This window comes from Streptomyces sp. NPDC088817, from assembly GCF_044750345.1.
In the GTDB taxonomy this organism is placed as follows: Bacteria; Actinomycetota; Actinomycetes; order Streptomycetales; family Streptomycetaceae; genus Streptomyces.
In genome coordinates this window covers 279,426-335,234 of the sequence record NZ_JBIVJN010000004.1, presented here as the reverse complement: position 1 = coordinate 335,234, position 55,809 = coordinate 279,426, and the positions used below count along the sequence as shown (strand labels likewise).

56 protein-coding genes, 4 tRNA genes and 1 pseudogene (2 of these 61 running past the window's edge) are annotated in these 55,809 nt (G+C 69.8%); 38 read left to right on the top strand and 23 right to left on the bottom strand.

Features of this window, described 5'->3' with window-relative positions; genetic code table 11:
• From ACIP4X_RS10100 to ACIP4X_RS10090, 3 genes are all read right to left on the bottom strand, one after another.
• Positions 1-6, bottom strand: partial view of a response regulator transcription factor gene (locus tag ACIP4X_RS10100; protein WP_358736425.1) — the start only. It extends 654 nt beyond the left edge of the window; only the first 6 of its 660 coding nucleotides appear in the window; the start codon lies at positions 4-6; the stop codon falls past the left edge of the window.
• Between the two features lie 252 nt (positions 7-258).
• Positions 259-1,626 (bottom strand): sensor domain-containing protein, encoded by a 1,368-nt coding sequence (locus ACIP4X_RS10095; RefSeq protein ID WP_358736402.1) that lies wholly within the window; start codon positions 1,624-1,626, stop codon positions 259-261.
• Between the two features lie 120 nt (positions 1,627-1,746).
• Entirely contained in the window at positions 1,747-3,000 is a 1,254-nt protein-coding gene (locus tag ACIP4X_RS10090) for a sensor domain-containing protein (protein ID WP_358736401.1), read from the bottom strand.
• A 215-nt stretch (positions 3,001-3,215) separates the two neighbouring features.
• On the opposite strand from ACIP4X_RS10090, the gene ACIP4X_RS10085 reads away from it, so the two are divergent.
• From ACIP4X_RS10085 to htpX, 11 genes are all read left to right on the top strand, one after another.
• Positions 3,216-3,623, top strand: a complete 408-nt coding sequence (locus tag ACIP4X_RS10085) for an NADH-quinone oxidoreductase subunit A (protein ID WP_141359431.1) — start codon at positions 3,216-3,218, stop codon at positions 3,621-3,623.
• Entirely contained in the window at positions 3,614-4,231 is a 618-nt protein-coding gene (locus ACIP4X_RS10080; protein ID WP_391455963.1) for an NADH-quinone oxidoreductase subunit NuoB, read from the top strand. The genes ACIP4X_RS10085 and ACIP4X_RS10080 overlap by 10 nt, the downstream gene beginning before the upstream one ends.
• Complete coding sequence (locus tag ACIP4X_RS10075) at positions 4,228-5,589, top strand: NADH-quinone oxidoreductase subunit C (RefSeq protein ID WP_391455965.1); 1,362 nt, start codon at positions 4,228-4,230, stop codon at positions 5,587-5,589. Before ACIP4X_RS10080 ends, ACIP4X_RS10075 begins: the two co-directional genes overlap by 4 nt.
• Positions 5,586-6,554 (top strand): complex I subunit 1 family protein, encoded by a 969-nt coding sequence (locus tag ACIP4X_RS10070; RefSeq protein ID WP_358736396.1) that lies wholly within the window; start codon positions 5,586-5,588, stop codon positions 6,552-6,554. The genes ACIP4X_RS10075 and ACIP4X_RS10070 overlap by 4 nt, the downstream gene beginning before the upstream one ends.
• A gap of 2 nt (positions 6,555-6,556) precedes the next feature.
• Complete coding sequence (locus ACIP4X_RS10065; protein ID WP_358736395.1) at positions 6,557-7,108, top strand: NADH-quinone oxidoreductase subunit I; 552 nt, start codon at positions 6,557-6,559, stop codon at positions 7,106-7,108.
• Complete coding sequence (locus ACIP4X_RS10060; protein ID WP_391455968.1) at positions 7,105-7,725, top strand: NADH-quinone oxidoreductase subunit J; 621 nt, start codon at positions 7,105-7,107, stop codon at positions 7,723-7,725. The genes ACIP4X_RS10065 and ACIP4X_RS10060 overlap by 4 nt, the downstream gene beginning before the upstream one ends.
• Positions 7,725-8,120 carry an NADH-quinone oxidoreductase subunit NuoK gene (gene nuoK / locus ACIP4X_RS10055; protein ID WP_358736391.1) on the top strand — a complete coding sequence of 132 codons (396 nt, stop codon included), beginning with the start codon at positions 7,725-7,727 and terminating at the stop codon, positions 8,118-8,120. The genes ACIP4X_RS10060 and nuoK overlap by 1 nt, the downstream gene beginning before the upstream one ends.
• Positions 8,117-10,111 carry an NADH-quinone oxidoreductase subunit L gene (locus ACIP4X_RS10050; RefSeq protein ID WP_391455971.1) on the top strand — a complete coding sequence of 665 codons (1,995 nt, stop codon included), beginning with the start codon at positions 8,117-8,119 and terminating at the stop codon, positions 10,109-10,111. The genes nuoK and ACIP4X_RS10050 overlap by 4 nt, the downstream gene beginning before the upstream one ends.
• A gap of 6 nt (positions 10,112-10,117) precedes the next feature.
• A complete protein-coding gene (locus tag ACIP4X_RS10045) occupies positions 10,118-11,692 on the top strand; it encodes an NADH-quinone oxidoreductase subunit M (protein WP_391455973.1) in 1,575 nt (524 codons plus the stop codon).
• Positions 11,689-13,212 (top strand): proton-conducting transporter membrane subunit, encoded by a 1,524-nt coding sequence (locus ACIP4X_RS10040; protein ID WP_391455975.1) that lies wholly within the window; start codon positions 11,689-11,691, stop codon positions 13,210-13,212. The genes ACIP4X_RS10045 and ACIP4X_RS10040 overlap by 4 nt, the downstream gene beginning before the upstream one ends.
• Positions 13,213-13,509: 297 nt before the next feature.
• Positions 13,510-14,373 (top strand): zinc metalloprotease HtpX, encoded by an 864-nt coding sequence (htpX, locus tag ACIP4X_RS10035; protein WP_358736383.1) that lies wholly within the window; start codon positions 13,510-13,512, stop codon positions 14,371-14,373.
• Between the two features lie 9 nt (positions 14,374-14,382).
• Here the strand turns inward: htpX and ACIP4X_RS10030 are convergent, their stop codons facing one another.
• Both ACIP4X_RS10030 and ACIP4X_RS10025 read right to left on the bottom strand, forming a co-directional pair.
• Complete coding sequence (locus tag ACIP4X_RS10030; RefSeq protein ID WP_358736381.1) at positions 14,383-14,784, bottom strand: YccF domain-containing protein; 402 nt, start codon at positions 14,782-14,784, stop codon at positions 14,383-14,385.
• Between the two features lie 183 nt (positions 14,785-14,967).
• Complete coding sequence (locus ACIP4X_RS10025) at positions 14,968-16,224, bottom strand: amino acid permease (protein ID WP_391455977.1); 1,257 nt, start codon at positions 16,222-16,224, stop codon at positions 14,968-14,970.
• Between the two features lie 249 nt (positions 16,225-16,473).
• Here ACIP4X_RS10025 and ACIP4X_RS10020 point away from each other — a divergent pair, with 249 nt between their 5' ends.
• A complete protein-coding gene (locus ACIP4X_RS10020; protein ID WP_391455978.1) occupies positions 16,474-16,740 on the top strand; it encodes a GlsB/YeaQ/YmgE family stress response membrane protein in 267 nt (88 codons plus the stop codon).
• A gap of 68 nt (positions 16,741-16,808) precedes the next feature.
• On the opposite strand, the gene ACIP4X_RS10015 is transcribed toward ACIP4X_RS10020, so the two are convergent.
• Positions 16,809-17,297 carry a YajQ family cyclic di-GMP-binding protein gene (locus ACIP4X_RS10015; RefSeq protein ID WP_100569714.1) on the bottom strand — a complete coding sequence of 163 codons (489 nt, stop codon included), beginning with the start codon at positions 17,295-17,297 and terminating at the stop codon, positions 16,809-16,811.
• Positions 17,298-17,539: 242 nt separating this feature from the next.
• On the opposite strand from ACIP4X_RS10015, the gene ACIP4X_RS10010 reads away from it, so the two are divergent.
• Positions 17,540-17,621 (top strand) — tRNA-Tyr (locus tag ACIP4X_RS10010).
• A gap of 174 nt (positions 17,622-17,795) precedes the next feature.
• On the opposite strand, the gene ACIP4X_RS10005 is transcribed toward ACIP4X_RS10010, so the two are convergent.
• The 12 genes from ACIP4X_RS10005 to ACIP4X_RS09950 form a co-directional block, all read right to left on the bottom strand.
• Positions 17,796-19,175 carry a tyrosine-type recombinase/integrase gene (locus ACIP4X_RS10005; RefSeq protein ID WP_401347669.1) on the bottom strand — a complete coding sequence of 460 codons (1,380 nt, stop codon included), beginning with the start codon at positions 19,173-19,175 and terminating at the stop codon, positions 17,796-17,798.
• 65 nt (positions 19,176-19,240) lie between these two features.
• Positions 19,241-19,426 (bottom strand): AlpA family transcriptional regulator, encoded by a 186-nt coding sequence (locus tag ACIP4X_RS10000; protein ID WP_156698646.1) that lies wholly within the window; start codon positions 19,424-19,426, stop codon positions 19,241-19,243.
• A gap of 472 nt (positions 19,427-19,898) precedes the next feature.
• A complete protein-coding gene (locus ACIP4X_RS09995) occupies positions 19,899-21,377 on the bottom strand; it encodes an ATP-binding protein (RefSeq protein ID WP_401347666.1) in 1,479 nt (492 codons plus the stop codon).
• A gap of 2 nt (positions 21,378-21,379) precedes the next feature.
• On the bottom strand, positions 21,380-22,267 hold the full coding sequence (locus ACIP4X_RS09990; RefSeq protein WP_401347663.1) for a bifunctional DNA primase/polymerase: 888 nt from the start codon (positions 22,265-22,267) through the stop codon (positions 21,380-21,382).
• Between the two features lie 87 nt (positions 22,268-22,354).
• On the bottom strand, positions 22,355-22,849 hold the full coding sequence (locus ACIP4X_RS09985) for a hypothetical protein (RefSeq protein WP_401347661.1): 495 nt from the start codon (positions 22,847-22,849) through the stop codon (positions 22,355-22,357).
• Positions 22,850-23,054: 205 nt separating this feature from the next.
• Entirely contained in the window at positions 23,055-25,172 is a 2,118-nt protein-coding gene (locus tag ACIP4X_RS09980; RefSeq protein ID WP_401347658.1) for an ATP-binding protein, read from the bottom strand.
• Positions 25,173-25,264: 92 nt separating this feature from the next.
• The gene (locus ACIP4X_RS09975; protein WP_401347655.1) at positions 25,265-25,582 is read right to left on the bottom strand and encodes a hypothetical protein; all 318 of its coding nucleotides are present in this window, start codon (positions 25,580-25,582) and stop codon (positions 25,265-25,267) included.
• A gap of 1 nt (position 25,583) precedes the next feature.
• Complete coding sequence (locus tag ACIP4X_RS09970) at positions 25,584-25,931, bottom strand: RRQRL motif-containing zinc-binding protein (protein ID WP_401347772.1); 348 nt, start codon at positions 25,929-25,931, stop codon at positions 25,584-25,586.
• Complete coding sequence (locus ACIP4X_RS09965) at positions 25,931-26,791, bottom strand: protein spdB (RefSeq protein WP_401347654.1); 861 nt, start codon at positions 26,789-26,791, stop codon at positions 25,931-25,933. Before ACIP4X_RS09965 ends, ACIP4X_RS09970 begins: the two co-directional genes overlap by 1 nt.
• Positions 26,788-27,069 (bottom strand): DUF6303 family protein, encoded by a 282-nt coding sequence (locus ACIP4X_RS09960; RefSeq protein WP_401347651.1) that lies wholly within the window; start codon positions 27,067-27,069, stop codon positions 26,788-26,790. The genes ACIP4X_RS09965 and ACIP4X_RS09960 overlap by 4 nt, the downstream gene beginning before the upstream one ends.
• Positions 27,066-27,515, bottom strand: a complete 450-nt coding sequence (locus ACIP4X_RS09955; RefSeq protein ID WP_401347648.1) for a Pycsar system effector family protein — start codon at positions 27,513-27,515, stop codon at positions 27,066-27,068. Before ACIP4X_RS09955 ends, ACIP4X_RS09960 begins: the two co-directional genes overlap by 4 nt.
• Complete coding sequence (locus ACIP4X_RS09950; RefSeq protein ID WP_401347646.1) at positions 27,512-27,781, bottom strand: DUF6284 family protein; 270 nt, start codon at positions 27,779-27,781, stop codon at positions 27,512-27,514. Before ACIP4X_RS09950 ends, ACIP4X_RS09955 begins: the two co-directional genes overlap by 4 nt.
• Before the next feature lie 573 nt (positions 27,782-28,354).
• Between ACIP4X_RS09950 and ACIP4X_RS09945 the strand changes: the two genes are divergently transcribed.
• The 6 genes and pseudogenes from ACIP4X_RS09945 (at position 28,355) to ACIP4X_RS09920 (ending at position 35,101) form a co-directional block, all read left to right on the top strand.
• Positions 28,355-29,128 carry a GntR family transcriptional regulator gene (locus tag ACIP4X_RS09945; RefSeq protein WP_401347644.1) on the top strand — a complete coding sequence of 258 codons (774 nt, stop codon included), beginning with the start codon at positions 28,355-28,357 and terminating at the stop codon, positions 29,126-29,128.
• Positions 29,125-29,685 carry a GNAT family N-acetyltransferase gene (locus ACIP4X_RS09940; protein ID WP_401347641.1) on the top strand — a complete coding sequence of 187 codons (561 nt, stop codon included), beginning with the start codon at positions 29,125-29,127 and terminating at the stop codon, positions 29,683-29,685. Before ACIP4X_RS09945 ends, ACIP4X_RS09940 begins: the two co-directional genes overlap by 4 nt.
• Before the next feature lie 441 nt (positions 29,686-30,126).
• Positions 30,127-31,686 (top strand): hypothetical protein, encoded by a 1,560-nt coding sequence (locus ACIP4X_RS09935; RefSeq protein ID WP_401347638.1) that lies wholly within the window; start codon positions 30,127-30,129, stop codon positions 31,684-31,686.
• A gap of 645 nt (positions 31,687-32,331) precedes the next feature.
• Positions 32,332-33,800 (top strand): annotated as a pseudogene (locus ACIP4X_RS09930) (IS3 family transposase).
• 603 nt (positions 33,801-34,403) lie between these two features.
• On the top strand, positions 34,404-34,748 hold the full coding sequence (locus ACIP4X_RS09925) for a hypothetical protein (protein ID WP_401347637.1): 345 nt from the start codon (positions 34,404-34,406) through the stop codon (positions 34,746-34,748).
• The gene (locus tag ACIP4X_RS09920) at positions 34,745-35,101 is read left to right on the top strand and encodes a hypothetical protein (RefSeq protein ID WP_358736364.1); all 357 of its coding nucleotides are present in this window, start codon (positions 34,745-34,747) and stop codon (positions 35,099-35,101) included. Before ACIP4X_RS09925 ends, ACIP4X_RS09920 begins: the two co-directional genes overlap by 4 nt.
• A 176-nt stretch (positions 35,102-35,277) precedes the next feature.
• Here ACIP4X_RS09920 and ACIP4X_RS09915 read toward each other — a convergent pair whose 3' ends face one another.
• A complete protein-coding gene (locus ACIP4X_RS09915) occupies positions 35,278-35,643 on the bottom strand; it encodes a L,D-transpeptidase (RefSeq protein WP_358736362.1) in 366 nt (121 codons plus the stop codon).
• 198 nt (positions 35,644-35,841) lie between these two features.
• On the opposite strand from ACIP4X_RS09915, the gene ACIP4X_RS09910 reads away from it, so the two are divergent.
• Positions 35,842-36,306, top strand: coding sequence for a hypothetical protein (locus ACIP4X_RS09910; RefSeq protein ID WP_358736360.1), 465 nt, complete (start codon positions 35,842-35,844; stop codon positions 36,304-36,306).
• 32 nt (positions 36,307-36,338) lie between these two features.
• Positions 36,339-36,551 carry a hypothetical protein gene (locus ACIP4X_RS09905; protein ID WP_100569981.1) on the top strand — a complete coding sequence of 71 codons (213 nt, stop codon included), beginning with the start codon at positions 36,339-36,341 and terminating at the stop codon, positions 36,549-36,551.
• A 3-nt stretch (positions 36,552-36,554) separates the two neighbouring features.
• On the opposite strand, the gene ACIP4X_RS09900 is transcribed toward ACIP4X_RS09905, so the two are convergent.
• Positions 36,555-37,211, bottom strand: a complete 657-nt coding sequence (locus tag ACIP4X_RS09900) for an SDR family oxidoreductase (RefSeq protein ID WP_358736358.1) — start codon at positions 37,209-37,211, stop codon at positions 36,555-36,557.
• Positions 37,212-37,307: 96 nt separating this feature from the next.
• Positions 37,308-38,570, bottom strand: coding sequence for an amidohydrolase family protein (locus tag ACIP4X_RS09895; protein ID WP_358736356.1), 1,263 nt, complete (start codon positions 38,568-38,570; stop codon positions 37,308-37,310).
• Positions 38,571-38,788: 218 nt separating this feature from the next.
• On the opposite strand from ACIP4X_RS09895, the gene ACIP4X_RS09890 reads away from it, so the two are divergent.
• The 7 genes from ACIP4X_RS09890 (at position 38,789) to ACIP4X_RS09860 (ending at position 42,194) form a co-directional block, all read left to right on the top strand.
• Positions 38,789-38,861, top strand: a tRNA-Thr gene (locus tag ACIP4X_RS09890).
• A gap of 46 nt (positions 38,862-38,907) precedes the next feature.
• A tRNA-Met gene (locus tag ACIP4X_RS09885) sits at positions 38,908-38,980 on the top strand.
• 88 nt (positions 38,981-39,068) lie between these two features.
• Positions 39,069-39,233, top strand: coding sequence for a 50S ribosomal protein L33 (gene rpmG / locus ACIP4X_RS09880; RefSeq protein ID WP_003948671.1), 165 nt, complete (start codon positions 39,069-39,071; stop codon positions 39,231-39,233).
• A 167-nt stretch (positions 39,234-39,400) separates the two neighbouring features.
• Positions 39,401-39,853 carry a MaoC family dehydratase N-terminal domain-containing protein gene (locus tag ACIP4X_RS09875; RefSeq protein ID WP_358736354.1) on the top strand — a complete coding sequence of 151 codons (453 nt, stop codon included), beginning with the start codon at positions 39,401-39,403 and terminating at the stop codon, positions 39,851-39,853.
• 8 nt (positions 39,854-39,861) lie between these two features.
• Entirely contained in the window at positions 39,862-40,290 is a 429-nt protein-coding gene (locus tag ACIP4X_RS09870; protein WP_358736353.1) for a MaoC family dehydratase, read from the top strand.
• Positions 40,291-40,355: 65 nt separating this feature from the next.
• Positions 40,356-41,411 carry a UDP-N-acetylmuramate dehydrogenase gene (locus ACIP4X_RS09865; RefSeq protein ID WP_358736351.1) on the top strand — a complete coding sequence of 352 codons (1,056 nt, stop codon included), beginning with the start codon at positions 40,356-40,358 and terminating at the stop codon, positions 41,409-41,411.
• A gap of 60 nt (positions 41,412-41,471) precedes the next feature.
• The gene (locus ACIP4X_RS09860) at positions 41,472-42,194 is read left to right on the top strand and encodes a thioredoxin domain-containing protein (RefSeq protein ID WP_358736349.1); all 723 of its coding nucleotides are present in this window, start codon (positions 41,472-41,474) and stop codon (positions 42,192-42,194) included.
• A gap of 37 nt (positions 42,195-42,231) precedes the next feature.
• Here ACIP4X_RS09860 and ACIP4X_RS09855 read toward each other — a convergent pair whose 3' ends face one another.
• Positions 42,232-43,296 carry an adenosine deaminase gene (locus tag ACIP4X_RS09855; protein WP_401347629.1) on the bottom strand — a complete coding sequence of 355 codons (1,065 nt, stop codon included), beginning with the start codon at positions 43,294-43,296 and terminating at the stop codon, positions 42,232-42,234.
• Between the two features lie 134 nt (positions 43,297-43,430).
• Entirely contained in the window at positions 43,431-44,657 is a 1,227-nt protein-coding gene (locus ACIP4X_RS09850; RefSeq protein ID WP_358736345.1) for a pyridoxal phosphate-dependent aminotransferase, read from the bottom strand.
• Between the two features lie 260 nt (positions 44,658-44,917).
• Here ACIP4X_RS09850 and ACIP4X_RS09845 point away from each other — a divergent pair.
• From ACIP4X_RS09845 to ACIP4X_RS09800, 10 genes are all read left to right on the top strand, one after another.
• Positions 44,918-44,990: transfer RNA gene (locus ACIP4X_RS09845), tRNA-Trp, on the top strand.
• A 107-nt stretch (positions 44,991-45,097) separates the two neighbouring features.
• Complete coding sequence (secE, locus tag ACIP4X_RS09840) at positions 45,098-45,382, top strand: preprotein translocase subunit SecE (RefSeq protein WP_141359395.1); 285 nt, start codon at positions 45,098-45,100, stop codon at positions 45,380-45,382.
• Positions 45,383-45,463: 81 nt separating this feature from the next.
• Complete coding sequence (gene nusG, locus ACIP4X_RS09835) at positions 45,464-46,282, top strand: transcription termination/antitermination protein NusG (protein ID WP_358736343.1); 819 nt, start codon at positions 45,464-45,466, stop codon at positions 46,280-46,282.
• Positions 46,283-46,461: 179 nt separating this feature from the next.
• Positions 46,462-46,896, top strand: coding sequence for a 50S ribosomal protein L11 (gene rplK / locus ACIP4X_RS09830; RefSeq protein WP_055493153.1), 435 nt, complete (start codon positions 46,462-46,464; stop codon positions 46,894-46,896).
• Positions 46,897-46,991: 95 nt separating this feature from the next.
• Positions 46,992-47,717, top strand: a complete 726-nt coding sequence (gene rplA / locus ACIP4X_RS09825; RefSeq protein WP_358736341.1) for a 50S ribosomal protein L1 — start codon at positions 46,992-46,994, stop codon at positions 47,715-47,717.
• A 188-nt stretch (positions 47,718-47,905) separates the two neighbouring features.
• Positions 47,906-48,838 (top strand): hypothetical protein, encoded by a 933-nt coding sequence (locus ACIP4X_RS09820; protein WP_401347623.1) that lies wholly within the window; start codon positions 47,906-47,908, stop codon positions 48,836-48,838.
• Between the two features lie 293 nt (positions 48,839-49,131).
• Positions 49,132-49,662 (top strand): 50S ribosomal protein L10, encoded by a 531-nt coding sequence (rplJ, locus tag ACIP4X_RS09815; RefSeq protein WP_100569727.1) that lies wholly within the window; start codon positions 49,132-49,134, stop codon positions 49,660-49,662.
• Positions 49,663-49,779: 117 nt separating this feature from the next.
• On the top strand, positions 49,780-50,163 hold the full coding sequence (rplL, locus tag ACIP4X_RS09810; protein ID WP_358736337.1) for a 50S ribosomal protein L7/L12: 384 nt from the start codon (positions 49,780-49,782) through the stop codon (positions 50,161-50,163).
• Between the two features lie 608 nt (positions 50,164-50,771).
• Positions 50,772-54,257, top strand: a complete 3,486-nt coding sequence (gene rpoB / locus ACIP4X_RS09805; protein WP_401347620.1) for a DNA-directed RNA polymerase subunit beta — start codon at positions 50,772-50,774, stop codon at positions 54,255-54,257.
• Positions 54,258-54,353: 96 nt separating this feature from the next.
• On the top strand, positions 54,354-55,809 hold the 5' portion of the coding sequence (locus ACIP4X_RS09800; protein ID WP_358736333.1) for a DNA-directed RNA polymerase subunit beta'. Its footprint extends 2,444 nt past the window's final position; only the first 1,456 of its 3,900 coding nucleotides appear in the window; it begins with the start codon at positions 54,354-54,356; the stop codon falls past the right edge of the window.

The window sequence follows — 55,809 nt, the reverse complement described above, 5'->3', positions numbered from 1 at the left end:
CCGCACCCTGTCCTCCACGATCCTCGGCCCCCCACAGCCTCGCCCCACGGCCTTCCGTGCGACACGGTCCAGCATTCCAGTATTCGGACCGTGCCGCGCCCGGGCCAGGGGAAGTGTAGGGAGGCGACCAAATGTTTCGGCCTGCCGCCGCGACCGGTACGGCCGCGGCGGCAGGCCGTCATCGGCGTGTCATCAGCGGACTCCGGGTGCGGCGGCTCGATGGCGCACTCCGGGGCGGCCGCGGACTGCGGGCCGGGCTCAGCGCCGCCAGGGCAGCTCCGCCGTCACCCGGGTGGGCCCCCCGGCCGGCGAGTCCACGACCAGGATCCCGTCCACCGCGTCCAGCCGCTCGGCCAGTCCGGCCAGGCCCGACCCCTTGGACACGTCCGCGCTGCCGACCCCGTCGTCCTCGACCTGGAGCATCAGCCGGTCCTCCGTCCGCCAGACGTCCACCGAGGCGGACCGTGCCCCGCTGTGCTTGCTGACGTTCTGGAGCAGCTCGGAGACTGTGAAGTACGCGATCCCCTCGATGGCCGCCGCCGGACGCTCGTCCAGATCGACCTCCACCCGCACCGGAACCGTGCAGCGGGAGGCCACCGCCGACAGCGCCGCGTCCAGTCCCCGGTCCGTCAGCACGGCCGGATGGATGCCCCGCGCCAGGTCCCGCAGCTCCTGCAGCGCGGTCTTCACCTCGCCGTGCGCCTCGTTCACCATCCGCGCCGCCGCCTGCGGATCCTCCGTCAGCTTCTCCTTGGCGAGACCCAGGTCCATCGCCAGCGCCACCAGCCGGGCCTGCGCCCCGTCGTGCAGGTCCCGCTCGATGCGCCGCAGATCCGCGGCGGCCGTGTCGACCACGACCCCCCGGTCCGACTCCAGCTCCACCACGCGCGCCGACAGCCGCGACGGCCCCAGCAGCCCGTACACCAGCACCCGGTCCACCATCGTCAGCGCCCGCACGATCCACGGCGTGGCCAGTGTGAACAGCAGCCCCACCAGCGCGGTCACCGTGATCTCGAACGGATTGTCCAGATAGACGCCGTGCCGGCCGTCGCCGTAGAGCTGGAGCCCGCCCTGCCCGGCCCACATCGGGAACACCCAGAACCACAGCGGATACGTCAGCAGGCTCCAGCCCAGCGTCCAGAAGACCAGCGACACCGTGAAGGAGAACACCGCCCACGGGAAGTGCAGGATCGCGTAGAGCAGGGCCCGCCAGGAGGCGCCGCTCTTCAGCAGGGCCCCCGTCCAGGCCAGGACGCCCGGCTTCGCCGCCCGCAGCGGCTGCGGCTCGGCCACCTCCAGGCCGAGCAGCCGGCGCGCCCGCGCCCGCTCCAGCACACCGAACAGGCGGCAGCCGGCGAGCGCCGCCGCGAGCACCGGGACACCCAGGAACGTCACCAGCAGGCCCGCGCCCAGCGACACCATCGTCACCGCGTAGGTGAACAGCATGATGCCGATCGGCAGGTTCAGCAGCACGTACCCGAACTCGCGCCGGCTGCGCCCCTCGAACGGTGCCCGCAGCCCGGCCGGCAGCAGGTGCCGTTCCCGGCGGGTGTCACCGTCGTGGAACCCGCCCGTGCTGTAGGGCCCGTACCCCGGTGCGTGCTGCGATCGGTACTGGGTGGCCATCGGCGTCGTCCCGTCCCCTCGTTCCGTGTCTCCGGCGGCTGTCCCGCCGTACTCCCAGGGTGCTCGGCCCCGCCCGGCGGGACCATGGAGCACGTCGGCGTCCTGGGCGGGGGGTTTTCCCTACCTCCGGCCGGGGGCGCTCCTGCCGGAGGCGGCCACGCCGGACCCGGCCGGACCCGCCCCCTCCGTGCGGTCCCGCCACGGCAGCTCCGCCGTGACCGTCGTCGGACCGCCGGCCGGCGACTCCACGACGAACAGGCCGTCCACCGCGTCCAGCCGCTCGGCCAGACCGCGCATGCCCGTCCCGCCGTCCAGCCGGGCGCCGCCGCGGCCGTCGTCCCCGACCTGGATCAGCAGCCGGCCGTCGGTCCGCCAGACATCGACGGAGGCGGACCGTGCCCCGCTGTGCTTGCTGACGTTCTGGAGCAGCTCGGAGACCGTGAAGTAGGCGATGCCCTCGATGGCCGCGGCCGGCCGCGCCTCCAGGTCGACCGTCACCTGCACCGGAACCGTGCAGCGGGAGGCCACCGCAGAGAGGGCCGCGTCCAGGCCCCGGTCGGTCAGCACCGCGGGATGGATGCCCCGCGCCAGGTCCCGCAGCTCCTGGAGCGCGAGCTTCACCTCGCCGTGCGCCTCCTCGACCATCGCGGCGACATGCTCGTCCGACTGCCCTTCGAGCAGCTTCTCCTTCGCCAGACCCAGCCCCATGGCCAGATTGACCAGCCGGGCCTGCGCCCCGTCGTGGAGGTCCCGCTCGATGCGCCGCAGGTCCGCGGCGGCCGTGTCCACCACGATCCCGCGGTCCGACTCCAGCTCGGCGATCCGCCGCTCCAGCTCGTCGGACGGCGACAGCAGGCCGCGCACCATCGCCCGGTCCACGTTCGCCAGGCCCCGCGCGAGGAAGGGCAGCACCGGCCAGAGCACGAAGAGCGAGGTCAGCGTCACCACGAAGGTGAGCACCCCCCACGGCATCCGTATGAAGTGGTACAGCGACGAACGCCAGCCCACCGGGTCCTTCAGCGCTGTCCAGATCCGCCCGACCAGTCCCTTCGAGCCGTGCTGCGACAGCGGGCTCGGCTCGTCGATCCGCACCCCGAGCAGCGCCCGCGCCCGCGCCCGCTCCAGCCGGCCCAGCAGCCGCGAGCCCATCAGCCCGAGGGCCAGCATCGGGAAGCCGATCACGTTGAGCGTCAGCGCGCTGCCGGTCGTCAGCACCGTCACCACATAGACGAAGCCGCACAGCGACACTGGCAGATTCACCAGCAGATGCGTGATCTCCTTCCAGGTGGGCAGGTCGTAGGCGAAACGGGCCGACGGCAGCCGGTCCTCGGCGCCGTCTGCCGCGGGATCGGCGGCGGGAATGCGAGCGGTCATAGGGGTCAGCGTGCCGTGCGGCGGCCGACGGCGCCATGAGGTGGGCCGCCCTCACCCCCTGGGGAAAACCCCACCTTCGCGTCCCACGGTGTGACGGGCTGCTTACCCGTCCTTTATCAGGGCCTAGACTCCCGTGCGTACAGATCGTCGAACAGCCGAACAGCACGGGGTCGGGGAAACGGGTCCGGCAGGGCCAGGGAGTGAGGGAACGGACGGTGCGGGAGACGTTGCGGGGGTCGACCGCCGTCGTCGCGGCGGACTACTTCCAGTCCTACTCGGTCGTCGGACTGCTCGCCCTCGTCGGCGTGCTGTTCGTCGCCGTCGCCTTCGGTGCGGGACGCCTGCTGCGCCCGGTGGTCCCCACCCCGGAGAAACTGCTGACGTACGAGTGCGGTGTCGACCCCGTCGGCGAGGGCTGGGCACACACCCAGGTCCGCTACTACGTCTACGCGTTCCTGTACGTGATCTTCGCCGTCGACTCGATCTTCCTTTTCCCCTGGGCGACGGTCTTCGCCGCTCCCGGCTACGGCGCGACGACGCTCGTGGAGATGTTCATCTTCCTCGGCTTCCTGGCCGTGGGCCTGCTGTACGCATACAAGAAGGGCGTCCTGGCATGGACGTGACCCGCCACACCCCCGAACCGGTGCCGCTGCCGGAGCCGAAGCGGCTGGGCGCGCTCGCCCGGCTCGCCCCGGAGCCGATGAAGGTCGTCCTGAACTGGGGCCGGCGCTACTCGCTCTGGGTCTTCAACTTCGGCCTCGCCTGCTGCGCGATCGAGTTCATCGCCGCGTCGATGGCCCGGCACGACTTCATCCGCCTCGGCGTGATCCCGTTCGCGCCCGGGCCCCGCCAGGCCGACCTGATGGTGGTGTCCGGCACGGTCACCGACAAGATGGCCCCGGCGGTCAAGCGGCTGTACGAGCAGATGCCGGAGCCCAAGTACGTCATCTCCTTCGGCGCCTGCTCCAACTGCGGCGGCCCCTACTGGGACTCGTACTCCGTCACCAAGGGCGTCGACCAGATCATCCCGGTGGACGTCTACGTCCCCGGCTGCCCGCCGCGCCCCGAGGCACTGCTCCAGGGGATCCTGAAACTCCAGGAGAAGATCGCGCGCGAGTCGCTGGGGGAGCGGTACGCGACCGGTGCGGACCGTCCTTCGGCGGCCGCCCTGCAGAGCGGGCTCGTACGGCCGCCGGCCCCCGCGACCGCCGGCGAGGGGGACCCGCGATGAGTGGGACCGGCTGGCTGCCCGCGCCCGTCGGGGAACTCTTCGGGACCGACGCCACCGCGGAGGAGTCCTACGACGTTCTTACGGTGGACGTGCCGCCGGACACGTGGATCTCCGCGCTGCTGACCGCCCGCGACGAGTTGGGCTGCACGTACTTCGACTGGCTGAGCGCCGTCGACGAGCCGGGCACGGGCTTCCGTGTCTCCGCCCACGTCGTCGCCCTCGCCCCGGTCCGGCGCCTGCTGGTGCGCACGACGGTTCCGCACGAGGCGCCCGTCCTGCCCACCGCGGTGGACGTCTACGCGGGCGCGGCCTGGCACGAACGCGAGACGCACGAGATGTTCGGCGTCTCCTTCCGGGACCATCCCGGCCTGGACCACCTCCTTCTGCCGGAGACCTTCGAGGGCCACCCGCTCCGCAAGGACTTCGTCCTCGCGGCCCGTGTCGCCAAGGCCTGGCCGGGCGCCAAGGAACCCGGGGAGCCTGCGGCGGGTGCCGCCCACGGCGGCCCCAAGCGCCGCCAGATGCTCCCGCCGGGCGTGCCCGACCCCAACGAGTGGGGCCCCCAGAAGGGCGAGCTCCCGCCGGCCCCGTCCCGTCCGGCGCGGGGTGCGGCCCGGCCCGTGGGCGACCGCCCGGCCCGCCGCACCCGCACGGCGGCGGAGGGCTCCACCGGTCAGACGGAGACGGCGCCACCCGCCGCGAGGCCCCGTCGCATGCGCAGTGCCGGCGAGGGCTCGGCGAGCCAGACGGCTCGCCACGACGAGACGGCGACGGCACCAACGGCCGCACCCGAGTCCGCCGAGGCGGCGGAAGCCGCGACGGCACCCGAGCGCGCCGAGACCACGCCGCAGGCGACGCCGTCGAAGGCCGTGCCGCTCGCTGGGAGCGCAGGGGAGGACGACGACAGCCGTCCGGCGCCCGAGCGCGCCGAGACCACGCCGCAGGCGACGCCGTCGAAGGCCGTGCCGCCCGTTGGGAGCGCAGGGGAGGGCGACGACAGCCGCCCGGCGCCCGAGGACGCGGCGGCACGCCCGCGGAGTGAGACGCCGGAGCGCGCGGAAGGCGCTGCGGGGGAGTCCGCGGCCGCGCCCGAGGGTCCGGCGGAGGTTCCGGCCGACGCCAAGGGCGCGCCGCCGCGCCTCGGGGCTCGGCGGGCGCGGAGCGCGAGCGAGGGCTCGGCGTCCCAGCGCGGGCAGGCGGCGCGCCCGAAGCCGTCCGCCGCGCCGGGTGGTTCGGACGCTCCCTGGCATCACGCCCGTCCGGCGTTCGACGAACCCGAGCCGAGGCCCGAGAACGACGGAGCCGACGCCACCGAACCCCCCACCACGCCCGACGAACCGGAAGGAGGCCCGCGGTGAACGATGTCGTCGACGTCGCCCTGCGACTGGTCATCGTCTTCGCGGTGTTCCTGACCTTCCCCCTGATCGTGGGGCAGACCGAGCACAAGGTGATGGCGCACATGCAGGGCCGCCTCGGCCCCATGTACGCAGGCGGCTTCCACGGCTGGGCCCAACTCGTCGCGGACGGCGTGAAGTTCGCACAGAAAGAGGACGTGGTCCCGGCCGGTGCCGACCGTCGTGTCTTCCAGCTCGCCCCCGCCGTGGCCCTGCTGCCCTACCTTCTCGTGTTGCTCGCCATCCCGATCGGCCCCGGCGAGGGCGCCGTCGGCCAGGTCGTCGACGCGGGCATCTTCTTCGTGCTCGCGGTCATGGCCATCGGCGTCCTCGGCTCGCTCATGGCCGGCTGGGCCTCCGCCAACAAGTTCTCCCTCCTCGGCGGCCTGCGCACCGCCGCCCAGCTCCTCGCCTACGAACTGCCGATGCTGCTCGCCGCCGCCTCCGTGGCGATGGCGGCGGGCACGGTGTCCCTGCCCGGCATCGTCCACGCCTTCCACTGGTGGTGGCTGCCCTGGCAGATCGTCGGCGCGATCGTCTTCTTCGTCGCGGGCCTCGCCGAACTGCAACGCCCGCCGTTCGACATGCCCGTCGCCGACTCGGAGATCATCTTCGGCGCGTACACCGAGTACACCGGTCTGCGCTTCGCCCTGTTCCTGCTCGCCGAGTACGCCGGCATCGTCGTCCTGTGCGGCCTGACCACCGTCCTCTTCCTGGGCGGCTGGCACGGCCCCTGGGGCGCCGCCGGCCTCGGCTGGGTCTGGACCCTGCTGAAGACGGCGGTCCTCGCCTTCGTGGTCATCTGGCTCCGCGTCACCTACCCGCGGCTGCGCGAGGACCAGCTCCAGAAGTTCTCCTGGACCCTCCTCGTCCCCCTTTCCCTCGCCCAGATCGCCCTCACCGGCATCGTCAAGGTGGTGATCCAGTAGCCATGGCCCCCATCCCCGGCAGCGGCCTGGCCAAGGGCCTGGCCGTCACCCTCCGCACGATGACGAAGAAGACCGTCACCGAGCAGTACCCCGACGTCCAGCCCGATCTCCCGCCGCGCACCCGCGGCGTCATCGGCCTGTTCGAGGAGAACTGCACCGTCTGCATGCTGTGCGCCCGCGAGTGCCCGGACTGGTGCATCTACATCGACTCCCACAAGGAGACGGTCCCGGCGGCGACCCCCGGCGGCCGCGATCGCAGCCGCAACGTCCTCGACCGGTTCGCCATCGACTTCTCCCTGTGCATGTACTGCGGCATCTGCATCGAGGTCTGTCCCTTCGACGCCCTGTTCTGGTCCCCGGAGTTCGAGTACGCCGAGACCGACATCCGCGACCTCACTCACGAGCGCGACAAGCTGCGCGAGTGGATGTGGACCGTGCCCGCGCCACCCGCCCTCGACCCCGGCGCCGAGGAGCCCAAGGAGATCGCCGCCGCCCGCAAGACCGCCGAGAAGCTGGCGGCCGCGCAGGCCGAACCGCGGGAGGGGGACGCGTGAGCATCGCCGCCGCAAGCCACGGCTTCCTCTCCCCGACCGGCGTAGAGATCGCCTTCCTCCTCGTCGGCCTCCTCACCTTCGGCGCCGCCCTCGTCACCGTCACAACCCGGCAGCTCGTGCACGCCGCCCTGTGGCTGGTGGTGACCCTCGGCGGCCTCGCCGTGGAGTACCTGCTGCTCACCGCCGAGTTCATCGCCTGGGTGCAGGTCCTCATCTACGTGGGTTCCGTCGTCGTCCTCCTCCTGTTCGGCCTGATGCTCACCAAGGCGCCCATCGGCCGCTCCCCGGACGCCGACTCCGGCAACCGCTGGGCCGCCCTGACCGTGGCCGTCGCCGCCGCGGCCGCCCTGGTCTGGGTGGTCGTCGACGCCTTCCGCACCACCTGGATCGACCTGGACGGCGCCGCCTCAGGATCGACGAAGGTCACCGGCGAGAGCCTGTTCCAGAACTGGGTCCTGCCCTTCGAGGCCCTCTCCGTCCTGCTCCTGGCCGCGCTGGTCGGCGCGATCGTCCTGTCCCGCAAGGCGAAGGCGGCCGATGCCGCCGCCGACCGGGCCGCCGGCGCCCCGGCTCCGGGAACCGACGGCGACCCGGGCGCGAAGGAAGGTGTCCGCTGATGCACCTCGCCTATCCCGCCGTGCTCTCCGCCCTTCTGTTCTGCACCGGCCTGTACGGCGTCCTCGCCCGCCGCAACGCGATCCTGGTCCTGATGTCCGTCGAGCTCATGCTCAACGCCGTCAACCTCAACCTGGTCGCCTTCGACGTCTGGCTCAGCAGAGCCGCGATCGAGACCCTGCACTCCGGGCAGGCCCTGACCCTGTTCACCATCGCCATCGCCGCCGCCGAGATCGGCATCGGCCTGGCGATCGTCCTCGCCGTCCACCGCAACCGCGGCACCTCGGACATCGACCGGCTCCGCGACTCCGCCGAGGGCCCCGACGACTCCGACGACGGCCCCCACGGCGCCGCCGCGACCGCGGAGGCCGCTGAGAAGGCTGAGGCCACCGCGTGACCACGACCACCCTCGCCGTCCTCGTTCCGCTCCTTCCGTTCCTGGGTGCCGTGGCCGGCCTGCTGCTCGGCCGCACCGCGCCCGGCTTCGTCCGCCCGCTCGCCGTCCTGCCGACCCTGGCCGCCCTGGTCCTGGCCGTGCTGGTCGCGGCGGACCAGGGCGGCGGCCGGGCCGTCGACGCCGCCACCGAGCTCACCCCGACCGGCTCGGTGCCCATCGAACTCGCCCTGCACATCGACGGCTTCGCCGCGCTCCCCGCCGTGCTGGTCGCCGTCGTCGCCACCTGCGTGCAGATCTACTCCACGGGCTACCTGCGCGACGACCCGCGCTACCCCTCGTACGCCGCGCTCGTCTCCCTTTTCACCTCCGCGATGCTGCTCGTCGTCTACTCCGGCGACCTGATCGTGCTGCTGGTCGGCTGGGAGGTCATGGGCATCTGCTCCTACTTCCTGGTCGGCCACTACTGGGAGACTCCTGAGGCCCGCGCCGCCTCCATCAAGGCCTTCCTGGTCACCAAGCTCGGCGACGTGCCCTTCCTCATCGGCCTGTTCGCGCTCGGCACCGACGCGGGGTCCTTCCGGATCACCAAGGTCCTCGGCGCCGTCGCGAGCGGCGGACTGCACCACCCGACCCTGATCGCCCTGCTGCTCCTCGCCGGCGTGGCGGGCAAGTCGGCGCAGTTCCCGCTGCACACCTGGCTCCCCGACGCCATGGCGGGCCCGACGCCCGTCTCCGCGCTCATCCACGCCGCGACGATGGTCGCCGCCGGTGTCTACTTCGTCGCCCGGCTCCTCCCCGTCTTCCAGGCCTCCTCGGCCGCGATGGTCGTCCTCGCCGTCATGGCCGCCGTGACGATGGCCGGCTCGGCGCTCGCCGCGCTCGCCCAGGACGACATCAAACGCGTCCTCGCCTACTCGACGATCGGCCAGCTCGGCTACATGACCGGCGCACTCGCCGTCGGCGACCGCGGCGCGGCCGTCTTCCACCTCCTGTCGCACGGCGCCTTCAAGGCGCTGCTGTTCCTCGCGGCCGGCGTGATCATCCACGCCGCCGGCACCAACTCGCTGGCCGCCATGTCCCGCATGAGCAACCTGCGCGCCCGCGTCCCGGACGCCTACTGGACGATGACCGTGGCGCTCCTCGCCCTCGCCGCGATCCCTCCCTTCAGCGGCTTCTTCTCCAAGGAGTCCGTCCTCGGCGCCGCCGAACACGCGGCCACCGGCCACACCGGCCAGGCCCCCGCGGCGGCGGGCTGGACCGTCCTCGTGGCCGGTCTCCTCACCGCGCTGCTCACCGGCGCCTACGCCATGCGCCTGTGGCTGCTGGCCTTCCGCGGCCGGGGCGCCGAGGCCCCCGACCACGGCAGGCAGCCCCTCGCCATGAACGCCGTGCTCTGGGTGCTCGCCCTCCCGTCCCTCGCCTTCGGCGGCCTCGCCTTCCGGCTCCTGCCCGGATGGTTCGACGGCCGGGACCTGACCCCCACGCTCGTCACCTCCGTCCTCGGCACCGGCGTGGCCCTGGTCGGCGGCATCGTCATCTACGGCGCCTGGCAGCACACCACCGCGCTCGCCGCCCGGACCCCCCTCGGCGCCGTCGCCGCCCACCCCGAGGGCGACGCAGGACTCGTCGAGGCCGAGGCCATCGCCACCCACACGCCCGCGTACGGGGACATCGCCCACGCGCCCGACCCCGCCGACCCCGGACGGCTGCTGCTCGGGCCGCTGCACCGGCACGCGGCCGCCGGCTTCCACCTCGACGCCGTGTACTCGGCACTCTTCGTCCGCCCGGTGCTGGCCGGAGCGAGCCTCGTCCGGTTCCTCGACCGGGAGGTCGTCGAGACCTACGTCCGCGGCGCCGGAGCCGTACCCCGCCTGCTCGGGGCCGCCGTACGGCGCGCCCAGACCGGCAATGTGCAGACCTATGTGAGCGCGCTGCTCGCCGGCACCGTCGTCCTGGCGGTCGCCGCCGTCCTTCTGGCCACGGGAGCGTGAGCAGGCGTGATCGATATCAACGAGTCCGTGATGCAGTTCCTTCTGGCGTTCCTCGTCGCCGGCCCGCTCCTCGGAGCGCTCGCCGCCCTCCTGCCCGCGCCGCCCGGACTGAAGGGGAAGTCACCCGAGCAGGCCGTGCTCCGGCACGGTGTGACCGTCACCGGCGCGATCCTCGCCGCCGCGATCGTCCTCGCCGTCGGCTTCGACCACGCCCACCCGTCGAAGATGCAGGCCACGACCGACATCAGCTGGATCCCCGCGCTCCATGTGCGCATCCACCTCGGCGTCGACGGCATTTCCCTCCCCCTCGTCGTACTGACCGCGCTGCTGACCTTCCTCTGCGCGCTGTACTCCTACTTCAAGCCGCCCACGGGCCCCACCCCGAAGGCGTTCGTCGCGCTGCTGCTCCTGCTCGAGTCCGGCACCCTCGCGACCTTCGCCGTCCTCGATCTGCTGCTGTTCTTCCTCGCCTTCGAGATGGTCCTCATCCCGATGTACTTCCTCATCGCCCGCTGGGGCGGCGAGGGCCGTCAGGCCGCCGCCTGGCGGTTCATCCTCTACACCCTGCTCGGCTCGGTCGTCATGCTGCTGGGCCTGCTCCTCGTCGGGCTCAAGACCGGCACCTTCGACATGGTGGCACTCGCCACTGACAACGGCCGGTCACTGACCGCGTCCGTGCAGGTCATCGCCGTTCTGGCGATCGGTCTCGGCCTCGCGGTCAAGACGCCGATGTGGCCGCTGCACAGCTGGCTGCCGGACGCCCACACCGCCGCCCCGACCGTCGGCTCGGTGCTGCTCGCAGGCGTCCTGCTGAAGATGGGCACGTACGGCTTCGTCCGCATCCTGCTGCCCATCGCACCCGACGGCTTCCGCACCCTCGCGCCCTACCTCGCCGCCCTCGGCGTCGTCGGGATCATCTACGGATCCCTGGCCTGCCTCGCCCTCGTCCGGCAGGGCGCGAAGGGCGACCTCAAGCGGCTCATCGCCTACTCCTCCGTCGGCCACATGGGCTTCGTCCTGCTCGGCATCGCCACCATGACCCCCACCGGCGTGAACGGCGCCCTGTTCGCCAACATCGCCCACGGCCTCATCACCGGCCTGCTGTTCTTCCTCGTCGGCGCGCTCAAGGACCGCACCGGCACCACCGACCTCGACGCCCTGGCCGACACGTCGGGTGCCGCGCTGTACGGAAAGGCCCCGCGCCTCGGCGCGCTCCTCGCCTTCGGCGCCGTCGCCTCGCTCGGACTGCCGGGCCTCGCCGGGTTCTGGGGCGAGATGCTCGCCCTGTTCGGCTCGTTCCGGCCCGCCGCCGATCTCAGCCGGCCCGCCTTCCTCACCTTCATGGCGATCGGCGCCCTCGGCACCCTGCTCACCGCCGCGTACATGCTCGTCGTGGTCCGCCGCGTCTGCATGGGCGACGTACCGCGGCAGGCACCGCGGCTCGCCGACGTCCGGGGCTACGAGTTCGCGGCCTGGACCCCGCTCGTCGTCCTCACCGTCCTCGCCGGACTCTGGCCGAAGGCCCTGCTCGGGCTCACCGACCCGGCCGTGCAGCAGCTCCTCGCAGGAGGCACCCGATGAGCGCCCTGGCCCAGACCGCGGCCCCGTCGGTGGTCCAGTCCGTCGACTGGCTCGCCGTCGCGCCGCCCACCCTCACCGCGGTGATCGCCCTCGTGGTCCTCGTCGCCGACCTCTTCCTGCCGGAAGCGCGCAAGCCGCTCCTCGGCCGGCTCTCCGTCGCGGGACTCGCCGCCGCCGCGCTGCTCCTCCTGCCACTCCTCGACGGCGACCACGCCACGTTCTGCCAGACCGGCCGGCCCGGCGCGTGCAGCTACACCGCCGACCACTTCACCCTCGTCATCCAGTTCCTCGTGCTCGGCGGCGCCCTCCTGACCGCGCTGCTGTCGGTCACCGCGCTGAAGGACGCGCGCAGGACACTGCCCGAGGGGGAGTTCTGGTTCCTGCTGCTGGCCTCCGCCGCCGGTGCCGCGCTCCTGCCCGCAGCCCGCGACCTGGCGACCCTGATCGTCGCCCTGGAGGTCGCCTCCCTGCCCGCCTTCGCCCTCGTCGGCCTCCGCAGCGGCGACCGCAGGTCCTCCGACGCGGCCCTGAAGTTCTTCCTGTCCTCGGTGACCGCCACCGCCGTCAGCCTGCTCGGCGTCAGCTTCGTCTACGCCACCACCGGCACCCTCTACCTCACCGAGATCGCCGAACGCATCCAGCACGTCGACGGACAGTTCCACACGCTCGCCCAGACCGGCGTCGTCCTCACCCTCGTCGGCTTCGCCTTCAAGACCGCCGCCGTCCCCTTCCACTTCTGGGTGCCCGACACCTACGTGGGAGCCCCCCTGCCGATCGCCGCCTACCTGTCGGTCGTCGGCAAGGCCGTCGGCTTCACCGGACTGATCCTCGTCACCGTCGTCGCCTTCCCGTCGTACTCCGGCGCCTGGGGTCCCGCGATGGCCGTGCTCGCCGCGCTCACCATGACCGTCGGCAACGTCGGCGCCCTGCGCCAGCAGGCCACGCGCGCGTACAGCGCGGTACGGCTGCTCGCCTGGTCCTCCGTCGGCCAGGCCGGCTACCTCCTGGTGCCGATCGCCGCCGCCGGCTACTCCAGGAATCCGCAGAAGTCGATCGGCTCCACGGTCGCCTACGCGCTCATGTACGCCGCCGTGAACATCGGCGCCTTCGCCGTGGCCGCGCTCGTGGGCCGTACGCGGGAACGCAACCGCGTCAGCGACTACCGCGGCCTGTACGCCACCAACCCGCTGACCGCCCTGCTGCTGGCGTTCTTCCTGCTCTGCCTGGCCGGCCTTCCGCCGGGCGTCATCGGGCTGTTCGCCAAGGTCACCGTGTTCTCCGCGGCCGTCGACGCCGGACTGGGCTGGCTCGCCGTCGTCATGGCCGTCAACGTCGTCATCGCGCTGTTCTACTACCTCCAGTGGACGGCCCTGCTGTTCCGCGCCCCCGAGGGTGAACCCGTCCGGCACCGCGTCCCGGCCCCTCTCACCGCCGCCCTCGCCCTGACGGGCGTCCTCGGCGTCGCCCTCTCCGGCGCCCCGCAGCTGGTGCTCCGCTTCGCCGGCACCGGCCTGTTCTGAGCATCCGGGGCCTCACCAAGCGCGCGTAGGAGACACCTGGCCTCGCCACATGCCCGCAGGAGCCGCCCCGGCCTGCCCACGCGCGCGTGGGGCACCCGGCTCTCACGCGCGCGTGCCGCCCGGAGCCCCGCTCACCCGGACGGCCCGCGTGCCGACGCACCCACCAGGGAACCCGTGGCCGCCGCCTGGCGTTGACCAGTTCGGAAGGGTCCACTGGACGTGACACCACACGGCACCGGTGGAGTCGAAACACAGCAAGCGAAGGGTTCCCCTGCCGCACCACTTGGAGGGCGTACCGTGCACCGCCGGCACAACGGGCTCAGGACCGCAGTCCTCCTCGGGGGACTGTCCGCACTCATCATCCTCATCGGCAGTTTCTTCGGCCGCACCGGCCTGGTCGTCGCGGTCCTCATCGCCCTCGGCACCAACGCGTACGCGTACTGGAACAGCGACAAGCTGGCGCTGCGTGCCATGCGGGCCCGCCCGGTGAGCGAGTTCGAGGCCCCGGCCCTCTACCGGATGGTCCGCGACCTCTCCACCCAGGCCCGCCAGCCCATGCCCCGCCTGTACATCTCCCCGACCGAGGCACCCAACGCCTTCGCGACCGGCCGCAACCCGCGCAACGCCGCCGTGTGCTGCACGGAAGGCATCCTGCGCCTCCTGGACGAGCGCGAGCTGCGCGGCGTCATCGGCCACGAGCTCAGCCACGTCTACAACCGGGACATCCTCATCTCCTCGGTCGCCGGCGCGCTGGCCTCCGTGATCATGTTCCTGGTCAACTTCGCCTGGCTGATCCCGATCGGGCGCTCCGACGACGACGAGGGACCCGGCCTGATCGGCATGCTCCTGATCCTGATCCTGGGCCCGCTCGCCGCGTCCCTCATCCAACTGGCCATCAGCCGTTCCAGGGAGTACGAGGCGGACGCGTCCGGCGCCCGGCTCACCGGCGACCCGCTCGCCCTCGCCGGCGCGCTGCGCAAGCTGGAGGCGGGCACCCAGCAGCTTCCGCTGCCCCCCGAGCCGCGCATCGAGACCGCGAGTCACATGATGATCGCGAACCCGTTCCGCCCCGGTCAGGGACTGTCGAAGATGTTCTCCACGCACCCGCCGATGGCGGAGCGCATCGCCCGCCTCGAGCAGATGGCCGGCCGCCGGCTCTGAGACGCGTGCTCAGCGTCCGCCGAACCCGTCGCCGGTCCGCACCACTTCACGCCCCAGGGGCATGAGCGAGGCCGGGATGAGCTTCAGGTTGGCCCAGCCGAAGGGGATGCCGATGATCGACAGGAACAGCGGGATGCTGGTGATCAGGTGCCCCAGCGCCAGCCACCAGCCCGCGAAGACCAGCCAGATCACGTTGCCGATGAACGACCCGGCCCCGGCCCCCGGACGCTCCACGGCGTCGCGGCCGAACGGCCACAGGACGAATCCCGCGAGGCGCAGCGACGCGATGCCGAACGGGATGGTGATGATCAGGACGAAGCAGATCAGCGCGGCGATCAGGTAGCCGATCGCCATCCAGATGCCGCAGAAGACCAGCCACACGAGGTTGAGCAGCAGGTTGATCACCTTCATGATCGGCATCCTCCAAGGTCGTTCAGGGTCGTTCCCGCCGGCATTGCCCGCTGACTCAAGTATCGGCGCCGAAAGGGGGATTGGGGGCGGCCGCGGCTCCTTGTAGCGCGATCGGGAACGTTCGGAGACGATCCCGCGGCGCACCGGCGCCGCACGCCGTCCCCACCGCGCCGCACGCCGTCCCTACCGCGCCGCCCACCACCGTCGTACGCCGTACGAGGCCATGCCCGCCAGCAGCACCCCGCTGCCGACGGCCACCGAGAGCCATGGCAGGGCGAACGCCAGCGTCACGCATCCGACGAGGCCCAGCGCCGGCACCGCGCGCCGGGCGGGAGCGGGATCGAGGGTCCAGGCGGAGGCGTTGGCGATCGCGTAGTACACCAGGACGCCGAACGAGGAGAAGCCGATCGCGCCCCGGAGGTCGACCGTCGCGGCCAGCGCAGCGACCACGGCACCCACGGCCAGCTCCGCCCGGTGCGGCACCTGGAAACGGGGATGGACGGCCGCCAGTACCCCGGGAAGATGCCGGTCCCGGGCCATGGCCAGGGTGGTCCGCGAGACGCCCAGGACCAGGGCGAGCAGTGACCCCAGCGCGGCCACGGCGGCTCCCACGCGCACCACAGGGACCAGCCCCGGAGCCCCGGCCGCCCGCACCGCGTCGGCCAGCGGTGCCGCCGCGCGGCCCAGCCCGTCCGGCCCCAGCACCGAGAGCGCGGCCACCGCCACGCACACGTACACGGCCAGCGCGATGCCGAGGGCGAGCGGGATCGCGCGCGGGATGGTGCGCGCCGGATCCCGTACCTCCTCGCCGAGGGTGGCGATCCGCGCGTACCCCGCGAAGGCGAAGAACAGCAGCCCGGCCGCCTGAAGGACGCCGCCGGCGCCGACGGAGCCGCCGATGGCCGCCCGGTCGGCGGTGGAGGTGCCGGAGCTCAGGCACACCGCGACCACGGCGGCGAGGACCGCCAGCACGACCGCCACGATCACCCGCGTCAGCCAGGCGGACTTCTGCACGCCGCCGTAGTTCAGCGCGGTCAGCGCCACCACGGCCGCGACGGCCACCGCGTGCGCCTGCCCCGGCCAGACGTACGCGCCCACGGTGAGCGCCATCGCCGCACAGGAGGCCGTCTTGCCGACGACGAACGCCCAGCCCGCCAGGTGGCCCCAGAACATGCCGAGCCGTTCACGCCCGTACACGTACGTGCCGCCGGAGGCCGGATACCGGGCGGCCAGCCGTGCCGAGGAGCCGGCGTTGCAGTAGGCCACCACGGCGGCGACCGCGAGCCCGACGAGCAGCCCGGGGCCCGCCGCGCGGGCCGCCGGCCCCAGGGCGGCGAAGATCCCGGCCCCGATCATCGAGCCGAGCCCGACGACCACGGCGTCGCCGACCCCGAGGGTGCGGCGCAGCTCGGATGAGGACGGGGCAGCGGACCGGGTCATGGCCCGAACCCTACTGACGTGTGCGACCGCGGCCGACAGCTGCAACCGGGGGATGCCGTCGGGGCGTCCTCCTCCACGACGCGCTCCTGGCGCGGGACGCACACGCGTGTGGTAGGCACGATCACAACACGTGACAAGCACGACAAGCACGACGCGCGGCCTGCCGGCACGGCAGCACAGCCTGTTCCGAACCCGAACCGCGAGGCACCGGGACAACGCGGGCACGGCGTGGAAGGGCAGGTTCAGAGCATGGGCATCATCAGCTGGATCATCCTGGGGCTCCTGGCCGGCGCCATCGCGAAGCTCCTGCTGCCGGGGCGCGACCCGGGCGGCTTCATCGTCACGACTCTCATCGGCGCCGCCGGGGCGTTCCTCGGCGGCTGGATCTCCGCCCGCTGGCTGCACCACCCGATCAGTCGGCAACTCTACGACGGCGCCACCTGGGCCGCCGCGATCGGCGGCTCGCTCGTGCTGCTGATCGGCTACCGCATCTTCTTCGGCAACTCGCGCGACTGAGCGGGAAAAGGGTGGGCACCGCGGGGGTGCCCACCCTTTCGCTCCGCCCTCCGCTTCGCCTACCGGTACTACCGGTAGTTCACGAACTGGAGCGCGAAGTCGAAGTCCTGGCCCTTCAGCAGCGCGATCACGGTCTGGAGGTCGTCGCGGCTCTTGGAGCTGACGCGCAGCTCCTCACCCTGGACCTGGGCCTTCACGCCCTTGGGGCCCTCGTCGCGGATGAGCTTCGCGACCTTCTTCGCGTTGTCCTGGGAGATGCCCTCCTGGATCGACGCGAAGAGCTTGTACTCCTTGCCGGACAGCTGCGGCTCGCCCGCGTCCAGGGCCTTCAGGGAGATGCCGCGCTTGATCAGCTTGGACTGGAAGACGTCGAGGACTGCCTTGACGCGGTCCTCGGAGTTCGCCTCCAGAAGGATCTTCTCACCGGACCACGAGATCGAGGCGCCGACGCCCTTGAAGTCGTAGCGCTGGGAGATCTCCTTGGCGGTCTGGTTGAGGGCGTTGTCGACCTCCTGCCGCTCGACCTTCGAGACGATGTCGAAACTGGAGTCGGCCATGTCCTGTGGCTCCTTGCATCGGGGTGTGTCGGGGTGCGTGCCGTGCCGGATGCGTGCCGGCGGGCGTGGGGGAACCGCCGATCCCGGCCTCCGGGCCGCGGGTCGCATCCGCACCAGCCTAGCCATCCCGGACGGTCACGGCCGCCGATCAAAGGGGTGGCGGAGCACCCCTCGGCATCGGGTATTGTTTACGTCGTTGCCGGGGAGCCCGCCGAAAGGCGGTTCGAACGGCAGCATCCCAAGGCGGTGTGCCCGAGCGGCCAAAGGGAGCAGACTGTAAATCTGCCGGCTCAGCCTTCCCAGGTTCGAATCCTGGCGCCGCCACTCTGGGAAAGACCCCCTCCGATCAGCCATCATGGCAGGTCGGAGGGGGTTTGTTGTTAGTGATCCCCGTTCGATTCGTCGTGGACGGGATGCGGACGTGTCTCACCTCATGCCGCGTGTATCCCACTGTCGATCAGTGTGCGTCCCCCAGGTGTCCCCCGGGCGAGAGCATGATCACTCCGGCTCGTTCCACTCCCGGAGAGCCGCGTCGATCCGGCTGTTGGCACGCTCGCGGGTCTGGCCAAGCACCTTGGCGTACACCTTGTGCAGCACTGCGATGCTGTGGCCGGCGCGGCGGGCGCACTCCATCGCGTCCACGCCAGAGCTGAGCCAGAATGACACTCCGGCGTGCCGAAGGTCGTAGGGGCGCCGGGCCAGCAGCGAGGCTGTCTCTGCCTCGCTCAGCACGTCCCGGCGGGCCTTCGCCCATACCTCCCCGTAGCCGGTCTCCTGTAGCAAGCCGTTACGGTTCGTCCGGAACAGCCGGCCGTCAGGTGCCGTGCCCTGCTCTGTGATGTGCTGCCGCAGCATGCGGACGAAATGCGGCGGGATGGGCACCGGTCGGGAATCCTTCTCGGCACGGGCCTTGAGGTGGCGCGTCTCGTGAGCCGTTCCGTCGTTCGTCCAGCTCCGTCCGGCCCGGACGATGCCCTGTCGCAGGGTGAGCATGCCCCACCCCGTTTCCGGGAGGTGGCACTGGTTCGCGCGCAGTCCTGCGGCTTCGGCCGGCCGCATGGCGGCGTAGTACAGGCAGCCGAAGAACGCCTCCAGATGCTGCCCACGGGGCCCCTGCTCGCGGACTCCCGTCAGGAGTGCGCGCACCTGACGCGGATTGGCGACGCTCTCGGGGTCCACGGCCTCTACCGACTTCGGTGCGGTCCACTTCACGGCCGCGTGCGGGTTTACCGGGACGGTGAAGTACTTCTCCTCCACGGCGAGTCCTAGAACGTCGCTCAGGCACGCACGCTTGCGCTTTGCGGTGCGCGGTGACGCTGTCTTCCCGTCCAGCCGCAGCGAGAGGGCGTCCAGGGCCAGGCGTACGGTCGCGGAGTCCTCCAACGCGGACACTGGCATGGAGTACTTGGCAATCCACGCGAGGGCGCGGGCTACGTCGTCCGGCGGGGTCTCGCTCCAGCGGTTGCGGTTGTACGCCCACCCGTAGAGCGCCCGCCGCATGAGCGCGGCATCTGGCATGCCCACCCTTGTCTTCACGAGCGCGGGAGTGATGGTGGCCAGCGCGTCGGCGTAGTTCTTCCGCGACTTCGCAGGGGCCTGCGCCCACTTGCGGTCGACGTAGGCGCGGCTGTGCTCGTACCAGGTGATGGAGCCCTGTTTGGCGCGTAGTTCGGAGACCGGGAGGCCCGTTTCTTCGTCGAACTGGTCCCCACGTCGCACGGCGGACATGAGTTCCGAGCGGCGCCCCTCCGCCTGCACCTTGAGCGTGTAGCTCTTGGAGTGCTTGCGCTCCCCGACCAGCCAACGGAGGCGGTACGGCTTCGGCCGGTCTTTGCGGATTTCGATGGAGTAGAGGCGAACGTCGTACGTGAGTGACATGCAAACTCCAGAGGGGCCCACTGGAAGCGGGCCCCTCGTGTCTCGTGTGTGCGGGTGGTGGTCGGTCAGGCGGCGTCTTCCATCGACGACCACCAGGCGTCGAGGTCGCTGCGGCGGCAGCGGAGCTGTCCGTTGGGGAGCTTGATGAGCTTGGGAGCCTTGCCGCGGGCGCGCATGCGATAGAAGGCGGCGCGGCTCATCTCGATCTCTTCCAGTACTTCCGGGAGCTTGAGCATCTTGGGGGCAGCCAAGGCGAAGACTCCTTCTCAGGTTCAGCGGGGAAGGCAGCGAACTTTCCGGCGGGGGAGCCCGAGTCTGTCCGAGGTGCGGATTTCTGCGTCACCTGCGTCATCTGCGTCATTCACGGCTCTGACCTGCTGTTTCGGGGTGACGCAGCGCGGTGGGGGTGTGTCACCGGTGACGCAGTCCTTCGTCATCGGGTGACGCGGGTGACGCGGGGTGACGCAGGGATCGGCTGTCTGCGTCACCCGTCTTCTGGCAGGTCACCGGGCGTTTTCGGGGTGTGGGTGACGCAGGTGACGCAGCGTCTCTCTACTTCGGACAAAGAGGGGGTGGTGTCTGTTGTGGTGCGCGGGTCAGAGAGTGAAGAAGGAGCCGCTTCGCGGCGCGTCCAGCGCAGGGCGGCGCTGCCGCCGAAGAGCAAGAGGAGCACGCGTGGGCGGGTGCTCCTCTTGCTTGTGGGGCGGTCGTGGTGCCGCGCGGTCAGAAGGCCGCTTCCTGCTCGGACGGGGGCGACGTGGCGGCCGGCCGCGCGATCTCGATGTAGCGGGATGTGTTGGTGCGTCCCCAGTCGATGAGGACGCCCCGGGCGGCGAGGGTGGGCTGAAGGCGCTTGAGCCGGTCTGAGAGCACCTTGCCGGTGGTCGGCCACCCTTTGGGCAGGGGGCGGAAGTCCTCGCCCGTGTAGAGGGCCGTGAGGCAGTGCAGCCATTCGGCGGACGTCATCCGCTGCTCGGTGCCCGGGTCGATGCCGGCGGCGTGCTTGAGCACGGTCTGTGCCAACAGGTCGCCCTCGATGACGTCGTCGTTGAGGTCGTCCAGGCTGGCCCGGTAGGCGGCGAGCGCTCCGAGACCGGTGGCCGCGTCGAGTTGCGCGCACAGGTGCGCGAAGTCGGCCATGCGCAAGTCGGTCGGGATGTCCGCCTCAGCCGCTCGCACCTGCACGGTGAGGTCCAGGAGCGAGCCGAGGATGACGGGCAGCACCTCTGCGAAGTCGGACCACAGTTCCGCCTCGGTGCGCCGAACGCGGGGGCGTTCCAGCCGCAGGGGCAGGAGCCGTTCGGCGAGGTCTGGACGGATCACGCCGACGTCGATGCCGGTCAGGAGCAGGGGGCGGCGGTAGCCGATGCGGAAGACGTCCCCGTCGGTGAACAAAGCGCGCTTGACGTTCTCGGCCCCGGTGACGATGCAGCACATCGCGTCCGACAGCTCCGGGGTCATGTGGGAGAGGTTGTCCAGGGCGGTGACCCAACCGGCCGCTACCGCCGTGATCAGGTTCTCCTCATCCTTCGGCGCCCGGCGCAGGTCCCCGGTCATGCCCTCGATGATCCGCACGAGCATCCGCCCACCGGTGGACTTGCCCGCACCCTGCGGGCCCGTGAGGAACGGGGCCGGGACGGGCACTGCCGGCCCTAGGCAGCCGATGAGCCACGCGATGGCCAGGCACTCGGTCTCCGCGGTGGCGAAGTTGCACAGCCGCATCAGGAGATCGATGCCCTTTCCGTTGGTGTCCTTGACGGGCAGGGGCAGTTCCCCGGTGAGCTGGGTACGGCGCCAGCAGACTTCCTGCGGGTCCGGGGTGCGGATGTCCCATCCGGTGGGGTGGATGCGCACTGACTGTCCGTCGCTGCGTCCCAGGTCCAGCCACGTCGCCCCGTCGAATCCGGGGGCGACGCGGATGTGCACGGGCTGCACGTCCTCCGTCAGTGCCAACGCTTCGATCAGGTCCAGCGCCTCCTTCATGGCGGTGCCGTTGAACACGCCCACCCCGTCGCGGAACAGACCCACCATGAGTTCCTGCCGGTGGCTGCCCGTGGTGCCCTGCGAGCGGATCGGCCGGGCCACGGGGTGGCCGTTCCTCTGCGCGTACACGGTCCCGTCGGCAGTGCGGAAGTACCGGAAGTGGGCCTGCGCGTAGTCGGTGATGACCTCGCGGGCCGGGGTCTTCTCGTCGTCGGACATGGTCACATCCCCAGCGCCGTCAGGGCGTTGGCCCACGCGTCGGTGCAGTGCCGCGGCGACTCGCCCTTGGCCTGCGCGGCGGCGAACAGCCGGCCGACGTGAGTGTCGGTGAGGCAGCCGCACCGGCCGTGCGTGGACAGCACGGCCAGGAAAGTGCGGTACACGGTCGCGTGAATCGCGCTACGGGCCTCCGCGATGCGCTGTTCCGCCATGGCGATGCCACGGTCCAGATAGGCGGGCGTGCGATGGCGGCACTCCCTGCCCCCGACTCCCGTGGGCGCGGCTACCGCGTGCGGCGCCGGCGGGGCCGGGGAGGGTTCCTTGACGGCCAGCGCGCGGACGGCATCCGGCAGGGCGGTCATGGCGCTGGTGCCGGGCCCGAGGTAGCGGGCGTAGGCCATGGACGACTTGATGTCGACGCCGGGCCGCACCGCGTTGCGGGACGCCATGGTGCCTCGGTAGATCCAGTGCTGTCCGCGCGTCGTCGGCACGGTCCGCGTGGCGGGCAGGGCACCGCGGGCCCAGGCGATGGCGTCCGCGTTGTCCAGGTCGACCACGGTCAGGCCGGCGCCGCCGGGGTGGTAGCCGACGCACACCGCCTGCCGCCACGCCGCGACCCACGGAGACGAGACGATGACGGCCGGGGCGGTGGTGGCGGCGGCCCAGGCATGGCAGATGCCGGGGCAGCGGCAGGGTCCGGCGGTCTTCATGTTCGGCCGGCCGCCGCACGCGTTGCCCGCGCAGGTGCGGCAGTTGCCGAACGGGACCTTGCCCCTGCGCAGGGGCAGGACCGGCACGCCGGACGCGGCGAGGCCCAGGGCGGTGCGCAGGTGCCCGTTCATGCCTTCTTCGCGGGTGCGCCCTCGCCGGGTGTCAGCGGGTTGCGTCATGCTGGGGGTCCTCCAGTTCGTTACGAGCGTGCTGGCTGGCAAGGGCGGCCCCGGACTTTGGCGAGATGGGGGCCGCCCTTGGCGTAGCTAGTGGTTGGTCGTGCGGGCGAACAGTCCGCAGGTGTGGGTGGTGGTGTTCTCCTGGCGGACCGGGCCGGCGTAGTGGTGGTGGTGTTCGGTGTGGGCGGCCTTGAGGGAGCGCAGGGCCGATCCGATGGCGGCGGCGACGGCGGCCACGGCGGCGATGGGCAGGGTGACGAACAGGACGGACGCGAGGGACACGGCGGCGAAGCCCTGGCAGGCGAGCCAGACGCCGCAGCCGACGCCGACGCATGCGGCACCGATGCCGATGCCGGCGACGGCGGTGCCGGCGGCCCAGGCGGGGACGATCCGGTGGTCCGGCTGGGGGACCGGCGGCGTGGTGCCGTAGGCGGGCAGGGGGCTGGTGTCGCGGTACGAGGTCGGCACCTCGGGTGCGGGCCGGTAGGCGTCGGCGATGATCCGCCGTGCCTCGGCCGCGGCCTGGTCGTCGCTCATCCGGGCGTCCGGCAGGGCCGGGCTGGGGGTGGTCTCGGGGGTCATGCGGAATCCCTTCCGGTGCTCACTTAGGGAGGCGGAACCACCCCCTTGCGGGGTGGCTGTGGAGGGGTGTTTCAGGTGGTCTGACCTGCGTGCCTCCCTGACTCCCTGAGCGATCATTTGTGCTGGTCAGGGCCAGGGAGGCGGGTCAGGGAGGCGTTCAGGGAGTTCTCCCTGCCTCCCTGACCCGGCGGGGGTCGCCTCCCTGTCACCCGGAGGCGGAAGCGGAACCGTCGCCGTCGCGGTTGGTGAGGGCGCGGGCGACGCGGTCGCGGCCGACGACCATGCGGCCGTCGGACTTGTACGGCTCCGCGCCGGCGTCCTCCAGGACGCGCTTGAGGTCGCCGGGCGTCCACCGCCCGTAGGCGTCCGAGTTGAGCGCGGAGAGCCGCTTGAGGACGTCCGCGGTGAGCACGCGCGGCGCGTCCCCGAGGACGGCGAAGATGTCGGCGAGCGGGTCACGCTCCTCCCCGCGCTCGATGACGCGCAGCGTGGTCACCCCGTCCCGCAGCGCCTTGGCACGCTCCGCGATCTCGGTCGCCGTCTCGGTGTCGATGTAGTGGGTGCGCACGGTGATGGACGCCTGGCCGGCCGGGATCTCGATGCCGTCGGAGGCGACGACCAGGGTTCCCTTGTCCAGGCCCTGCCGGAGGAGGTGCGGAGCGGCGCCGCCGTCGACCGCCTTGTCTCCCAGTGCCATGCGGGACTGCGACTCGGTACCGAGGGCGAGGGAGGCGCGGGTGTGGGCGCCCTCGCGGACGAGCTTGGGAAGGTTCTGGTCGGTGGGGTCCTGCGTGCCCTGCCACAGCAGCACGTTCACCGCACGGCCCTGGTTGTGAATCTTCCGCGCGGCCGTGAAGTACCGGGACGTGGCCTTGCTGCCGCCGTACGGCCGCCGGTCCTCGTCCTTGGCCGGGCACATGAACGCCACCTGCGCCTCGTCGACCAGCAGGATCAGCGGCGGGAAGGCGGCCCCGTCCGGCGCCTGGAGACGCCGGTTCATCTCCTCCACACCCCCCTCGACCATCTCCGTCGCCTCGATCACATGGTCATCGGTCGGACCCTGGATCAGGACCGTGGCGAGCCCATCGAACATGGCCCAGTCACCGGCGCCCTTCAGATCGGCGATCCGGAACTCCACGGTGCGGTCCAGGGCGAGCCACAGCGCGAGCGCCCGCAGCGCGGCCGTCTTGCCCTGGTTCGACAACCCGGTGACCAGGAGCATGCGCTGAAACAGGCTCAACAGAGCCGCATCCCCGCGCAGGTCCTGCCCCCAGGGGGCGCGGCCCTTGGCGTAGTCGGCGGTCAGGGTGTCGTCGGTGGCCAGCGGGGACGGGCCGATCGGCTCGTCCAGCGCCCCGGAGTCGGCGATCCACAGCCGCACGGTGCGGGCGGCTTCCGGGAGGGTGATGAATACCTCGTGCTCGTGCCTCGTGAGGTTCTCCGCGAGCTTCCGGCGTCGGTTCTGCACCTCGTTCGTGGACACGCCGGACGGGAGGGTGACGTCGACTTCGACGCCGCATCCGGCGATGCGGATGGGTCCGAGCATGGACGCGCCCGCGTCGCCCATCTCCTTGATGGCGTTCCGCAGTGCGGGCACGCCGAGGTCGCGCAGGGCCTTGACCACGATGGACGGGGTGATGGGCTCCCCTGTCGTGTCGCGGACGGTCGCGGGGAGTGCCCATTGGGGTGCGGCTTGCTGGTGGCTGCCGACGGCCCACAGGGCGAGCAGGGCGAGGAACGGGCCGATCGAGACGAGCGGCCCCCACACCACTTGCACGATCGTGATGAGCAGGCGGATGAACTCCACCACTGCCATCAGCGGGGTGACGACGTCGGTGGCGTCCTGGTTGGCGATGGCGAGGACGACGCCGAGGGCGACCAGGGAGCCGATGCCCATCCCGGTGCCGACCAGCACACCCTTCGCCGCGTCCATCGGGGAGTGGAGCAGGTCCATGCGGCGGCGGTGGCGGGCCTCGCGGAAGCGCTGCCCGCGCTCCTCCCACTCGGCCGCGGCCTCGTAGTTCCCGGCCGCCTCTGCTGCACGGAGCATGCGCTCGTAGCGGGCAGCGGTACGGCCGTCCCAGGTCCGGCGGGCCACGATCCGCGCGCCCCCGAACACGTAGAGGCCGTGCCGGGCGGCGCCGCGCGCGGCCGTCCTGGTCGTCTCGTGCGTGACCACCGCGCGGATGGCGCGGCCCGAGCGGACCCACAGCGGCACGACCGGGGAGGCCGGCTGCTCGGGGACGACGGTCAGGGCCGGGCGGGTGTCGACGGTGGCGGGCGGGTCGGTGTGCTTGTGCAGGTGAACGACGTTGCCGCTCATGACAGGACTACTCCTGACTGCCCCGGTCCGGGGCGGAAGTTGAGGGGGAGGCGGCGGGCCGGCCGGGCCGGTTCGGGCCCGGCCGGATGCGGTCACCACCAACCGGAGGACTTCTTGGCGGACTTGGCGGCGGCGGCCTCGGTGACGACGCGCTGCCGCTCCGTCTGCAAGGCGGTGATCTCCGCGATCAGCCGGGTCTCAGCGCTGCTCCACGCGGACTCAAGGCGGCGGTCGGCCAGGTCGGTGCCACGGCCGCGCATGACCCCGTAGGAGCCGCCGGCCATGGCCGCGACGATCGCGCGCCGCTCGCGGCCGTCCAGCGGCCACATCTCCCGCTCGCGAACCGCCTCCAACTTCCGGTTCGTCTTCTGGATCTCGCGGTCCAGCCGGCGAGTGTCGGGCTTGCCCATGTCAGGTACTCCTCGCGGGTTCGGAGTGGTCGGGGAAGGCACAGGGAACGCATGTGCCGAGCGAGGCCGGGATGACGTAGCCGGCGTCGGTGCGGCACTGCGGGCAGGTGCGGCGGGCGGCATTGGCCTTGGCCAGGGCCGCCCGCCTGGCCGGGGTCATGGGCCGTACCGGTTTGGCCAGGTCGACCCGGTAGAGGTAGGCGACCAGGGGTCCGCGGCGGCGGCGTGGCCGTTCGAGCTGAGCGGCCACGTCCTGACCGCCGGGCCGCAGTCCGCGGGCGCGGAGTTGGCGGCGGGTGGCGTAGCCGTCCGGGGCCAGGCGCCACCGGAACACCGGCAGCGCCCCCATCACGCGACGCGCTTCCACGCGGCCCGCAGGCGGACCTCGGAGGCGGAGTGGCCGGCCGCCCGGAAGCGGGCCGCCATCTCCCGGTAGGACAGGGCCGGGGTCTCGCTGTGACGGATCTGGTCGACCAGCGCGTCAAGCGCGTCGTCGGTGAGCGCGGGAGCGGCTTCCAGTGCGGGTGCCCCGGTCGGCTCGCTCGGACCCCAGATGGGGAGTTCCCAGCGGGGTGTGACGCCGGGCGTGACGGGGGTCGTCACGCTGGTCAGCGCCCTCCCGGTCTCCTCGCCCTTCCGGGCTGTCTCCAGCGTCGACCAGGCCCGAGACAGCGTCTTGGCGGTCTCGGCCTGGACGTGCGCGACGCGTGCCCCGGCCTGCGTCACGGCCGTCAGCCGGGTCTCCTCGGTGGCGGCCTCGGCCCGCAGCCGGGCGCGGGCCACAGCGGCTTCGTCGCGCGCTTCCTGCTGGATTCCCCGAATCGCCCCGAGCGCGGTCGGAGTGAGCGCGGTGCGCTCCCACAACCCGTGGACCAGCCACAGGGCCTTGGCCGCGATCGGCAGCCACGCCACGGCCAGCCACGCGCCCGTGGAACCCTCGGCGGTGACCGCGTGGGCGATGAGAACACCGGTCGCGATCAGGCCGAAGCACCAGCCGACGCCGGTCACGACGCGGCTGTGGTCGCCCTGTGCCGCGAGGCGGCGTTCGTAGGCGAGGGTGGCCAGCCATCCGCCGTCGATGCCGAGACCGACGACCAGGGCGACCGGCCACGGCATCGCCGTGCCCAGCCACATCACGACCACGGCCAGGGTCAGGACCATGGACACGGCCGTCATCGCGACGGCCGGCAGAACGGTCTTCGCGCTCACGCCACGTCCCCTTCCTGCTCGCGCACGTCCACGGCCGCGATCAGAACCACCGGGGTGCCGCCGTCGCCGTGGACCCGGCTGTCCTCGACCCAGGACCACTGAGCGCCCGGCGCCACCTCGTAGCCGAGACCGGCCAGCACCGCCCGACGCTCCGCGACGGTGGGCACCGGTGCGGACCGCTCCCACCGGAAGGTGGGCCACTCGGTCTCGCCGAACAGCACGACGTACAGGCGCCACGGCCCGCCGTCGCTCGCCATCTGCGCCGTCAGCGCCGTCACAGCGCACCCCCTGCCGTGAGCAGGGCGGCGAGGATGAGCAGGGCCCCGCCGGTGTAGGTGAGGTCGACCGCGCGGCGCAGGCAGGTGAACTTGGCGACGGCCAGCCGGGACAGGCCGGCGATGTCCGCAGCGAGGTCCCCGTCGTTGACGGTGGTGGTGATCTCGTCGGGGGTGAGGGTGGCCCACAGCGGGAAGCCGTGCCGACCCCTCAGGTTCGGGCGCACCGAGCGCAGCAGCATCCCGGCCGCGGCGACCAGCACCGCCAGGCCGCCCCCACCGACGATGGCGGCCGACAGGGTCAGGGGCAGGTCGCGGGCGACCGTCCACGCACCGGCCAGCACCGCGCCGACGAACGCCAGCAACAGCCCGGTCTTGCTGTCCGTCCGCGCGATCTCCGCCTTCACCTCGGCGTGCGCAGCACTCAGGTCCCGGCCGGTGGCACTCACGCGGCACCCCCGGGCACCATCGCGCCGGACGTGCGGTTGAGCAGGGCCACACGGGCGGCGAGCGCCCGGCGGCGGGCCCGGCGGATGCGGCGGGCGTCCAGCTCGGACGGCGTGCGGTCCAACGTGATGATCTGCGCGTCCAGCAGGTCGACGTCCGCGAGGATCACGGGCATCTCCAGCTCGATCGCGTCCAGCTCCGCGGCCGTCGGCTCCATGAAGTCGGCGAACGCGGTAACAGCGTCCTGAACAGTAACGATGTGACTCATTGGGTCTGGTTCCTTCCAGAGAGGAACGGCCCGAACGCGGCTCCCGGGTGGCACCCCGGGAGCCGCTCGCCGTTGAAGTCGGTTCCGACTCCCCGCACTCCCGTCCGTCCGGCCCCGCGCGAGGCGGTCCGTACGGGCGGGAGAGGCAGCCGGCCGCAGACTGTGGTGCTGCGAAACCAGAGCGGACCGCACTACCGCAGAGGGCGCCCACCGACCGGTCCATCACGGTGGCGCCTGGATTCTTCGTCGGTGCATTGGATGCCCCTTTGTCGAGGTCAACAGATGTGAAGCACTGCAAAGGGGACCTAGTCCCCACTCTCCGGCCGTTGCTCGCGGTCACCGGGCCACCTCGCCAGTACGGGCCGAAACCCTGTTCCACCTGGCCTTTAGCGGGATTGCAGCGTCCCCGCCCTCCGCATCAGCGCAGGCGAAGGCAACTCAAGGGAATTGCTCCGCTTGCTCAACTTGTTGGTACAAGCTGATGCAGTGATGCTGCACCCGCAGGTACTGAGCCGTCAAGGGATTGGGGGCCACATGTACCAACAAGTTGAGCGAGTGAGTCATGATGGAGGCATGAGCAAGCAACCGAAGTACCGGCAGGTGGCCGATGCCCTGCGCAGAGAGATCGACAGCGGCACGTACGCGCCGGGCGCGCGGTTGCCGTCGGAGAGCGACCTGATGAAGCGCTTTGACGCTTCGAGGAACACCGTGCGGAACGGGCTAAGTCTCCTGGTCAGCCAGGGTCTCGTTTGGTCCAGCCAGGGATTGGGCTACGAGGTCCGATCGCACGAGGTGTTCAAGCTCAACGCCTCCCGGTTCGAGAACTTGGACTTCCCGCAGAACGGTGACGCGTACCGCACGGACGTGACCAACGCCGGCCGTCGACCGCATCAGACGTTCCGAGTCGAGATGACCCCGGCGTCCGCGGATGTCGCGGAGCGGCTGAAGGTCGACGTGGGATCTACCACGGTTCTTCGGTTCTGCCACCGGTACGTCGATGACGTGCCGTGGTCGACACAGGCCACCTGGTATCCGGCGTGGCTTGTGGAGCGGTCCCCACGGCTCGCTGAGCCGGGCGACATTGAAGAGGGGACCACCCGGTATCTCGCATCGCACGGGATCGAGCAGGTGGGCTACTTCGACGAGATCGCGGCGCGAATGCCGACTCCCGAAGAGGCACGCCTCTTGGAGATCGGCGCCGGGGTGCCCGTGATGCTCTGGACGCGTACCGGCTACTCGGAGGATCAGCCGATCCGGTGCACGGTCACCACCTTCCGGGGAGACCTGAATCAGATGAACTACGAGATCGGCACCCTGTCCGGCCGGGAAGAGAACGAGCCTCAGTGAGAATCTGCTCAGCGCAACCGCGCGACCTGGCCAAGCTGCTCGCCTTCCGGCAGGAGGCAGCAGCTTGGCTGTCTCGTCTCGGTACCGACCAGTGGCAGCGCCCCTACCCGGCTGACAAGCTGCTCGCCACCATCGAGGCGGGGGAGGTCTTCATGGTGCGCGAGGGCGACGCCACGGCGGCCACGATCACGTTGACCCCGGTGGCGGAAGAGGGACTGTGGACCGCAGATGAACTACGCGACCCCTCCCTGTTCATCAACAAGCTGACCGTGGCGCGGACGCACGCCGGTCAGAACCTTGGCGGCCGGTTGCTCGACTGGGCCGGGGACCGTGGCTATCGGGCGGGTGCCAAGTGGCTTCGCCTGGACGCCTGGACGACGAACACCGGCTTGCAGACGTACTACCTGCGCCACGGTTTCCGGCATGTTCGGACGGTTCAGCAGGGGTTCGCCGTGAACGGCGGACCGAGGGTGTCAGGGTGGCTCGCACAGCGGGCAACGGGCCTCACGGCGCACGGATTCACGGACGAAACCGCAGCTCCCGAGTACGTGGGCTGACATCAACCGCTGACATCAACACGCAGCCCACCCCAGCCGGATAAGACTTTCCCTGCTGCCATCAAGGCCCGCGCACGGCGCGGGCGCGCGCCGCCTCTGCGGCGCGGCCTGCCTCCTGTCTCCGCCCCGGCTGGCCGCGCCCGGCGGCGCGCTCGGCGGCTGCGGGCATGAAGAGGGAGACACCCTCTGTGGCTGGGGCGGTCGGCTCCACGACTTTAGCCAGCCACTTTGGCGCGAGCCTCGAAGATCATGGCCCCAACGTCGTGCTTCAGCGGGCAGGTCCACAGACTGCCCGACGCGCCGGAAGCTTACGGGGCCATGATCACTCGCGCCAAAGCAGCTCCAGGCCAAAGTCGTTCCGCCGACCTTGGACTTCCCCATCCCACCGCATGGTGACCTGTGTCACACTAATACTCCGCTCGGTCGGCAGGGGAGGATTTTGTGGGGGCTGGCGCTGAAGAGTTCGCAATCAGGGTCGACATGATCATTGATGGCTTCATTGATCGAATCGAAGCAGCTCGCGACATTATTAATTTGGCCTCTCCTGTAATCAAAGCAGAGGATGGCCCAAGATCCGTCGTTCAAAAGTTCCTCAGCCAGCTCACCTACCTAACAGATGAAGAGCTGGAGCAGTTTTTCGCACTATTTCAGAAATCCGGAGAGAAGTCGGAAGGCAACGATCTCCCATGGCAACTCCGTCTACTTAACTCGGTTTGGGAGGAATTCAAAGGGAAGCCCTGGACGTCGAAGCTTGCAACAGACCTTCACACAATGCTGCGACGGCCTTCCAGAATCGACTTCCTGCTAGAGTCCACGGTTGTGTCCGCAGTGACGTCGTTCGAAGTCCTGTTCTCATCCCTCATAGCATCCTTCTTGAAGGTTTCGCCACAAGCGCTCGAAGCGATGTCCAGAGAGAAAGAGCGAGAGTTTTCCCTTCGAGACCTCAAAGGGCTATCCAGCATCGAAGAAGCCGTCGACCTGGCAATATCAAGAAGAGTCGATGAATTGATGTTCGGCAGCGTTGCCGAATGGCGCAAGTTTTGCATTGACAAGCTGAACATAAAGTTCGAGGATCTGTGTAGCGACTGGCCCGCTGTCCAGGAGATATTCCAGCGACGCCACGTTCTTGTACATGCAGGGGGAGTGGCCTCCCACAGATACGTTGCCTCCGTCGCCTCAGCCGGACGATCAGTAGACGTCAAGGTAGGGAAGAAACTCAACACATCCGAAATTTACGTTCACCAGACCCTCGACGCCATTATGTCCTTTGGGATCTTGCTCGCTAGCTCGATTGGAATGAAATTCGCCAAAGAGCATGAGAGTACGATTCTAAGTAGTCTACATAAACTCACATACACCCGCCTTCTAGCCAAGCAAGATGAACTAGTTAAGCACTTGTGCACGGCCGGAGAAAAGATCGCCGTAGGGTACGACGACCAACTCCTTTTCAAGGTCAACGGCTGGATCGCCCTTAAGAGAACGGATCCCAAGGCTGTCGCGCTTGAGATGAAGCAGTGGGACACGTCTGCGCTAGAAGATAGGTATAAACTGGCGAAGATGTGCCTTGCGAGCCAGAACGACGAAGCGCTCGGTTTGATGAAAAAAATGCACTCTGCGGAAAGTCTCAGCTCGGAGGATGTGCTTGAGTGGCCTCTTTTCGAGGAACTCCGCAATATGCCCGATTACGTAGAGTGGAGCAAGAACATATCTCTGCCCTTCGGAATCTCTAGCATTCTAGGAAAAGAGTTCTACCTTAATCCCAGAACTAAAACCCTACATACGGAAGATTGCCGACTTCTCGGTTCTTCGATCAAGGTGGGCTCCCTGGCTGACTACGACCCAGGGAAATATCACCTCTGCTCAATCTGTGATCCCTTCCCCAAGCAAAGAAAATCAATTGAGCGTGCGGGAGAGCAGAGCGCCGCAGCCTCCACCGGTGCGAGCGGAGACAGCAGGGGACCAAAAGGTCACAGCCCAGGCAAGCCGCCCGCGATCGACTAATCTACAGAGATCCTGCTGATCGGACGGTAGGGCGAGACGAGCGCAGCGCGGTGAGTGTCCAACTGCGTGACAACGCCGACGAACAGCGGCGGACAACCGCAGACACCTGTGGACCATCTCCGCAGGCGAGAGGCGCACAAGCCCAAGGTCGAGCGCCCGCCCAAGTTGCTTCGGGACGAAGAGGTCACCACGCAAGGCAAGCCACCGCCGGTGCGGCACTGATTAGGCCTGGACAAGGCCGGATCCATTGCTGCGATACTGACGCGACGCTGGACTGAGCCCAGCACTGCTGGGTTCCGGACTGTGTGCGCTCGTGGCACTTGTGTGCCGTCGTGTTGCTCGCTCCAACCGTGACGGAACGTCTCAGACCGTGTGCGAGAGGGTGATGGCTATGGTGACTTCCCTGATGGTTGCTGGTCGCCAGATGGTTGCTGGCTTCTGTGAAGGCATCGTTGGCGGGGCTTGCTTCGCCTTGATGACGGGTGCAGCAGTGCCGGGCTGAGTCCAGCGTTCGTGTGGCGGGCTGACGTCCACCGCTGACATCAACAGTGGCGGATGTCAGCGGTCCCCTCTCTGTCAAAGTAGGTCGAGTCAGGCATACTGGATGATTCATTGCGTCGAGGGCGGAGAAGGAGTAGTGCCCGGGTGGCCAGCACGAATGACCACGGGACCCCTGATCCGCAGGTGGAAGCCCGTTCGACCGGTCCGCGCCGGTATACCGCGGAGTACAAGGCGAGGATCCTCGCCGAGTACGAGACGTTGGACAAGAAGGGCAAGGGTGCCCTGCTGCGGCGGGAGGGCCTGTACTCGTCGTTGATTACGACGTGGCGGCAGCAGCGGGACAAGGGCGCCCTGGACGCGCTCGCCGCGCCGGCCGGACGGCCGAAGGCGGACCCGCGGGACAGGGAGATCGCGAAGCTGAAGGCGGAGAGGGACCGGCTGGAGGCCGATCTCGCCAAGGCCCGCACCGTGATCGAGGTCCAGGGAAAACTCTCCGCGCTGCTCGACCAGTTCGCCACGGACAGCGCCCCGAACCAGAACGGCGAGAAGGACCAGTGACCGGGGCCGACCCCGCGGCCGTGTTCGAAGCTGCCCGCGACCGGGCTCTCGAAGAGCTCACCGGGCTGGTCGGACGCGTCCAGGCATGCGCCGCGCTCGGTGTGAGCCGGGCCACCTACTACCGCCACCACCGCCGCAGCCCCGCCCCGGCCAGGCCGCGGCAAAAACGACGCCGGCACCCCCGCGCTCTCGCCCCGGAGGAGGAGATACGGGTCCTCGACGTGCTCCACTGCCCGGAGTTCGCCGACATGGCGCCCGCCGAGATCTACGCCATCCTTCTGGACCGGGGTGTCTACCTGTGCTCGGAGTCGACGATGTACCGGCTCCTGCGACGCCGTGGCGAGGTCCGTGAACGCCGCCGCCAGGCCGTCCACCCGCCCCGGGCGGTGCCCGAGCTGATCGCCGAGGGCCCGAACCGCGTCTGGAGCTGGGACATCACGAAGCTGAAGGGACCGGTCAAGGGCGTCTACTACTGCCTCTACACGATCATCGACATCTTCAGCCGCTACACGGTCGGCTGGATGATCGCCGACCGGGAGAACAAGGACCTCGCCGAGCGGTTCCTGTCCGAGACGATCGCTAAGTACGGCGCCCGACCAGGTCAGTTGACGATCCACTCGGACCGCGGGTCCCCGATGGTCGCGCAGAACGTCGCCCAGATGATGGCCGGCCTCGGCGTCACCAAGTCGCATTCGCGGCCGAAGACATCGAACGACAACCCGTACAGCGAGAGCCAGTACAAGACCCTGAAATACCGGCACAACTTTCCCGAGCGTTTCGGATCCCTCGAGGACGCCCGGGCATGGTGCATCCGCTTCTTCACCTGGTACAACGAGGAACACCGGCACTCCGGGATCGGCCTGCACACCCCCTACGACATGCACTTCGGCCTCGCCGAGCAGCTCCGCGAGATGCGTGCCGACGTCCTCCAGGCCGTCTACGCGAAGCACCCCGAACGCTTCGTCCGCAAGCCGCCCGAGCCGCCGAAACTCCCCGCAACGGCCTGGATCAACAAGCCGGCACCAGACAGCCCACTGATCCCAGCACAACGTTAGAACGATCTACCTGCCTTGATCGCTTTGACAGGTTCCGGTCCTGCGTAGCTGCCGGTAGACGATGTAACCGCCTGGCTCGGGTGTGAGCCACGGATGGATCGAACTCCTTAAAGCGGTGTTCTCGGGGCCTCTTCCCCCAGGTGTGCCCCAGGGGTGTCCAGCAATGGAGAAGCCGCAGGTGAGCGGTGTTGAGGGGAGCCCGCTGTAAATCTGCCGGCTCAGCCTTCCCAGGTTCGAATCCTGGCGCCGCCACAGGACCGAAAGGGTCTGTGATCAGCAGTAATGCTGATCACAGACCCTTTCGGCGTTCACCGGCACAGCCTGATCGCTGTGGGCGCTCTTTCCCAGTGTGTCTGACTCTGATTCGGGTGCTGACCAGTCCGCGTGGGGCAGATGTGGGGCAGCTTTAGACCCAGAGCAGTACGGCCACACCGTGGCCGGCCCGCGCGGTCTGTAAGTCCCCGGTGGGGAGCCAAGTCGCGCAGGCCGTCTGCCGTACTCGGCAGGTGAGGGGCCGCGTCCGGGTGGTCATCATGATGAGCCAGGGGCGTGGCGTTGTGGGTCCGCCGGAGGTGAGAGAGGAAGGCGAGGGGGATCGGGGCCGTGACAGAGGTGTTCGGCAGGGCCGTGGACGTGTTCATGGTGGCTTTGGGGTTGGGGTGCGTGTGGTTGGGAGAATGGGCCCTGCTCCGGCCGCATCGGCCACCGGAGCAGATCCAGGGACCTGTGTGGGTAGTCCGCGCCTGGGGGCTCGGCTACGTGTTGCTGGGGATTTCACTCACCAGCGAGACGGTGACCGTGATGGCCGGCGGGGAGCCGGGTCGGCCGGCGGGCGTGATCCGCTGGGTTGCCGGACCGCTCGTGGTCGGTTCGATCCTGGTGGCGTTCCTGTCCCGGCGGTGGGAGCGCTGTCGGGCCCGGGCCATGGATGAGGGGCGGCAGGCGTGAACCGGTCCGTCTCCTGGAGTGAGGCGGCGCTCGTGGCCGTTGCCTGCTGGGCGGTCAGCGGTCTGGGATACGGCGTGCTCGCCGCCCTTGACGAGCCGCAACTGTCCCCTGTGCCCCTCATCGTCATGGGGCTTTCCCAGTGGTTCTGGGCGAGCCACCGCTTTTGGCTGGCCGGGGTCGCGGCGAGTCTTGTGGGGGCTGTCGTACTGTTCGCTCTCGTCGACGTCCTGCGTCCGGATCTGGGCCGGTACGTTGCGGACGCGCTGGCCACGGGGGCCGCGGCGACGGTCGCCTTGGCCGTCTTCACCCTGGTCGCCCGCGGGAAGGGACGCCATCGTGACGTAGCACGCTGACCAGTTCGTGGGCCACCGGCTCATCCCGCATCCCGCGCAGCCCGAGCCGGGTGCCGTCCGGCGGCACACATCCAACACCGCATGTGAGGCCATGATCACTCCGGCTCGGGTTCCACTCCCGAAGGGCCGGGTCGATCCGGCCGTTCGCGCGTTCCCGGGTCCGGAGGAGCGCTCACTCAGACCGTGGAGTCGGCCGTCCACGTCTCCCAGTTCATGTTCCAGCCGTTGAGGCCGTTGTCCGGCTGGATGATCTTCTCCGAGTCGGGAGAGTTCTTGACGATGATCACGTCACCGACGAGAGAGTGATCGTAGAACCACTTGGCGGGAGTGTCTGAGCCTCCGCCCCGGACATCGCGCAGACCGATGCAACCGTGACTGGTGCCGACGCGGCCGAACGACGAAGGATTCCCCCAGTAGTTGCCGTGCACGAAGGTCCCGGACGTGGGCAGGCGCACCATGGAACCTTGGCGTGCTGTCGTTTTCCGGACAGTGGTGCATCTGTGGGGCGTCGGGGTGCTGGGGCCGCCGTGAGGCAAGATCACACGCTGGCTGCCGCGCGGACGGGGAGGGCGGAAGGCGACATGGCCGAGAGGGCGCGTATCGGGCCGCCCGGCCCTGTGGTGCGGCAGTCACCGAGGACTGCCTGCGGCCCGTCCAGGCCACCGTGCGCGGCACGGAGATCCGGGAACAGGCCAGGAACCAGCGGTACGACCTCCGGCTCACCGGACCCGGCAGTGGCCATGGGCGGAGCCGAGCCGCTGCTCAGGCACCTGCGTGCCGGAGACGTGGTCACCGTCACCATGTGGCGGGGCTACGCGACCGCCGTGAGCAAGGACGGCGTGACGCAGCACTCCGACGACACCCCCGAGGGACTGCCCCTGTGGGCCACGGCCATCGCTCTGGCCCTGCTCGCCGCTGGCCTCTTCGCCGCCTACGCGGGAGGGCACGCGGTCGCGCGCGCTCCCGTCCATGCCGCGACCGGGCTGCCCACACGCCTGCGGAAGCGTGGGTTGCAGGCGATCGGTGCCGTGTTCTGCGCTGTTCCGGCGGGGATGTTCGGCATGTGGACCGGCCCTGTCGGGGTGATCGTCCTATGGGCGGTCCTCGTCGGAGTGCTTCTCGTGGCGACCCGACGCCTCGACGCGCCGAACCGGAGCTGGGGCGGGGGCCGGCACGCGAGCCGCGCGGTCACCCACTCGGCGTGAGACCACGGGGTGATGCCGTGCACACTGGGGTCATGTCCTCGCGCCGCAGACTCTGCCCCGTGTGCCGTCGGGAGATCGCCGTGGTCGCCGGGCGGTTCGCGCGGCACGATGCGCCCGGGACGCGGGCGAGCGGCGGGCTGACCTCCTGCGACGGGTCGCGTCGGATGGCGCAACTCGGCGCCGTGCAGCCGTCGTTGGACGGCTATGCCGTTCCGGAGTGTCCTGGGCAACTGCCGTTGTTCTGATGCTCAGTTGCCCGCCACCGACTTGACCGCCACCGATACCGGCGCCGAGCCGCTGATGAGTTCCAGGGTCAGTCCGGCCGTCGCCGGGGTCTCCACCAGTTCGGCCAGTACGGCGGCCACGTCGTCGCGCGGGATCATGCCGCGGCCTGTGTGGGCCTCCAGACGCACCTGGCCGGTGCCGGCGTCGTTCGTCAGCGAGCCGGGGCGCAGGATCGTCCAGTCCAGGGCCTCCTGACGGCGGACGTGGTCGTCCGCCTCGCCCTTGGCGCGCAGGTAGACGTCGAAGACCTCGTCGCCCTTGTGCGCCGCGTTCGCGCCCATCGAGGACACCACCAGGTGGCGGCGCACGCCCGCGCGTACGGCCGCGTCGGCGAACAGGATCGCGGCGCCCTTGTCCACCGTGTCCTTGCGCGCCGCCCCGCTGCCCGGGCCCGCGCCCGCCGCGAAAACCGCCGCGTCGGCGCCCCGCAGCAGCCGCGCGACCTCGTCGGCCGACGCCGACTCCAGGTCCAGCACGACCGGTTCGGCGCCGGCCTTCCGCAGGTCCTCGCTCTGCTCGGCACTGCGGATGATGCCCGCCACCTCGTCCCCGCGCGCGGCGAGCAGCCGCTCCAGCCGCAGCGCGATCTGTCCATGACCACCAGCGATGACAATGCGCATGTTTCCGACCGTACGCCCGGACGGCCGCATCTGCCGCACGACTCCGGCCGTGCCCAGGGGGCCTTGCACCCCCCCGTCCCGCCGCCCCCCGCACCGTCAAGAAAGCTCCCCCCGCCCCTGCCGTGGCAGCCCCAGTTCCGCCGTGGCCGCGGAGTCGGAGAATTCGCGTACCGCGCTCGTGCGGGACACGACGCGGCCCCGGTGGACCACGATCCGGCTGTACGCCAGCGACAGCGCCCCCGCGAGCCGGTCGCCGCGTACCGCGAGCAGTTCGGCGGGGAAGCCCGCCTCCACCCGCACCTCGGGCAGGCCGAGCACCGCGCGGGCGGACGCGCTCACCGCGTCGTAGGCCTCCTCGGGGCACAGCCCGTCCCGTGAGGCCAGCAGGTAGGCGGCCTCCAGCGGGTCGCCGCGGCCCACCGGGTTCGACACGTCCCGCAGGGCGCCGCTGCCCGCGGCCACCCGGACCCCGGCCGCCCGCAGCAGCCGCACCGGCGCCGTCCCGCGCCCCTCGGTGCCGCCGCAGCAGCCCTGGGGCAGGCACACCACCCTCACCCCGGCCGCGGCCAGCTGGTCCGCGGCCCGGCCGGCCGCCCCCGCGGGCAGCCCCGCCAGGCCGCCGCACGGGCCCAGCGTCACTCCCGGCCGCAGCCCGCCCGCCATCGCCGCGATGCGCGCGAGGCGGGCCGGGTCGGCGCCGTCGGTGTGCAGGTCGACGGGGCAGCCGTGCTCGGAGGCGACCTCAAGGACCGCCTCGACGTAGCCCGTCGGGTCCGGGTCCACGTCCGGGCAGCCGCCCACGACGCACGCGCCCATCTTCACCGCGTCCCGCAGTATCGCCAGGCCGTCCGCTCCGGCCGCCCCGGTCAGCACGCGCGGCACCGCCACCGTCGTCAGCTCCGTGAGCCCGCGCAGCGACCGCCGGGCCCGCAGGGCGGCCGTCAGGACGCCGAGCCCCTGGACGTCACCCACGCGTACGTGTGCGCGCACGGTCGTCGCGCCGTGACCCAGTTGCAGCAGCGCGGCCTCGGTGGTGCGGCGCTGGACGTCCTCCGGCTCGTACGACACCGGTCCGCCGCTGTCGGCGGTCAGGGCCGTGTCGGCGTGGGCGTGGGGCTCGGCCGGGGCCGGCAGGAGCAGGTAGCCGCCGAGGTCCACGCGCGGCGTGCCGCCCCGCGAGCCGTCCGCGCCGAGGCTGCCTGCGGTGCCGACCGCCTCGATGCGCTCACCGGCCAGCCGTACGTCCACGGTCCGCCCGTCGGTCAGCCGGGCCCCGCAGAGCAGCAGCCCGTCCGGGCCCGTCCGTCCGGACGGGCCCGGCGAGGAGGACGAGGGGGGCGGTGGCTGTCCGGGGGGCATCGCACTCCAGATACGAAAGGCGACTGGGGCTCGGGGGCACGGATCGCGGGGCCGCGCGGGCCACGCAAGATCACGCAGAGTGAGTCGAGCCTAGGGCGGCCGCCGGGCCCGACGAGGGAGGAGCGCAATAGTCGTACCGGTGTGGCCGCGGGCCTGGAGCGACGCCGGGAAACGGATTTGGGTGAACGGCCGCAGAGCGTGTAATGTCTTCCTCGCTCGCCCCAATAGCTCAGTCGGCAGAGCGTCTCCATGGTAAGGAGAAGGTCAACGGTTCGATTCCGTTTTGGGGCTCTGATGTGAGAGGTTCCCGTCGCAAGGCGGGGCCCGATCGCATCGCAGCGGTGTAGCTCAGTCGGTAGAGCAAGCGGCTCATAATCGCTGTGTCACCGGTTCAAGTCCGGTCACCGCTACTCACAGTAGCCGATTGCGGGGTCGGTCCTTCGATCGGCTACTCTTTTTGCGTTGACATAGCCTACCCGTTCGTCAAGGAGCACTCACGTGGCTGCCACCGACGTCCGCCCGAAGATCACGCTGGCCTGCGTGGAGTGCAAGGAGCGGAACTACATCACCAAGAAGAACCGGCGGAACAATCCCGACCGGCTCGAGATGAAGAAGCACTGCCCGCGTTGCAACGCGCACACCGCGCACCGCGAGACGCGCTGATCAAACTCAGACATGAGGCCGCCCCCGCACCAGGGGGGCGGCCTCATGTTGTTTCATGTGCTTGTTTCATGTGCGAAAGCGCGGCGAAGCCCAGCCGCGGCCCGGTGACCGCCGGGCCCGCACGCCGGGCGACGTACAACCCCAGCGACACCAGGAGGTGCCGAGCCATGGCGCTCGACCAGTCCTTCGTGGGGCGGTCCTACCCGCCCACCGACCCCTACGAGGTGGGCCGGGAGAAGATCCGTGAGTTCGCGGAGGCGGTGGGCGACGCCAACGCGGCGTACACGGACCCGGAAGCCGCCAAGGAGCTCGGCCACCCCGATGTGATCGCCCCGCCGACCTTCGTCTTCGCGATCACCTTCAAGGCCGCCGGACAGGTCGTCCAGGACCCCCAGCTCGGCCTGGACTACAGCCGCGTGGTGCACGGCGACCAGAAGTTCGCCTACACCCGGCCCGTGCGCGCCGGTGACCGGCTCACCGTCACCTCCACGATCGAGTCGATCAAGTCCCTGGCCGGCAACGACGTCCTGGACATCCGCGGCGAGGTGCACGACGAGCTGGGCGAGCACGTCGTGACCGCCTGGACCAAGCTCGTGGCCCGCGCGGCCGAGGAGGCGTGAGGAATCCGATGACGGCGAAGATCGCCTACGACGACGTCGAGGTCGGCACCGAGCTGCCGGCGCAGACCTTCCCCGTGACCCGGGCCACCCTCGTGCAGTACGCGGGCGCCTCCGGGGACTTCAACCCGATCCACTGGAACGAGAGGTTCGCCAAGGAGGTCGGGCTTCCGGACGTGATCGCGCACGGCATGTTCACCATGGCCGAGGCGATCCGCGTGGTCACCGACTGGACGGGCGACCCCGGCGCGGTCGTCGAGTACGGCGTCCGCTTCACCAAGCCCGTCGTCGTCCCGAACGACGACGAGGGGGCCGTGATCGAGGTCTCCGGCAAGGTCGCGGCCAAGCTCGACGCGAACACCGTGCGGGTCGACCTGACCGCCATGAGCAACGGGCAGAAGGTCCTCGGGATGTCCCGGGCCGTCGTGCGCCTGGCCTGACGGCCACCCCGGTCCCGCACTCGCCGAGGTGCGGGACCGTCAGTGGGGTCTCGTAGTCTTGGCGCGTGCAGGAACTCCACGACGCGCCCCTCGCCCCGCTGACCACGTTCCGGCTGGGCGGCCCCGCGACCCGGCTGATCACCGCGACCACCGACGCCGAGGTGATCGGCGCCGTCCGCGAGGCCGACGCCCACGGCACGCCGCTGCTGGTCGTCGGCGGCGGCTCCAACCTGGTCATCGGCGACAAGGGCTTCGACGGCACCGCGCTGCGCATCGCCACCCGCGGCTTCGAACTCACCGGGACGACGCTGGAGCTGGCCGCCGGCGAGGTCTGGACGGACGCGGTCGCGCGCACCGTCGAGGCCGGACTCGCCGGCATCGAGTGCCTGTCCGGCATCCCGGGCTCCGCGGGCGCCACCCCCATCCAGAACGTCGGGGCGTACGGCCAGGAGGTCTCCTCCACGATCACCGAGGTCATCGCCTACGACCGCCGGGAGGGCCGCACGGTGACCCTGGCCGACGAGGAGTGCGCGTTCTCCTATCGGCACAGCCGCTTCAAGGCCGACCCCGAGCGGTACGTCGTCCTGCGCGTCCGCTTCCGGCTGGAGGACGCCGACGGGCTGTCGGCGCCGGTCAAGTACGCTGAGACCGCCCGCGCCCTGGGCGTCGAGGCGGGCGACCGGGTACCGCTCGCCACCGCCCGCGAGACCGTGCTGAAGCTGCGTGCGGGGAAGGGCATGGTGCTGGACCCCGAGGACCACGACACCTGGTCCGCCGGTTCCTTCTTCACCAACCCCATCCTCACGGACACCGACTTCGCCGCCTTCCGCGCCCGCGTGCGGGAACGGCTCGGCGACGGCGTCGAGCCCCCCGCCTACCCGGCGGGGCAGGGGCACACCAAGACCTCCGCGGCCTGGCTGATCGACAGGGCGGGCTTCACCAAGGGGTACGGCACCGGACCGGCCCGCATCTCCACCAAGCACACCCTGGCCCTCACCAACCGCGGCGGCGCGACCACCGAGGATCTGCTGGCCCTGGGCCGTGAGGTGGTGGCCGGGGTCCGCGAGGCCTTCGGCATCACCCTGGTCAACGAGCCGGTGACGGTCGGCGTGAGCCTGTAGACGCGGACCACGCGTCAGTACACGCGGACCACGCGTCGGCACACAAGGGGAGGGGAAACCATGGGGAAGCAACACGGCCGGCGTGCCGCGGCGGCCGTGACCGCGGCCGTCCTGGCGGGCGTGCTCGCCACCGGATGCGGCAACGGCGGCGCACGGGCGGGAGGCGGCGAACCGGAAGCGGCGGCGGCGTACACGAGCGTGTCGGAGATCGACGAGAGGCTCGCACCGGACGGCACCACCGTCCGCGTCGGATCCCCCTACGCCAAGACCGTCGTCCACCTGTACGAGGACCTGCGCTGCCCGGTCTGTGCGCAGTTCGAGACCAAGGGCGGGGGCGAGGGCCTGCGGGAGCTGGTCCTGGCCGGCGAGGTCCGGGCCGACTACACACTGGCCTCGTTCCTCGACGACCGGCTCGGCGGCGAGGGCTCCAAGAAGGCCGCCAACGCCCTGCGGGCCGCCCTGGACGCGGGCAGGTTCGCCGAGTACCACGAGGTGCTCTTCGCGCATCAGCCCGAGGAGGAGGTCGACGGCTACACCGACGCCTTCCTGCTGGACATGGCCTCCAAGGTCCCGGGCCTGCGCGGCGAGAAGTTCGACACCGCGGTCAAGGGCATGAAGCACCGCGACTTCGTGACCGCCTCCGAGAAGGCGTTCGACACGTCGGGCGTGTCCGGCACACCCACCATGAAGGTCGACGGCAGGACCGTCGACGCGGCGCTGGCCGGCGGCATCTTCGACAAGGAGACGCTTCCCCTGGTGATCGGCGCGATGGCCCGGTCCTGACGACCGCCACGCCCCCGGCGCAGGCCAGGGCCCGCCGTCAGCCCGCCAGCCAGTCGTCCACCCCCGACAGCAGCTTCTCCCGCATGTCCGAGGGGGCCGCCGACGCGCGGATCGACTGGCGGGCCAGCTCCGCCAGTTCGGCGTCCGTGAAGGAGTGGTGGCGCCGGGCGATGTCGTACTGCGCCGCCAGCCGGGAGCCGAACAGCAGCGGATCGTCGGCGCCCAGGGCCATCGGGACACCCGCCTCGAACAGCCGGCGCAGGGGGACGTCCTCGGGCTTGTCGTAGACACCGAGGGCCACGTTCGACGCCGGGCACACCTCGCAGGTCACGCCGCGGTCGGCCAGCCGGCTCATCAGTCGCGGGTCCTCGGCCGCGCGCACCCCGTGGCCCACCCGGTGGGCCTGGAGGTCGTCCAGGCAGTCGCGCACCGAGGAGGGGCCGGTCAGCTCGCCGCCGTGCGGGGCCGCGAACAGGCCGCCGTCCCGTGCGATGGCGAACGCCCGGTCGAAGTCCCGTGCCATGCCCCGGCGTTCGTCGTTCGACAGGCCGAAGCCGACCACGCCGTGGTCCCGGTAGCGCACCGCGAGGCGGGCCAGCGTACGGGCGTCCAGGGGGTGCTTCATACGGTTCGCGGCGACCAGCACCCGCATCCCGAGGCCCGTGTCGCGCGACGCCGTCTCCACCGCGTCCAGGATGATCTCCAGCGCCGGGATCAGCCCGCCCAGGCGCGGCGCGTACGAGGTCGGGTCGACCTGGATCTCCAGCCACCCCGAGCCGTCCTTGACGTCCTCCTCGGCGGCCTCCCGCACCAGCCGCCGGATGTCGTCCGGTTCCCGCAGGCAGGAGCGTGCCGCGTCGTACAGCCGCTGGAAGCGGAACCAGCCCCGTTCGTCCGTCGCCCGCAGCCGCGGCGGCTCCCCGGTGACCAGGGCCTCCGTCAGCGCGTCGGGCAGCCGCACGCTGTACTTGTCGGCCAGTTCCAGCAGGGTGGTGGGCCGCATCGACCCGGTGAAGTGCAGGTGCAGATGGGCTTTCGGCAGCTCAGAGAGATCACGTACACCCGGGGGGTTCGGGGGGAGTCCCCCTGAAGAGCACAGCATTCCTGGATGGTGCCGCACGTCCCCCGTGCCCCGGTAGTCGTTTCCCCATTCGTGGTCTTGCTCGCACAAATGAAGGAGCGCTCGCAGACCACTCACGTGAGCAGCCTGCGAGCGCCCGCAAACGGAAGCGGAACTCAGTCCCGCGCCTCCGCCAGCAGCTTCTGGATCCGGCTCACGCCCTCCACCAGGTCCTCGTCACCGAGGGCGTAGGACAGACGCAGGTAGCCCGGCGTGCCGAAGGCCTCGCCCGGGACGACCGCGACCTCGGCCTCCTCCAGGATCAGCGCGGCCAGCTCCACCGAGTTCTGCGGGCGCCTGCCGCGGATCTCCTTGCCGATCAGCGCCTTCACCGACGGGTAGGCGTAGAACGCGCCCTCGGGCTCGGGGCAGAGCACGCCGTCGATCTCGTTGAGCATCCGCACGATGGTCTTCCGCCGCCGGTCGAAGGCCTCGCGCATCTTCGCGACCGCCTCCAGGTCGCCGGAGACGGCGGCGAGGGCGGCGGCCTGGGAGACGTTCGACACGTTCGACGTGGCGTGCGACTGGAGGTTGGTCGCGGCCTTGACCACGTCCTTCGGGCCGATGACCCAGCCCACGCGCCAGCCCGTCATGGCGTACGTCTTCGCCACGCCGTTGACGACGACGCACTTGTCGCGCAGCTCGGGCAGGAGCGCCGGCAGGGACACCGAGACGGCGTCGCCGTAGACCAGGTGCTCGTAGATCTCGTCGGTCAGCACCCACAGGTCGTGCTCGAGGGCCCAGCGGCCGATCGCCTCGGTCTCGGCCTCGGAGTAGACCGCGCCGGTCGGGTTGGACGGGGAGACGAAGAGGACGACCTTGGTCTTCTCGGTGCGGGCGGCCTCCAGCTGCTCGACCGACACGCGGTAGCCGGTGGTCTCGTCCGCGACGACCTCGACCGGGACACCGCCGGCCAGGCGGATCGACTCCGGGTACGTCGTCCAGTACGGCGCCGGCACGATGACCTCGTCGCCCGGGTCGAGGATCGCGGCGAACGCCTCGTAGATGGCCTGCTTGCCGCCGTTGGTGACCAGGATCTGCGAGACGTCCGGCTCCCAGCCGGAGTCGCGCAGCGTCTTCGCGGCGATCGCGGCCTTCAGCTCGGGCAGGCCGCCGGCCGGCGTGTAGCGGTGGTACTTGGGGTTCCGGCAGGCCTCGACGGCGGCCTCGACGATGTAGTCCGGGGTCGGGAAGTCCGGCTCACCGGCACCGAAGCCGATCACGGGACGCCCGGCGGCCTTGAGGGCCTTGGCCTTGGCGTCCACGGCGAGGGTGGCGGACTCGGAGATCGCGCCGATGCGGGCGGAGACCCGGCGCTCGGTGGGAGGGGTTGCAGCGCTCATACCGCCATCGTTTCAGACAGGAAACACCCGCGGCACACGGGTTTCACAGGGTGAACAAGGCCGGTCTAACCTCCGGACATCCGTCCGGATCCGCTCCCCGGCCAGGCGATCTTCCAGTCATCGGGGCCGGTTGGGCACTTTCTGTTCGACGACCGGCGCCGGAACACGTACACTCTCACCTCGTTGGTCTTCAGCAGCCGCTGTCGCACCTGGTGCACACCGAGCACCCGGCCGTATGCGGTACGTTGGGGGACACACAAAGGGTCGTAGCTCAATTGGTAGAGCACTGGTCTCCAAAACCAGCGGTTGGGGGTTCGAGTCCCTCCGGCCCTGCTACACACACCATCGCCAGGATGTGTGCGCATGTACGTACAGCAATGCACCGCCGTGCGGCTCGACCGGGCGCGGCACGGCCACGACCCGGAATCAGGTGAGGACGAATGACGGACGCCGTGGGCTCCCTCGACACGCCTGATGCCCAGGACGAGGTGACGGAATCCAAGAAGGCCCGCAAGGGTGGCAAGCGTGGCAAGAAGGGCCCGCTGAAGCGCCTTGCTCTCTTCTACCGTCAGATCATCGCGGAACTCCGCAAGGTCGTCTGGCCGACCCGCAATCAGCTGACGACGTACACCACCGTGGTGATTGTCTTCGTCGTCATCATGATCGGCCTGGTGACCGTGATTGACTATGGGCTCAACCACGCGGCCAAGTACGTCTTCGGCTGAGCCAAGAGCGAAGGGCGCCGCGGTTACCGGCGCCCCTTTTCGCATGTTCCACCCCTATGTATCCAGGAAGAAGCAGCCACCGTGTCTGACCCGAACCTGAACGACGCCATCGAGCCGACCGAGTCCGTGGATGACGAGCTCGACATCGTCGAGGGTGCGGACGAGGTCGACGAGGCCGAGGCTGCCGAAGCCGCCGCGGGCGAGCCGGCCGAGGAGGCCGCCGTCCACGTCGTGGACGAGGCGCCCGAGGGTGAGGCCGAGGAAGAGGAGCCGGAGCCCGAGGTCGACCCGGTCACCAAGCTCCGCGAGGAACTGCGCACGCTGCCCGGCGAGTGGTATGTGATCCACACCTACGCCGGCTACGAGAAGCGTGTGAAGGCCAACCTGGAGCAGCGTGCCGTCTCGCTGAACGTCGAGGACTTCATCTACCAGGCCGAGGTGCCCGAGGAAGAGATCGTCCAGATCAAGAACGGCGAGCGCAAGACCGTCCGGCAGAACAAGCTCCCCGGCTACGTCCTGGTCCGCATGGACCTGACGAACGAGTCCTGGGGTGTCGTGCGCAACACCCCGGGCGTCACCGGATTCGTCGGCAACGCCTACGACCCGTACCCGCTGTCCCTGGACGAGATCGTGAAGATGCTCGCCCCGGAGGCGGAGGAGAAGGCCGCCCGCGAGGCCGCCGAGGCCGAGGGCAAGCCGGCCCCGCAGCGCAAGGTCGAGGTCCAGGTGCTGGACTTCGAGGTCGGCGACTCGGTCACCGTCACCGACGGCCCGTTCGCCACGCTCCAGGCCACGATCAACGAGATCAACCCGGACTCCAAGAAGGTCAAGGGCCTCGTCGAGATCTTCGGCCGCGAGACCCCGGTCGAGCTGAGCTTCGACCAGATCCAGAAGAACTAGCCCGCCGCGGTTCTCTCTGGACCCACCGCTTCCGCGCAGGTCAGGCGATCGCTCGAGCGGTCGCCTGACCTGCTCGGTTTTCAGCCGCACAGTCATACCCGTTATCGTTGTGCGGTATGCCTGCGTCCGGGTGGTACCCGAGCGCAGGCAGGACCCGAATCGAAAGGACCCGGAGAGCAATGCCTCCCAAGAAGAAGAAGGTCACGGGGCTCATCAAGCTCCAGATCCAGGCCGGCGCAGCCAACCCGGCTCCGCCGGTCGGCCCGGCGCTGGGTCAGCACGGCGTCAACATCATGGAGTTCTGCAAGGCCTACAACGCCGCGACCGAGTCGCAGCGCGGTTGGGTCATCCCGGTGGAGATCACGGTCTACGAGGACCGTTCCTTCACCTTCATCACCAAGACGCCGCCGGCCGCCAAGATGATCCTCAAGGCCGCGGGCGTGGAGAAGGGCTCCGGCGAGCCGCACAAGACCAAGGTCGCCAAGATCACCGAGGCGCAGGTCCGCGAGATCGCCCAGACCAAGATGCCCGACCTCAACGCCAACGACCTGGACGCCGCCGCGAAGATCATCGCCGGCACCGCGCGTTCCATGGGCGTCACGGTCGAGGGCTGAACCCCACCTTCGTAGCACCATGCGGCCGAAGGCCGCACGTGGCAGGGCCGGCTCGGCCCGTACCACGACTCCTTTCAGAACACACAGGAGCAGTTGTGAGCAAGCGCAGCAAGGCTCTCCGCGCTGCGGACGCCAAGATCGACCGGGACAAGCAGTACGCCCCGCTCGAGGCCGTCCGTCTCGCCAAGGAGACCTCCACGACCAAGTTCGACGGCACCGTCGAGGTCGCCTTCCGCCTGGGTGTCGACCCGCGCAAGGCCGACCAGATGGTCCGTGGCACCGTGAACCTTCCGCACGGCACCGGTAAGACCGCCCGGGTCCTGGTCTTCGCGACCGGTGACCGTGCCGAGGCCGCGCGTGCCGCCGGCGCCGACATCGTCGGCGCGGACGAGCTGATCGACGAGGTGGCGAAGGGCCGTCTGGACTTCGACGCCGTCGTCGCCACCCCGGACCTCATGGGCAAGGTCGGCCGTCTCGGCCGCGTCCTCGGCCCGCGTGGTCTGATGCCGAACCCGAAGACCGGCACCGTCACCCCCGACGTGACCAAGGCCGTCACCGACATCAAGGGCGGCAAGATCGAGTTCCGCGTCGACAAGCACTCGAACCTGCACTTCATCATCGGCAAGACGTCGTTCGACGACACCAAGCTGGTGGAGAACTACGGCGCGGCCCTGGAGGAGATCCTCCGTCTGAAGCCGTCCGCCGCCAAGGGTCGCTACATCAAGAAGGCCGCCATCACCACCACGATGGGCCCCGGCATCCCCGTCGACCCGAACCGCACCCGCAACCTCCTCGTCGAGGAGGACCCGGCCGCGGTCTGAGCCCACGGCTCGCACAGCGAAGGGACGAGTCCCGCAACCTTTTCGGGTGCGGGGCTCGTCCCTTTTCCGCGGGACTCCTGTACGGCGTATTCCGTACGCCCGTGCACCACGTCCTGTGCGACTCCCGTACGCCTGTCACAGGGCTGCGTTAGCGTGAAGATCACAGCAACCGCATAGGGGTGGGACGAATGAAGAGCACGACCGCGCGCCGTATCACGCTCTCCGTCGTGGCGGTGACCTGTCTGACGGCACTGACCGCCTGCTCCTCGGGCGGCTCGTCCGGTTCCGCCAAGGGCTCGGGCAAGGACGACGGCGCGGCCGGCCGGGGCGTCACCAGGGTGAGCCCCGTCGCGGCCCTGCGCTCCGCCGACACCTCCACGGCCGAGGCCGACTCGGCCCGGGTGACGACGACGACCAGCATCGGCACCCTGATGTCGATGAAGGGCAGCGGCACCCTCGACTGGGCCGACGGCCTCACCGGCCGGCTCACGCTCACCTACACCGGTGGCACGGTCGCCGAGACGATGCGCCAGATCGGCGCCACGACGATGGAGGCGCGGTACCTGCCCGACGCCTACTACGCGCACATGAGCGACGCCTACGCGCGGCAGGTGGGCGGCAAGCACTGGATCCGGTACCGCTACGAGGACCTGGGGGCCCTCGCCGGCGGCTCCGGCGCGTACATGCAGGAGCAGCTGAAGAGCGCCACGCCGAACCAGTCGGTGAAGCTGCTGCTGGTCTCCGGGGACGTCAGGAAGGTCGGCGAGGCGACGGTGCGCGGCGAGCACACCACGCACTACGCGGGCACGGTGAACGTCGCCGACTTCGCCGGCAAGAACTCGAACCTGCCCAAGCGCCAGATGGACGACCTGAAGAAGCAGCTCAGCGAGGCGGGGGTCACCACGGAGGCCATCGACATCTGGGTCAACGACAAGAACCTGCTGGTCAAGAAGGTGGAGAAGGCCGAGATGGCGACCGGCACCATGACCAGCACGGCCTACTTCAGCGACTACGGGGTGAAGACCGCCGTCCAGGCGCCCCCGGCCGGCGACACCAGCGACTTCAAGGACCTGATGGCGTCGCAGGGCGCCGCCGCGGGCGGCAGCGGCATCAGCTCCTGAGCCGCGTCCCGGGGCGGATTTGCTTTGCGATGACGCCTTCCCGTACGCTCCCACAGAAGCCAAAGACCGCTGGTCGTTGCCGTGCACTCGAACGAGGGTGCGGTGGCCGAAGGATCCGCTGAACTGCGGACGACCCGCGCAGGTGACTGTGGAAGAACTCCCGGAGCACACGTCGATCCCGTGTGTGCGCCCGGTCGAGTCCGCCCCGAGCGCCTGCGCCGGGGCGTTTCGTTTTCCCCAGTCCTCCTTCGGGTCCGCGCGGTCCGAATCACCCGGAAGGAGGCCGAGGCTCTATGGCGAGGCCCGACAAGGCTGCCGCGGTTGCGGAGCTGACGGACAAGTTCCGCAGCTCCAACGCCGCCGTGCTGACCGAGTACCGCGGTCTCACCGTGGCGCAGCTCAAGACGCTGCGCCGGTCGCTCGGTGAGAACGCCCAGTACGCCGTGGTGAAGAACACGCTGACCAAGATTGCGGCCAACGAGGCCGGGATCACGCTGGACGACCAGCTCTTCGCTGGTCCGACGGCCGTCGCCTTCGTCACCGGTGACCCGGTGGAGTCGGCGAAGGGTCTCCGTGACTTCGCCAAGGACAACCCGAATCTCGTCATCAAGGGCGGTGTCCTTGACGGCAAGGCGCTGTCCGCCGACGAGATCAAGAAGCTTGCGGACCTCGAGTCCCGCGAGGTTCTGCTCTCCAAGCTGGCCGGTGCGTTCAAGGGCAAGCAGTCCCAGGCTGCCTCTGTCTTCCAGGCGCTCCCGTCGAAGCTCGTCCGCACCGTGGACGCGCTTCGTGCCAAGCAGGACGAGCAGGGCGGTGCCGAGTAACTCGGCTCGCTTTCTGATCCTGGCCGCCTGACGCGGCGAGGGTCTCAGCGGGCCGACGTACGCCCGCCACACCCAGTACATCCGGCACCCGCCGAATTAGTGGAAGGATCGCCCATCATGGCGAAGCTCAGCCAGGAAGACCTGCTCGCGCAGTTCGAGGACATGACCCTCATCGAGCTCTCCGAGTTCGTGAAGGCCTTCGAGGAGAAGTTCGACGTCACCGCCGCCGCGGCCGCCCCGGTCATGATGGCCGGCCCGGGCGCCCCGGTTGCCGAGGCCGCTGAGGAGCAGGACGAGTTCGACGTCATCCTCACCGGTGCCGGCGACAAGAAGATCCAGGTCATCAAGGTCGTGCGCGAGCTGACCTCCCTCGGCCTGAAGGAGGCCAAGGACCTGGTCGACGGTGCGCCGAAGCCCGTCCTCGAGAAGGTCAACAAGGAGGCCGCGGAGAAGGCCGCCGAGTCCCTCAAGGGCGCCGGCGCCTCCGTCGAGGTCAAGTAAGACCTCACGGGTCCGCCAAGGACTCACGCGCGCTGAACACGGCCCCGTAGGGCTGTAACGCGAACGCACCGAGGAGCGATCATCCATCCGGGTGGTCGCTCTTCGGCGTTCGAGGGGGCCGGTGACGGCTGCCTTGCACCCGCGGCAGGGAGGGGTATGGTGATCTTCGTCGTGCCTCCAGAGCTTCCGGCGGCGGGCTGCACGTGACGATGGCAGCATCCGGTTTGGCCATGGGAGGCCTTGACGAACCGCACGCAGCGCGCAATTCTCAGGACGCGTCGTCACAAGGATCCGAATCCGAGGCATGGATCGACGACGAAGAGGGCAGTATCAGGGTGCGTTGAGGGCAGGCATGCCGCAGACGTTGACAACTACGAGGGTCTCAAAAAACCCGCACTGGACATCAGTGTGCCATGTGGCTACACTGACCCTTTGCGCTGCCTGTTAGCTGTCCCCTGCCCGTCACCAGGGGCATGCCCTCGCCTCAGCGACGACGACCAGATCATCCTTGACCTGGCCTTTCGGCCCGATCAGGACGACCTGTCCGCAAGCGTCGGCGGGGGGCCGGTACGCGCGTAGTGAGTCCGAGCCCTCGGAAGGACCCCCTCTTGGCCGCCTCGCGCAACGCCTCGACCGCGAATACGAACAACGGCGCCAGCACCGCCCCGCTGCGCATCTCCTTTGCAAAGATCAAGGAGCCCCTCGAGGTTCCGAACCTTCTCGCGCTGCAAACCGAGAGCTTCGACTGGCTGCTCGGCAACGACGCGTGGAAGGCTCGCGTCGAGGACGCTCTGGAGTCCGGTCAGGACGTCCCCACCAAGTCCGGCCTCGAGGAGATCTTCGAGGAGATCTCCCCGATCGAGGACTTCTCCGGGTCGATGTCGCTGACGTTCCGCGACCACCGCTTCGAGCCGCCCAAGAACTCGATCGACGAGTGCAAGGAGCGCGACTTCACGTACGCGGCCCCGCTCTTCGTCACGGCCGAGTTCACCAACAACGAGACCGGCGAGATCAAGTCCCAGACCGTCTTCATGGGTGACTTCCCGCTCATGACGAACAAGGGCACCTTCGTCATCAACGGCACCGAGCGTGTCGTGGTGTCGCAGCTGGTCCGTTCCCCCGGTGTCTACTTCGACTCCTCCATCGACAAGACGTCCGACAAGGACATCTTCTCCGCCAAGATCATCCCGTCCCGGGGTGCCTGGCTGGAGATGGAGATCGACAAGCGCGACATGGTCGGTGTCCGCATCGACCGCAAGCGCAAGCAGTCGGTCACCGTCCTGCTGAAGGCGCTCGGCTGGACCAGCGAGCAGATCCTCGAGGAGTTCGGCGAGTACGAGTCGATGCGCGCCACCCTGGAGAAGGACCACACCCAGGGCCAGGACGACGCGCTGCTGGACATCTACCGCAAGCTGCGCCCGGGCGAGCCCCCTACGCGTGAGGCCGCGCAGACGCTGCTCGAGAACCTGTACTTCAACCCGAAGCGCTACGACCTGGCCAAGGTCGGCCGCTACAAGGTCAACAAGAAGCTGGGTGCGGACGCCCCGCTGGACGCGGGCATCCTGACCGTCGAGGACGTCATCTCGACGATCAAGTACCTGGTGAAGCTGCACGCCGGCGAGATCGAGACCACCGGTGACAACGGCGACACGGTCGTCGTCGAGACCGACGACATCGACCACTTCGGCAACCGCCGTCTGCGCAGCGTGGGCGAGCTCATCCAGAACCAGGTCCGCACCGGTCTGGCCCGTATGGAGCGCGTCGTCCGCGAGCGCATGACCACGCAGGACGTCGAGGCGATCACGCCGCAGACCCTGATCAACATCCGGCCGGTCGTCGCCTCCATCAAGGAGTTCTTCGGCACCAGCCAGCTGTCGCAGTTCATGGACCAGAACAACCCGCTGTCGGGTCTCACCCACAAGCGCCGCCTGTCGGCCCTTGGCCCGGGTGGTCTCTCCCGTGAGCGGGCCGGCTTCGAGGTCCGTGACGTGCACCCCTCGCACTACGGCCGCATGTGCCCGATCGAGACGCCGGAAGGCCCGAACATCGGTCTGATCGGCTCGCTCGCCTCCTACGGCCGGGTCAACGCGTTCGGTTTCGTCGAGACCCCGTACCGCAAGGTCAACGACGGCCAGGTCACCGACGAGGTCGACTACCTGACCGCCGACGAGGAGGACCGCTTCGTCATCGCGCAGGCCAACGCCACGCTCGGCGACGACCTGCGGTTCGCCGAGGCCCGCGTGCTGGTCCGCCGCCGTGGCGGCGAGGTCGACTACGTCAGCCCCGAGGACGTCGACTACATGGACGTCTCGCCGCGCCAGATGGTGTCGGTCGCGACCGCCATGATCCCCTTCCTCGAGCACGACGACGCCAACCGTGCCCTCATGGGCGCGAACATGATGCGCCAGGCCGTTCCGCTCATCAAGTCGGAGTCCCCGCTCGTCGGCACCGGCATGGAGTACCGCTCCGCCGTCGACGCCGGCGACGTCGTCAAGGCCGAGAAGGCCGGTGTGGTCCAGGAGATCTCCGCCGACTACATCACCACGACCAACGACGACGGCACGTACATCACGTACCGCCTGGCCAAGTTCGCCCGCTCCAACCAGGGCACCTCGGTCAACCAGAAGGTCATCGTCAACGAGGGCGACCGCGTCGTCGAGGGCCAGGTCCTCGCCGACGGCCCGGCCACCCAGAACGGCGAGATGGCGCTCGGCAAGAACCTGCTCGTCGCGTTCATGCCGTGGGAGGGTCACAACTACGAGGACGCGATCATCCTGTCGCAGCGCCTCGTCCAGGACGACGTCCTCTCCTCGATCCACATCGAGGAGCACGAGGTCGACGCCCGTGACACCAAGCTCGGCCCCGAGGAGATCACCCGGGACATCCCGAACGTCTCCGAGGAGGTCCTCGCCGACCTCGACGAGCGCGGCATCATCCGCATCGGCGCCGAGGTCATCGCCGGCGACATCCTCGTCGGCAAGGTGACCCCGAAGGGCGAGACCGAGCTGACCCCCGAGGAGCGCCTGCTGCGCGCGATCTTCGGTGAGAAGGCCCGTGAGGTCCGTGACACCTCGCTGAAGGTGCCGCACGGCGAGACCGGCAAGGTCATCGGCGTGCGCGTCTTCGACCGCGAGGAGGGCGACGAGCTGCCGCCGGGCGTGAACCAGCTGGTCCGCGTCTACGTCGCGCAGAAGCGCAAGATCACCGACGGTGACAAGCTCGCCGGCCGTCACGGCAACAAGGGCGTCATCTCGAAGATCCTGCCGATCGAGGACATGCCGTTCCTGGAGGACGGCACCCCGGTCGACATCATCCTCAACCCGCTGGGTGTGCCGTCCCGAATGAACCCGGGACAGGTCCTGGAGATCCACCTCGGCTGGCTCGCCAGCCGCGGCTGGGACGTCTCCGGCCTCGCGGACGAGTGGGCCGAGCGCCTCCAGGCCATCGGCGCCGACCAGGTCGCCCCCGGCACCAACGTGGCCACCCCGGTCTTCGACGGTGCCCGCGAGGACGAGCTGGCGGGTCTGCTCCAGCACACCATCCCGAACCGCGACGGCGACCGCATGGTCCTCCCGTCCGGCAAGGCGCAGCTGTTCGACGGCCGTAGCGGTGAGCCGTTCCCGGAGCCGATCTCGGTCGGCTACATGTACATCCTGAAGCTGCACCACCTGGTCGACGACAAGCTGCACGCGCGTTCGACCGGTCCGTACTCGATGATCACCCAGCAGCCGCTGGGTGGTAAGGCTCAGTTCGGTGGCCAGCGCTTCGGCGAGATGGAGGTGTGGGCCCTCGAGGCCTACGGCGCCGCCTACGCCCTCCAGGAGCTGCTGACCATCAAGTCCGACGACGTCACCGGCCGCGTGAAGGTCTACGAGGCCATCGTCAAGGGCGAGAACATCCCCGAGCCCGGCATCCCCGAGTCCTTCAAGGTGCTCATCAAGGAGATGCAGTCCCTGTGCCTGAACGTGGAGGTGCTGTCCAGCGACGGCATGTCCATCGAGATGCGTGACACCGACGAGGATGTCTTCCGCGCCGCGGAGGAGCTCGGCATCGACCTGTCCCGGCGCGAGCCGAGCAGCGTCGAAGAGGTCTGACGGGAGTCCGGCGGGCCTCCTGACCAGGAGGCCCGCCGACCCCCAGGCCCCCGTTTCAGACCACAGACTTACAACCCTGAGAGGGATTGACGCATAGTGCTCGACGTCAACTTCTTCGACGAGCTCCGGATCGGCCTGGCCACCGCTGACGACATCCGTCAGTGGAGCCACGGTGAGGTCAAGAAGCCCGAGACGATCAACTACCGCACCCTCAAGCCGGAAAAGGACGGGCTCTTCTGCGAGAAGATCTTCGGTCCCACCCGGGACTGGGAGTGCTACTGCGGCAAGTACAAGCGTGTCCGCTTCAAGGGCATCATCTGCGAGCGCTGCGGCGTCGAGGTCACCCGCGCCAAGGTGCGCCGTGAGCGGATGGGCCACATCGAGCTGGCCGCGCCCGTCACCCACATCTGGTACTTCAAGGGCGTCCCGTCGCGCCTGGGCTACCTGCTGGACCTGGCCCCGAAGGACCTGGAGAAGGTCATCTACTTCGCGGCGTACATGATCACGTACGTCGACGACGAGCGCCGTACCCGCGACCTGCCGTCGCTGGAGGCCCACGTCTCCGTCGAGCGCCAGCAGATCGAGCAGCGCCGCGACGCCGACCTGGAGGCCCGCGCCAAGAAGCTCGAGGCGGACCTCGCCGAGCTGGAGGCCGAGGGCGCCAAGGCCGACGTGCGCCGCAAGGTGCGCGAGGGTGCCGAGCGTGAGATGAAGCAGCTGCGCGACCGCGCGCAGCGCGAGATCGACCGCCTCGACGAGGTGTGGACCCGGTTCAAGAACCTCAAGGTCCAGGACCTCGAGGGCGACGAGCTGCTCTACCGCGAGCTGCGCGACCGGTTCGGCACGTACTTCGACGGCTCGATGGGTGCCGCGGCGCTGCAGAAGCGCCTGGAGTCCTTCGACCTCGAAGAAGAGGCCGAGAGGCTCCGCGAGATCATCCGCACCGGCAAGGGCCAGAAGAAGACCCGCGCCCTGAAGCGCCTGAAGGTCGTCTCCGCGTTCCTGCAGACGTCCAACAGCCCCAAGGGCATGGTCCTGGACTGCGTGCCGGTCATCCCGCCGGACCTGCGTCCGATGGTGCAGCTGGACGGTGGCCGCTTCGCGACCTCCGACCTGAACGACCTGTACCGCCGCGTCATCAACCGCAACAACCGCCTGAAGCGGCTTCTCGACCTCGGCGCGCCCGAGATCATCGTGAACAACGAGAAGCGCATGCTCCAGGAGGCCGTCGACGCGCTCTTCGACAACGGCCGCCGCGGCCGCCCGGTCACGGGCCCCGGCAACCGTCCGCTGAAGTCGCTGTCCGACATGCTCAAGGGCAAGCAGGGCCGCTTCCGTCAGAACCTGCTCGGCAAGCGCGTCGACTACTCGGCCCGTTCCGTGATCGTCGTCGGCCCGCAGCTCAAGCTGCACCAGTGCGGTCTGCCGAAGGCGATGGCGCTGGAGCTCTTCAAGCCGTTCGTGATGAAGCGCCTGGTCGACCTGAACCACGCGCAGAACATCAAGTCGGCCAAGCGCATGGTCGAGCGCGGCCGCACGGTCGTGTACGACG

What these genes read in the sequence shown, in the direction of transcription:
- ACIP4X_RS10015 (WP_100569714.1), bottom strand. Translation starts at nt 17,297, where the DNA reads ATGGCCGACTCCAGTTTCGACATCGTCTCGAAGGTCGAGCGGCAGGAG.
- ACIP4X_RS10025 (WP_391455977.1), bottom strand. Translation starts at nt 16,224, where the DNA reads ATGACCCGGTCCGCTGCCCCGTCCTCATCCGAGCTGCGCCGCACCCTC.
- ACIP4X_RS09990 (WP_401347663.1), bottom strand. Translation starts at nt 22,267, where the DNA reads ATGACGCAACCCGCTGACACCCGGCGAGGGCGCACCCGCGAAGAAGGC.
- ACIP4X_RS10075 (WP_391455965.1), top strand. Translation starts at nt 4,228, where the DNA reads ATGAGTGGGACCGGCTGGCTGCCCGCGCCCGTCGGGGAACTCTTCGGG.
- ACIP4X_RS09970 (WP_401347772.1), bottom strand. Translation starts at nt 25,931, where the DNA reads ATGGGGGCGCTGCCGGTGTTCCGGTGGCGCCTGGCCCCGGACGGCTAC.
- nuoK (WP_358736391.1), top strand. Translation starts at nt 7,725, where the DNA reads ATGCACCTCGCCTATCCCGCCGTGCTCTCCGCCCTTCTGTTCTGCACC.
- secE (WP_141359395.1), top strand. Translation starts at nt 45,098, where the DNA reads ATGACGGACGCCGTGGGCTCCCTCGACACGCCTGATGCCCAGGACGAG.
- ACIP4X_RS09850 (WP_358736345.1), bottom strand. Translation starts at nt 44,657, where the DNA reads ATGAGCGCTGCAACCCCTCCCACCGAGCGCCGGGTCTCCGCCCGCATC.
- rplJ (WP_100569727.1), top strand. Translation starts at nt 49,132, where the DNA reads ATGGCGAGGCCCGACAAGGCTGCCGCGGTTGCGGAGCTGACGGACAAG.
- rplK (WP_055493153.1), top strand. Translation starts at nt 46,462, where the DNA reads ATGCCTCCCAAGAAGAAGAAGGTCACGGGGCTCATCAAGCTCCAGATC.
- ACIP4X_RS10040 (WP_391455975.1), top strand. Translation starts at nt 11,689, where the DNA reads ATGAGCGCCCTGGCCCAGACCGCGGCCCCGTCGGTGGTCCAGTCCGTC.
- ACIP4X_RS09975 (WP_401347655.1), bottom strand. Translation starts at nt 25,582, where the DNA reads ATGGGCAAGCCCGACACTCGCCGGCTGGACCGCGAGATCCAGAAGACG.
- ACIP4X_RS09985 (WP_401347661.1), bottom strand. Translation starts at nt 22,849, where the DNA reads ATGACCCCCGAGACCACCCCCAGCCCGGCCCTGCCGGACGCCCGGATG.
- ACIP4X_RS09820 (WP_401347623.1), top strand. Translation starts at nt 47,906, where the DNA reads ATGAAGAGCACGACCGCGCGCCGTATCACGCTCTCCGTCGTGGCGGTG.
- ACIP4X_RS09910 (WP_358736360.1), top strand. Translation starts at nt 35,842, where the DNA reads ATGGGCGGAGCCGAGCCGCTGCTCAGGCACCTGCGTGCCGGAGACGTG.
- ACIP4X_RS09950 (WP_401347646.1), bottom strand. Translation starts at nt 27,781, where the DNA reads ATGAGTCACATCGTTACTGTTCAGGACGCTGTTACCGCGTTCGCCGAC.
- ACIP4X_RS09995 (WP_401347666.1), bottom strand. Translation starts at nt 21,377, where the DNA reads ATGTCCGACGACGAGAAGACCCCGGCCCGCGAGGTCATCACCGACTAC.
- ACIP4X_RS10030 (WP_358736381.1), bottom strand. Translation starts at nt 14,784, where the DNA reads ATGAAGGTGATCAACCTGCTGCTCAACCTCGTGTGGCTGGTCTTCTGC.
- ACIP4X_RS09945 (WP_401347644.1), top strand. Translation starts at nt 28,355, where the DNA reads ATGAGCAAGCAACCGAAGTACCGGCAGGTGGCCGATGCCCTGCGCAGA.
- ACIP4X_RS09870 (WP_358736353.1), top strand. Translation starts at nt 39,862, where the DNA reads ATGACGGCGAAGATCGCCTACGACGACGTCGAGGTCGGCACCGAGCTG.
- ACIP4X_RS10065 (WP_358736395.1), top strand. Translation starts at nt 6,557, where the DNA reads ATGGCCCCCATCCCCGGCAGCGGCCTGGCCAAGGGCCTGGCCGTCACC.
- ACIP4X_RS09905 (WP_100569981.1), top strand. Translation starts at nt 36,339, where the DNA reads ATGTCCTCGCGCCGCAGACTCTGCCCCGTGTGCCGTCGGGAGATCGCC.
- ACIP4X_RS09860 (WP_358736349.1), top strand. Translation starts at nt 41,472, where the DNA reads ATGGGGAAGCAACACGGCCGGCGTGCCGCGGCGGCCGTGACCGCGGCC.
- ACIP4X_RS09855 (WP_401347629.1), bottom strand. Translation starts at nt 43,296, where the DNA reads ATGCTGTGCTCTTCAGGGGGACTCCCCCCGAACCCCCCGGGTGTACGT.
- ACIP4X_RS10020 (WP_391455978.1), top strand. Translation starts at nt 16,474, where the DNA reads ATGGGCATCATCAGCTGGATCATCCTGGGGCTCCTGGCCGGCGCCATC.
- rplL (WP_358736337.1), top strand. Translation starts at nt 49,780, where the DNA reads ATGGCGAAGCTCAGCCAGGAAGACCTGCTCGCGCAGTTCGAGGACATG.
- ACIP4X_RS09875 (WP_358736354.1), top strand. Translation starts at nt 39,401, where the DNA reads ATGGCGCTCGACCAGTCCTTCGTGGGGCGGTCCTACCCGCCCACCGAC.
- ACIP4X_RS10005 (WP_401347669.1), bottom strand. Translation starts at nt 19,175, where the DNA reads ATGTCACTCACGTACGACGTTCGCCTCTACTCCATCGAAATCCGCAAA.
- ACIP4X_RS09895 (WP_358736356.1), bottom strand. Translation starts at nt 38,570, where the DNA reads ATGCCCCCCGGACAGCCACCGCCCCCCTCGTCCTCCTCGCCGGGCCCG.
- ACIP4X_RS09900 (WP_358736358.1), bottom strand. Translation starts at nt 37,211, where the DNA reads ATGCGCATTGTCATCGCTGGTGGTCATGGACAGATCGCGCTGCGGCTG.
- ACIP4X_RS09980 (WP_401347658.1), bottom strand. Translation starts at nt 25,172, where the DNA reads ATGAGCGGCAACGTCGTTCACCTGCACAAGCACACCGACCCGCCCGCC.
- ACIP4X_RS10080 (WP_391455963.1), top strand. Translation starts at nt 3,614, where the DNA reads ATGGACGTGACCCGCCACACCCCCGAACCGGTGCCGCTGCCGGAGCCG.
- ACIP4X_RS10090 (WP_358736401.1), bottom strand. Translation starts at nt 3,000, where the DNA reads ATGACCGCTCGCATTCCCGCCGCCGATCCCGCGGCAGACGGCGCCGAG.
- ACIP4X_RS10095 (WP_358736402.1), bottom strand. Translation starts at nt 1,626, where the DNA reads ATGGCCACCCAGTACCGATCGCAGCACGCACCGGGGTACGGGCCCTAC.